Source organism: Methylobacterium marchantiae (assembly GCF_042679825.1).
Taxonomy (GTDB): domain Bacteria; phylum Pseudomonadota; class Alphaproteobacteria; order Rhizobiales; family Beijerinckiaceae; genus Methylobacterium; species Methylobacterium marchantiae.
On the sequence record NZ_JBHTND010000030.1, the window covers coordinates 1 to 50,643 of the forward strand.

At 64.7% G+C, this 50,643-nt stretch carries 60 protein-coding genes, 1 tRNA gene and 1 pseudogene; 59 read left to right on the top strand and 3 right to left on the bottom strand.

The window, feature by feature from the left end:
* Nucleotides 1-637 precede the first annotated feature (637 nt).
* From ACFQ4G_RS17960 to ACFQ4G_RS18140, 37 genes are all read left to right on the top strand, one after another.
* Nucleotides 638-1,162, top strand: coding sequence for a MucR family transcriptional regulator (locus ACFQ4G_RS17960; protein WP_238208574.1), 525 nt, complete (start codon nucleotides 638-640; stop codon nucleotides 1,160-1,162).
* Between the two features lie 226 nt (nucleotides 1,163-1,388).
* Nucleotides 1,389-1,465: transfer RNA gene (locus tag ACFQ4G_RS17965), tRNA-Arg, on the top strand.
* Between the two features lie 405 nt (nucleotides 1,466-1,870).
* Entirely contained in the window at nucleotides 1,871-3,412 is a 1,542-nt protein-coding gene (locus ACFQ4G_RS17970; protein WP_238208573.1) for a toprim domain-containing protein, read from the top strand.
* A gap of 7 nt (nucleotides 3,413-3,419) precedes the next feature.
* Nucleotides 3,420-3,755 carry a hypothetical protein gene (locus ACFQ4G_RS17975; protein ID WP_238208572.1) on the top strand — a complete coding sequence of 112 codons (336 nt, stop codon included), beginning with the start codon at nucleotides 3,420-3,422 and terminating at the stop codon, nucleotides 3,753-3,755.
* A 13-nt stretch (nucleotides 3,756-3,768) separates the two neighbouring features.
* A complete protein-coding gene (locus tag ACFQ4G_RS17980; RefSeq protein ID WP_238208571.1) occupies nucleotides 3,769-3,984 on the top strand; it encodes a hypothetical protein in 216 nt (71 codons plus the stop codon).
* Entirely contained in the window at nucleotides 3,974-4,258 is a 285-nt protein-coding gene (locus ACFQ4G_RS17985) for a hypothetical protein (protein WP_238208570.1), read from the top strand. Before ACFQ4G_RS17980 ends, ACFQ4G_RS17985 begins: the two co-directional genes overlap by 11 nt.
* A complete protein-coding gene (locus ACFQ4G_RS17990) occupies nucleotides 4,258-6,552 on the top strand; it encodes a DNA polymerase (protein WP_238208569.1) in 2,295 nt (764 codons plus the stop codon). Before ACFQ4G_RS17985 ends, ACFQ4G_RS17990 begins: the two co-directional genes overlap by 1 nt.
* A 224-nt stretch (nucleotides 6,553-6,776) precedes the next feature.
* A complete protein-coding gene (locus ACFQ4G_RS17995; protein ID WP_238208568.1) occupies nucleotides 6,777-7,043 on the top strand; it encodes a hypothetical protein in 267 nt (88 codons plus the stop codon).
* A gap of 112 nt (nucleotides 7,044-7,155) precedes the next feature.
* Nucleotides 7,156-7,299, top strand: a complete 144-nt coding sequence (locus ACFQ4G_RS18000; protein WP_238208567.1) for a hypothetical protein — start codon at nucleotides 7,156-7,158, stop codon at nucleotides 7,297-7,299.
* A gap of 61 nt (nucleotides 7,300-7,360) precedes the next feature.
* The gene (locus tag ACFQ4G_RS18005; protein WP_238208566.1) at nucleotides 7,361-7,570 is read left to right on the top strand and encodes an Acb2/Tad1 domain-containing protein; all 210 of its coding nucleotides are present in this window, start codon (nucleotides 7,361-7,363) and stop codon (nucleotides 7,568-7,570) included.
* Nucleotides 7,567-8,490 carry a hypothetical protein gene (locus ACFQ4G_RS18010; RefSeq protein ID WP_238208565.1) on the top strand — a complete coding sequence of 308 codons (924 nt, stop codon included), beginning with the start codon at nucleotides 7,567-7,569 and terminating at the stop codon, nucleotides 8,488-8,490. The genes ACFQ4G_RS18005 and ACFQ4G_RS18010 overlap by 4 nt, the downstream gene beginning before the upstream one ends.
* Entirely contained in the window at nucleotides 8,487-8,675 is a 189-nt protein-coding gene (locus ACFQ4G_RS18015; RefSeq protein WP_238208564.1) for a hypothetical protein, read from the top strand. The genes ACFQ4G_RS18010 and ACFQ4G_RS18015 overlap by 4 nt, the downstream gene beginning before the upstream one ends.
* A 63-nt stretch (nucleotides 8,676-8,738) precedes the next feature.
* Complete coding sequence (locus tag ACFQ4G_RS18020) at nucleotides 8,739-9,320, top strand: hypothetical protein (RefSeq protein WP_238208563.1); 582 nt, start codon at nucleotides 8,739-8,741, stop codon at nucleotides 9,318-9,320.
* Nucleotides 9,310-9,942, top strand: coding sequence for a DUF3310 domain-containing protein (locus ACFQ4G_RS18025; RefSeq protein WP_238208562.1), 633 nt, complete (start codon nucleotides 9,310-9,312; stop codon nucleotides 9,940-9,942). Before ACFQ4G_RS18020 ends, ACFQ4G_RS18025 begins: the two co-directional genes overlap by 11 nt.
* 58 nt (nucleotides 9,943-10,000) lie before the next feature.
* Complete coding sequence (locus tag ACFQ4G_RS18030) at nucleotides 10,001-10,234, top strand: hypothetical protein (RefSeq protein ID WP_379040758.1); 234 nt, start codon at nucleotides 10,001-10,003, stop codon at nucleotides 10,232-10,234.
* 2 nt (nucleotides 10,235-10,236) lie between these two features.
* A complete protein-coding gene (locus ACFQ4G_RS18035) occupies nucleotides 10,237-10,449 on the top strand; it encodes a hypothetical protein (protein WP_238208560.1) in 213 nt (70 codons plus the stop codon).
* A 386-nt stretch (nucleotides 10,450-10,835) separates the two neighbouring features.
* Nucleotides 10,836-12,533, top strand: coding sequence for a portal protein (locus ACFQ4G_RS18040; protein ID WP_238208559.1), 1,698 nt, complete (start codon nucleotides 10,836-10,838; stop codon nucleotides 12,531-12,533).
* Entirely contained in the window at nucleotides 12,533-13,498 is a 966-nt protein-coding gene (locus ACFQ4G_RS18045) for a hypothetical protein (protein ID WP_238208558.1), read from the top strand. Before ACFQ4G_RS18040 ends, ACFQ4G_RS18045 begins: the two co-directional genes overlap by 1 nt.
* 11 nt (nucleotides 13,499-13,509) lie before the next feature.
* Entirely contained in the window at nucleotides 13,510-13,806 is a 297-nt protein-coding gene (locus tag ACFQ4G_RS18050) for a hypothetical protein (RefSeq protein WP_238208557.1), read from the top strand.
* A 164-nt stretch (nucleotides 13,807-13,970) separates the two neighbouring features.
* Nucleotides 13,971-14,945 carry a hypothetical protein gene (locus ACFQ4G_RS18055; protein WP_238208556.1) on the top strand — a complete coding sequence of 325 codons (975 nt, stop codon included), beginning with the start codon at nucleotides 13,971-13,973 and terminating at the stop codon, nucleotides 14,943-14,945.
* Nucleotides 14,945-15,247, top strand: a complete 303-nt coding sequence (locus tag ACFQ4G_RS18060) for a hypothetical protein (protein ID WP_238208555.1) — start codon at nucleotides 14,945-14,947, stop codon at nucleotides 15,245-15,247. Before ACFQ4G_RS18055 ends, ACFQ4G_RS18060 begins: the two co-directional genes overlap by 1 nt.
* A gap of 96 nt (nucleotides 15,248-15,343) precedes the next feature.
* A complete protein-coding gene (locus ACFQ4G_RS18065) occupies nucleotides 15,344-15,970 on the top strand; it encodes a hypothetical protein (RefSeq protein ID WP_238208554.1) in 627 nt (208 codons plus the stop codon).
* Complete coding sequence (locus ACFQ4G_RS18070; protein ID WP_238208553.1) at nucleotides 15,970-18,504, top strand: phage nozzle protein; 2,535 nt, start codon at nucleotides 15,970-15,972, stop codon at nucleotides 18,502-18,504. The genes ACFQ4G_RS18065 and ACFQ4G_RS18070 overlap by 1 nt, the downstream gene beginning before the upstream one ends.
* A gap of 217 nt (nucleotides 18,505-18,721) precedes the next feature.
* On the top strand, nucleotides 18,722-18,964 hold the full coding sequence (locus ACFQ4G_RS18075) for a hypothetical protein (RefSeq protein WP_238208552.1): 243 nt from the start codon (nucleotides 18,722-18,724) through the stop codon (nucleotides 18,962-18,964).
* Nucleotides 18,955-19,479: a virion core protein, T7 gp14 family gene (locus tag ACFQ4G_RS18080; RefSeq protein ID WP_238208551.1), complete on the top strand. Its 525-nt coding sequence runs from the start codon at nucleotides 18,955-18,957 to the stop codon at nucleotides 19,477-19,479. The genes ACFQ4G_RS18075 and ACFQ4G_RS18080 overlap by 10 nt, the downstream gene beginning before the upstream one ends.
* A gap of 16 nt (nucleotides 19,480-19,495) precedes the next feature.
* Nucleotides 19,496-22,273, top strand: a complete 2,778-nt coding sequence (locus ACFQ4G_RS18085; protein WP_238208550.1) for a hypothetical protein — start codon at nucleotides 19,496-19,498, stop codon at nucleotides 22,271-22,273.
* Nucleotides 22,274-22,288: 15 nt separating this feature from the next.
* The gene (locus ACFQ4G_RS18090; RefSeq protein WP_238208549.1) at nucleotides 22,289-26,041 is read left to right on the top strand and encodes a hypothetical protein; all 3,753 of its coding nucleotides are present in this window, start codon (nucleotides 22,289-22,291) and stop codon (nucleotides 26,039-26,041) included.
* 10 nt (nucleotides 26,042-26,051) lie between these two features.
* Nucleotides 26,052-28,097, top strand: coding sequence for a phage tail fiber domain-containing protein (locus tag ACFQ4G_RS18095; protein ID WP_238208548.1), 2,046 nt, complete (start codon nucleotides 26,052-26,054; stop codon nucleotides 28,095-28,097).
* 1 nt (nucleotide 28,098) lies between these two features.
* The gene (locus tag ACFQ4G_RS18100; protein ID WP_238208547.1) at nucleotides 28,099-29,697 is read left to right on the top strand and encodes an FAD-dependent oxidoreductase; all 1,599 of its coding nucleotides are present in this window, start codon (nucleotides 28,099-28,101) and stop codon (nucleotides 29,695-29,697) included.
* Between the two features lie 2 nt (nucleotides 29,698-29,699).
* On the top strand, nucleotides 29,700-30,305 hold the full coding sequence (locus tag ACFQ4G_RS18105; RefSeq protein WP_238208546.1) for a hypothetical protein: 606 nt from the start codon (nucleotides 29,700-29,702) through the stop codon (nucleotides 30,303-30,305).
* 19 nt (nucleotides 30,306-30,324) lie between these two features.
* On the top strand, nucleotides 30,325-30,663 hold the full coding sequence (locus ACFQ4G_RS18110) for a hypothetical protein (protein ID WP_238208545.1): 339 nt from the start codon (nucleotides 30,325-30,327) through the stop codon (nucleotides 30,661-30,663).
* 9 nt (nucleotides 30,664-30,672) lie between these two features.
* Nucleotides 30,673-30,963 (top strand): hypothetical protein, encoded by a 291-nt coding sequence (locus ACFQ4G_RS18115; RefSeq protein ID WP_238208544.1) that lies wholly within the window; start codon nucleotides 30,673-30,675, stop codon nucleotides 30,961-30,963.
* A gap of 3 nt (nucleotides 30,964-30,966) precedes the next feature.
* Complete coding sequence (locus ACFQ4G_RS18120; RefSeq protein WP_238208543.1) at nucleotides 30,967-31,425, top strand: hypothetical protein; 459 nt, start codon at nucleotides 30,967-30,969, stop codon at nucleotides 31,423-31,425.
* A 79-nt stretch (nucleotides 31,426-31,504) separates the two neighbouring features.
* Nucleotides 31,505-31,705 (top strand): hypothetical protein, encoded by a 201-nt coding sequence (locus ACFQ4G_RS18125; protein ID WP_238208542.1) that lies wholly within the window; start codon nucleotides 31,505-31,507, stop codon nucleotides 31,703-31,705.
* Complete coding sequence (gene terL, locus ACFQ4G_RS18130) at nucleotides 31,698-33,629, top strand: phage terminase large subunit (protein ID WP_238208541.1); 1,932 nt, start codon at nucleotides 31,698-31,700, stop codon at nucleotides 33,627-33,629. Before ACFQ4G_RS18125 ends, terL begins: the two co-directional genes overlap by 8 nt.
* A 229-nt stretch (nucleotides 33,630-33,858) precedes the next feature.
* Nucleotides 33,859-34,026 (top strand): hypothetical protein, encoded by a 168-nt coding sequence (locus ACFQ4G_RS18135; protein ID WP_238208540.1) that lies wholly within the window; start codon nucleotides 33,859-33,861, stop codon nucleotides 34,024-34,026.
* Complete coding sequence (locus tag ACFQ4G_RS18140; RefSeq protein WP_238208539.1) at nucleotides 34,023-34,259, top strand: hypothetical protein; 237 nt, start codon at nucleotides 34,023-34,025, stop codon at nucleotides 34,257-34,259. The genes ACFQ4G_RS18135 and ACFQ4G_RS18140 overlap by 4 nt, the downstream gene beginning before the upstream one ends.
* A 363-nt stretch (nucleotides 34,260-34,622) precedes the next feature.
* Here ACFQ4G_RS18140 and ACFQ4G_RS18145 read toward each other — a convergent pair whose 3' ends face one another.
* Both ACFQ4G_RS18145 and ACFQ4G_RS18150 read right to left on the bottom strand, forming a co-directional pair.
* The gene (locus ACFQ4G_RS18145) at nucleotides 34,623-34,871 is read right to left on the bottom strand and encodes a hypothetical protein (protein ID WP_238208538.1); all 249 of its coding nucleotides are present in this window, start codon (nucleotides 34,869-34,871) and stop codon (nucleotides 34,623-34,625) included.
* Nucleotides 34,872-34,873: 2 nt separating this feature from the next.
* Complete coding sequence (locus tag ACFQ4G_RS18150) at nucleotides 34,874-35,047, bottom strand: hypothetical protein (RefSeq protein WP_238208537.1); 174 nt, start codon at nucleotides 35,045-35,047, stop codon at nucleotides 34,874-34,876.
* A gap of 179 nt (nucleotides 35,048-35,226) precedes the next feature.
* Between ACFQ4G_RS18150 and ACFQ4G_RS18155 the strand changes: the two genes are divergently transcribed.
* From ACFQ4G_RS18155 to ACFQ4G_RS18250, 20 genes are all read left to right on the top strand, one after another.
* Nucleotides 35,227-35,469, top strand: a complete 243-nt coding sequence (locus ACFQ4G_RS18155; protein WP_238208536.1) for a hypothetical protein — start codon at nucleotides 35,227-35,229, stop codon at nucleotides 35,467-35,469.
* 107 nt (nucleotides 35,470-35,576) lie between these two features.
* Nucleotides 35,577-35,741 carry a hypothetical protein gene (locus ACFQ4G_RS18160; RefSeq protein WP_238208535.1) on the top strand — a complete coding sequence of 55 codons (165 nt, stop codon included), beginning with the start codon at nucleotides 35,577-35,579 and terminating at the stop codon, nucleotides 35,739-35,741.
* A gap of 31 nt (nucleotides 35,742-35,772) precedes the next feature.
* Nucleotides 35,773-35,931 carry a hypothetical protein gene (locus tag ACFQ4G_RS18165; protein ID WP_238208534.1) on the top strand — a complete coding sequence of 53 codons (159 nt, stop codon included), beginning with the start codon at nucleotides 35,773-35,775 and terminating at the stop codon, nucleotides 35,929-35,931.
* An 87-nt stretch (nucleotides 35,932-36,018) separates the two neighbouring features.
* A complete protein-coding gene (locus tag ACFQ4G_RS18170) occupies nucleotides 36,019-36,375 on the top strand; it encodes a hypothetical protein (RefSeq protein WP_238208533.1) in 357 nt (118 codons plus the stop codon).
* 395 nt (nucleotides 36,376-36,770) lie between these two features.
* The gene (locus ACFQ4G_RS18175) at nucleotides 36,771-37,277 is read left to right on the top strand and encodes a hypothetical protein (RefSeq protein WP_238208532.1); all 507 of its coding nucleotides are present in this window, start codon (nucleotides 36,771-36,773) and stop codon (nucleotides 37,275-37,277) included.
* Between the two features lie 233 nt (nucleotides 37,278-37,510).
* Nucleotides 37,511-38,260, top strand: a complete 750-nt coding sequence (locus tag ACFQ4G_RS18180) for a tyrosine-type recombinase/integrase (RefSeq protein WP_238208531.1) — start codon at nucleotides 37,511-37,513, stop codon at nucleotides 38,258-38,260.
* On the top strand, nucleotides 38,251-38,415 hold the full coding sequence (locus tag ACFQ4G_RS18185) for a hypothetical protein (RefSeq protein ID WP_238208530.1): 165 nt from the start codon (nucleotides 38,251-38,253) through the stop codon (nucleotides 38,413-38,415). Before ACFQ4G_RS18180 ends, ACFQ4G_RS18185 begins: the two co-directional genes overlap by 10 nt.
* Nucleotides 38,416-38,419: 4 nt before the next feature.
* Entirely contained in the window at nucleotides 38,420-38,860 is a 441-nt protein-coding gene (locus tag ACFQ4G_RS18190) for a hypothetical protein (RefSeq protein ID WP_238208529.1), read from the top strand.
* A gap of 211 nt (nucleotides 38,861-39,071) precedes the next feature.
* On the top strand, nucleotides 39,072-41,624 hold the full coding sequence (locus tag ACFQ4G_RS18195) for a DNA-directed RNA polymerase (protein ID WP_379040774.1): 2,553 nt from the start codon (nucleotides 39,072-39,074) through the stop codon (nucleotides 41,622-41,624).
* A 188-nt stretch (nucleotides 41,625-41,812) separates the two neighbouring features.
* Complete coding sequence (locus tag ACFQ4G_RS18200; RefSeq protein ID WP_238208527.1) at nucleotides 41,813-42,073, top strand: hypothetical protein; 261 nt, start codon at nucleotides 41,813-41,815, stop codon at nucleotides 42,071-42,073.
* Between the two features lie 118 nt (nucleotides 42,074-42,191).
* The gene (locus ACFQ4G_RS18205; RefSeq protein ID WP_238208526.1) at nucleotides 42,192-42,503 is read left to right on the top strand and encodes a hypothetical protein; all 312 of its coding nucleotides are present in this window, start codon (nucleotides 42,192-42,194) and stop codon (nucleotides 42,501-42,503) included.
* Nucleotides 42,500-42,628: a hypothetical protein gene (locus tag ACFQ4G_RS18210; RefSeq protein WP_379040770.1), complete on the top strand. Its 129-nt coding sequence runs from the start codon at nucleotides 42,500-42,502 to the stop codon at nucleotides 42,626-42,628. Before ACFQ4G_RS18205 ends, ACFQ4G_RS18210 begins: the two co-directional genes overlap by 4 nt.
* 14 nt (nucleotides 42,629-42,642) lie before the next feature.
* Nucleotides 42,643-43,269: a hypothetical protein gene (locus ACFQ4G_RS18215; RefSeq protein ID WP_238208525.1), complete on the top strand. Its 627-nt coding sequence runs from the start codon at nucleotides 42,643-42,645 to the stop codon at nucleotides 43,267-43,269.
* Between the two features lie 3 nt (nucleotides 43,270-43,272).
* On the top strand, nucleotides 43,273-43,599 hold the full coding sequence (locus ACFQ4G_RS18220; RefSeq protein WP_238208524.1) for a hypothetical protein: 327 nt from the start codon (nucleotides 43,273-43,275) through the stop codon (nucleotides 43,597-43,599).
* 21 nt (nucleotides 43,600-43,620) lie between these two features.
* Entirely contained in the window at nucleotides 43,621-44,205 is a 585-nt protein-coding gene (locus ACFQ4G_RS18225; protein WP_238208523.1) for a hypothetical protein, read from the top strand.
* A gap of 1 nt (nucleotide 44,206) precedes the next feature.
* Nucleotides 44,207-44,731 carry a hypothetical protein gene (locus ACFQ4G_RS18230; RefSeq protein ID WP_238208522.1) on the top strand — a complete coding sequence of 175 codons (525 nt, stop codon included), beginning with the start codon at nucleotides 44,207-44,209 and terminating at the stop codon, nucleotides 44,729-44,731.
* A complete protein-coding gene (locus tag ACFQ4G_RS18235) occupies nucleotides 44,728-44,961 on the top strand; it encodes a hypothetical protein (protein WP_238208521.1) in 234 nt (77 codons plus the stop codon). Before ACFQ4G_RS18230 ends, ACFQ4G_RS18235 begins: the two co-directional genes overlap by 4 nt.
* Nucleotides 44,958-45,185 (top strand): hypothetical protein, encoded by a 228-nt coding sequence (locus ACFQ4G_RS18240; RefSeq protein WP_238208520.1) that lies wholly within the window; start codon nucleotides 44,958-44,960, stop codon nucleotides 45,183-45,185. The genes ACFQ4G_RS18235 and ACFQ4G_RS18240 overlap by 4 nt, the downstream gene beginning before the upstream one ends.
* Nucleotides 45,163-45,870: an N-acetylmuramoyl-L-alanine amidase gene (locus ACFQ4G_RS18245; protein WP_238208519.1), complete on the top strand. Its 708-nt coding sequence runs from the start codon at nucleotides 45,163-45,165 to the stop codon at nucleotides 45,868-45,870. The genes ACFQ4G_RS18240 and ACFQ4G_RS18245 overlap by 23 nt, the downstream gene beginning before the upstream one ends.
* A 229-nt stretch (nucleotides 45,871-46,099) precedes the next feature.
* Nucleotides 46,100-47,257, top strand: a complete 1,158-nt coding sequence (locus tag ACFQ4G_RS18250; protein ID WP_238208518.1) for a tyrosine-type recombinase/integrase — start codon at nucleotides 46,100-46,102, stop codon at nucleotides 47,255-47,257.
* Between the two features lie 1,156 nt (nucleotides 47,258-48,413).
* Here ACFQ4G_RS18250 and ACFQ4G_RS18255 read toward each other — a convergent pair.
* Nucleotides 48,414-48,695 carry a hypothetical protein gene (locus ACFQ4G_RS18255; RefSeq protein ID WP_238208517.1) on the bottom strand — a complete coding sequence of 94 codons (282 nt, stop codon included), beginning with the start codon at nucleotides 48,693-48,695 and terminating at the stop codon, nucleotides 48,414-48,416.
* 278 nt (nucleotides 48,696-48,973) lie between these two features.
* Between ACFQ4G_RS18255 and ACFQ4G_RS18260 the strand changes: the two genes are divergently transcribed.
* Complete coding sequence (locus ACFQ4G_RS18260; RefSeq protein WP_238208516.1) at nucleotides 48,974-49,573, top strand: cysteine hydrolase family protein; 600 nt, start codon at nucleotides 48,974-48,976, stop codon at nucleotides 49,571-49,573.
* Between the two features lie 85 nt (nucleotides 49,574-49,658).
* Nucleotides 49,659-50,546: pseudogene (locus ACFQ4G_RS18265) on the top strand (thiamine pyrophosphate-binding protein); the annotation flags it as partial.
* Nucleotides 50,547-50,643 lie beyond the last annotated feature (97 nt).

A 50,643-nucleotide genomic window follows, 5' to 3' on the forward strand; every position in this document is an offset into this window, starting at 1 on the left:
CCGTCAGATCAAACCGAGCCATCGGCACCTCCATCCAGAGGGGAAACCCGGTGATCCTCGTCCTGATCCAAATCCCATTATGAGTTCACGACCTAGGGTACTGTCTAGCCAACGTCGGCATCGCGCAATGCGCGATTGAGAGAGCAAGAGCTGAGCGAAGCATCCCCGTCAAAAGCGATCTCGCTTTTCAATGGAGCGCAGGGGCCTCGATCGGCCGAACATATGGGGTAACCTGAAGCGGGGACGTCGCGATGTGAGAATGGAACGCGATGGTCACAGCGATCACTCATCCGATATCAGCACGCGAGCACGGCATGGGAAAGCCGAAGGCCACTGCTTTGATCTGCACGTACAACCAACGGCAAAGTTCTACCTACCATACTTTGCGGCGCATGATGGTGAACGGGTGGCAGAGACGGCATGGTCCTTGGAAAAACACCGACAAACTCTGCTTGCAGCATAGCCCAAACGGGTGGACCATCGAGCGATATGGGGCATCGGAACGGCGAACACCCGCAGCATTTGAGCGAATGATCGCTAAAACACGGAATTTTCTTCGATAACATCTTGCGAGATGCGAAAACTCAGCTTAGACCTGAGTAGAACTTCAACCTAACCGAACGATGGTCGACATATCATGAGTGAATCCGATAGCGAGGCAGCACGCCTCATCACCTTGGCGGCCGATATCGTTTCGGCCTATGTCAGCAATAATCACGTGCAAAGCGCCGAACTGCCCAAGCTTCTGAGCGATGTGCACGAGGCTATACGCTCGGTAAGCACGAGCAGTGCCCCGGCTGTTGAGACCGGGCCGCCGAAAGCAACGGCTCAGGAAATTCGCCGCTCAGTAACGCCCGACTACTTGGTCAGTTTCGAAGACGGCAAGCAATACAAAACGCTGCGTCGTCACCTTACCCTGCGCGGTCTGACCCCGGAGCAATATCGAGCCAAGTGGGGGCTGCAGCCGGATTACCCAATGACGTCGGCTGCCTATTCCGAGCAGCGTTCGGAACTGGCTCGGGCACTTGGTCTCGGTCAGCAGCGCCGCAAAACCGCATCCAAGGCGGCTCCGGAAGAAGTGGTCAGCGAGCCGGTAGAAGAGGCTGTCGTCGCTGCGGTCGAAAAGAAGCGCCGGGGTCCTCGGAAAAAGCAGGCAGCTTGAGGCTGTTTTCAGCTGCATTAAACTCTACCTCATTTCATTTTGCTCATTCCTTGACGCAGAGATCCACCTTCGACAGCATTGTCGTAGGTGGATCTCTGTGTGTTTTTAAGCCGCCTCCATCGATGAGGCGTCTTGGGGGTTGGGGCAACCCCGATAGGATGTGAATGATCGGGCAACTGGTTGTCGACTTGAAAAAGTCAGCCTGCTAGAGGGTACGCGGCGTCACGACTCCGTAGCTCAGCTGGATAGAGCAGCCGCCTTCTAAGCGGCAGGTCCCTGGTTCGAGCCCAGGCGGGGTCGCCATCCTAACTCTCTGAAAACCTAGATGATTTCCCCCGGGGGCGCCTTCATGGGGCACCCCCGGGCGAAGCCATTTGCACGACAGGTCCCACCAAAAGCACACGCTTGGCGCCGGGCCGTCACACGCACCATCACACGCAATCCCACCGAACCACCCAGCCGCGCGGACCTCCTGGTCCCGGGCGCAGGAGACCCATGGCCGAACGCGATCCATTCCCAGCCGGCAACGACACGGTCCTCCACAAGGGCCCCTGCACCTCACCCTCATGTTCCTCCAGCGACGGGATGGCGACCTATGCCGATGGCCACACGCACTGCTTCGTCTGCTCACACCGAACTCCGGCGACTGATGCTGGTGGCGCGGTGGGCCGTGAGGCAGTTCCTAACGCGGGCCGAGTGGGACGAACTGTGCCCTCCGACCTCCTCAAGTCCGACCAAGGGGCCTTCGACAGGCTCACGAAGCGGGGCCTAGAGTCCGCCACCCTCCGCCGCTTCGGGTACTTCCAGGCCGGCTTCAAGGGGGAGAAGGTCCACGTCGCCCCGTACTTCGACATGGATGGGGAGCCCGCCGGGCAGAAGCTCCGTTCCGCCTCCAAGGACTTCATGGTCCTCAAGGCCCACGACAACGCCCCGTCCATCGGCGACTGCCAGCTCTTCGGGCGGCACGTCTTCGGGGACCGCTTCGACCGCAAGGTGGTGGTGACGGAGGGCGAGATCGACGCCATGTCCGTGGCCCAGGCGGACGACTTCAAGTACGCGGTGGTCTCCGTCCCGACCGGCGCGAAGGGAGCCGCCAAGGCCCTCAAGGCCAACTACCTCTGGCTCGACCGTTTCCAGGAGATCATCCTCTGGTTCGATAACGACGAGCCCGGGCAGGCCGCCGTCGAGGAGTGCGCCAAGCTCTTCAAGGTCGGCAAGGTGCGGGTAGCCAAGGGGCCTGAGGGCACCAAGGACGCCTCGGATTTGCTCCAGGCTGGGCGGCCCGGAGACATCACCACGACCATCTACACCGCGACCTCGTGGCGGCCCTCGGGCGTGAAGAACGCAGCGGACCTAGGGTCGGACGTAACGGCCCCGAAGGAGGACCAGGCCAATAGCTGGGCCTACGACTGGCCGTGGGCTCCGGTCCAGGAAATCCTCGGGCCCATCAAGCCCGGCCAAGTGGTCTACCACGTAGCCGGAACCGGCATCGGGAAGTCCGCCGGCCTCGCCGAGATCGCCTACGATTTGGTGATGAAGCAGGAGGCCCGCATCGCGTGGATGGGCTTCGAGGATAGCCGGCGGGATAGCCAGCTCCGCCTCCTCACCGTCCACACCAGCAAGCGCCTAGACCTGGACCAGGACCCTGACGAAGACATGCTGCGCTACCACGGGGAGGTCTTCGGTACGCGCCGCGTCGAGCTGTTTGACCCGGAGTCCGCCGAGTGGACCGTTGACGCCATCCTCGGATACGTCCGGTACTGCGCCAAGGCCCTCGACTGCCAGGTCATCTTCATTGACCCGTTGAGCTTCATCGTAGCGGGCCTCGACGCCTCCGTGGATGAACGCCGCGCCCTAGACCGCGTGTCGATGGACCTCGCCGCTATCGCCAAGCAGCTCCAAGTCCACCTCCAGGTCTCCCACCACCTGACCCGGCCCGATGGCGTCTCCCACGAGGAGGGCGCCCCGACCTCCCTTAAGCAGGTTCGTGGGTCGGGCGGCATCGCCAACTTTGCGTCCACCGTCATTGGCCACGAGCGCAACCAGCAAGCCGAGGGCGAGGCGCAGCTCATCACTCAGCTCCGATCCCTGAAGAACCGCCCCCGCTCCCGCACGGGGCCGATGGTGGCTCTCAAATACAACCTCGACACCGGCCGCCTCAAGATCACCCACGAGCCATTCCCCGGACCCAACAAGGGCGGGAGTGACAAGGGAGGCCGGGGCACCTTCCCGCCAGCCAACGAGTATTGACCCCCTCATGTCGTCCAACGACCCTCTGGCCCTGGCCACCACCATCGACAAGCTCAAGGCCACCGTGGCCAAGCTCAATGCCGATGCAGAGCTAGCGGCCATCCGCCACCAGATGGCACAGGCGTTCACCGGGATGCAGATCAAGGCCTACGCGGCACTGCTCAACTACGGCATCAACCACCAGGAACTCCCGGCCTACAAGGACCCGGACGGCCTCCTCGACAAGGCACGCACCTTCCCCCTTCGCCAGGGGCAGGAACTCTACTTCGAGTACATGCGCCGGGTCGAGCACGAGATCGCCGCCGCCATCCGCCGCAAATCCTTCTCCCTCGTAGTCCACTGAAAGGACCGCCACCATGGCCGCCAACCCTCCGGCACCGCCGGCTGGACAGCTTCGCGTTGTCCGCATCCACAAGACCGTCACCGAGTCCTACGTCACCGCCGCCAGCCCCGCCCTCGCCCTGGCCGCTGCACGCCTCCTGAAGAACTCCGACTGGAACCGCCGACCCGTGCTCCCGGGTGGTGGCGCGGACGCCTTCGAGTTCGTTGTGAGCCAGTCCGATGGCCTGTGAGAAGCCCACCGCCGCCCAGCTCCGTGAGGTCTGGCAGGAGGAGCTAGACGGCTGGGAACAGGTCCACGAGGAGGCCGACCCGGGCTACCGTCACGGCTGTTACATGCTCACCGTGTTTCACCGCCAGGCGGATAACACCTTCTGGGCCGCATCCTACACGGTCTCCGGCGACGGAGAGGAGAATGGCCTACGCGAGGGCGATGCCACGGTGCGCCAGGTCTGGCCCCATCAGGTCACCACCACCGCCTACCTCTCGAAGCCTCCGGCCGCCTGATGGCAACCGCCGCTCTGGCAACCCGATGGAACCCGGAAGAAGAGGAGTGGGACCCGACCCCGTACCTGCAAGCCGGCCGCTCGGGCAAAGGGCGGCGGCTCATCTGGGATACCGAAGGCAACGGCCTCCTGAAAGAGCAAGGGACCCCCGGGACCCCTGCGTACAAGAGGGAGGGTGATACGGTCTGGTGCCACGCCGCCGTGGATATCGACACCGAGGAGGAGTTCTACTTCGGCTGTGATCTCGGGCCCGATAGCATCAAGGAAGGCCTGGCGTTCATCGCCGAGGCGGACCTCGTGCTCGCCCACTACGGCATCGGCTACGATTACCCCTACATCGAGAAGGTCTACCCCGGCTGGGTCCGCCCGAAGAAGGCGTGGGATACCCAGGTCATCGCCAAGGTCATCTGGCCCTACGACACCCTCATTGGCCCGGACCTCTCCCGCATCAAGGCCGGCACCATGCCCGGCAAGTACCTGAAGTCCCAGTCCCTCGCGGCCTGGGGCTACCGCACAGGCACGCACAAGGGCGACTACACGGGCGGCTTCGACGCCTGGCTCCCATCCATGTCGGTCTACCTCATGGGCGACATCAGGGGCACCTTGGCCCTGTGGCGGCTCATGGAGAAGCGCCTCGGCTGGACGGCGGAGAACCGTGCGCTCGCCATCAAGGAAGCCGCCCTCGACCTTCCGAAGACCCACGACCTCATCTGGCCCGAGCTGACGCTTGAGGTCGAGAACGAGGTCCAGCGGATCATCTTCGAGCAGGAGCAGGACGGCGTCCGCTTCGACCGCGACAAGGCCATGCTCCTGGTGGCCGAGCTGAAGAACCAGAAGGTCCGCATCGAGCGGGAGCTGGTCAAGGCGTTCGGCTCCTGGTGGCAACCGCTCTGTGACCCGGAGGAGGGCGAGGAGATCGGGGCCACCATGAACCGGGCTCTCCCGCAATACCCCGACGTCACCATCCCCCGCGTCTCCGAGAAGACCGGCAAGGCCCTGAAGCCCTACGTCGGCCCTCCCATGGAGGAGCGCGTCAAAGGCGACCGCCACGTCCCCGTCGAGTGGACCACCTTCAACCCGGGGTCACGGGATCACCTCGGGATGCGGCTCCAGGACGTCTACGGCTGGAAGCCCAAGAAGTTCGGCAAGGACGGCAAGCCTTCGGTCGATGAAGGCACCCTTGAGGAGATACCCAACGCAGTCCTCCCGGACGAGATGCGGCGGCTCATCCTCGACTACTTCGTGGTCTCCAAGACTTTAGGCACCCTCGATAAGGGGCAGAAGTCCTGGCTCAATATGTGCTCCAAGGATGGTCGCATTCACGGACGCATGGATACCTGCGGCGCAGTCACCCGGAGGGGGACGCACAGCAGTCCCAACCTCTCGGGCACACCAAGTGTGCGCAAAGCGAAAGTGAAGCAGGCAGATGGCACAGTTAGGGAGGAAGTCGTTCGCGGCCTACCAGGTCGATATGGCTGGGAATGTCGTGAACTATACGTCGCTGACGTCGGATGGGAGCAAACAGGCGTTGACGCCTCCGCTCTCGAACTCATCGACCTCGGGCACTACCTCGTGCCACTCGATGATGGAGCCTTCCGAGATCGCGTGTGCGACCCTTCGCGCGATCCTCACACGGAGCACGCCGAACTCACCGGCATGAGCCGAGCCAACACGAAGACCGCCACCTACCTCTACGTCTACGGCGGGTCGGCCTTCAAGCTCTCCCTCGACCCGAACATGATCGTCCTTCCCTCGGAAGTCCCGGAGCTGCTCTCCTACAAGGGCCTCTCATTCCTCCTCAAGAACCTGGAGAAGAGGTTCGATGCGGAGTTCGTCGCCAAGCTGGACGACATGCAGAAGGCCCGCATCTCCAAGGCCCGCCAGATTATCGTGGCCTTCGAGGCGGGCATTACGGGCATCGCCAAGCTGAAGAAGGATGTCGAAGGGGCAGGGGCCCGAGGTTGGCTCAAGGCCATGGACGGTTCCAAGGTCCACGTCCGCAAGGCCTACGCCTCGCTCAACTCCCTCCTCCAGTCGGCCGGCGCCATCTCCTGCAAGCTCTGGATGATGCTGCTCCACCGCAAGCTCGCCCAGCACGGCCTCCGCAAGGGGGTGGACTTCAAGCAGGTGCTCTGGGTCCACGACGAACTCCAGTTCACCCACCGCCCGGGGCTTGGCCCCCTCATCAGACAGCTCGCGGACGAAGCCCTCAAAGAGGCCGGTGTGATGCTGGGCCTCAGAGGAGAATACCGCAGTGACGGAAAGACCGGCGCCAACTGGGCCCAATGCCACTGAACTAGTCGAGAGGCTGGCGCAAGCCATCAACCTGTTCCGAAACGAGCCGGCCCTTAGGGGCCTTGGAGAGCTTCGCAAATCCCCGGGGTTCACCGCTCTAGTGGATGCCTGGTCGGAGGCCCACGATTTCCACCTTGGGGGCTGGGCCTATCACCCCGACATGCGAAAACGGTGGGGCCTGCAATCTATGCCAGAGCCTCTTCTGGACGCCTGGGCCCTCGGCCATGTCGAGCACTAGGTCCCGCCTCAAGGTCGGCCAGGGGTACTTCGGGCCCCTCCCGGACGACATCTGGGCCCTCCTCAACCTAGTCCAGGACTACCCCCTAGCAGTCTCTTCCAACCTGGCCCGCGAGGCGGCCGGCACTGTGGCGCTCGCTGCGTCCATGGGCTGGATTTCCTGTGTGGACCCGGACGGCAAGGGCTTCTCCCGCCGCTGGCGGATCACCCCCGAGGGCGCCTTCGCGTCCCGCAACCGAGAGCATGGAACATGAGCGAGATCATCACGACGGTGCAGGAGAACCCCTGGACCTGTCTCTTCATCACGTGGCTCCTGGCCATCGTGCTCCACGCCTTCGGGTATGCCTTCCGTTCGGTGGTCCGCTGATGCGTGCAATCATCACGGCCCTCGGGGTCTCCGCACCATTCGCCTTGGGCTTCCTCGCGGTCATCTGGCTGCTCGGCACCCAGCCGGCATCAGGCCTGGTCCACTGCAGCATGACGCCCGACGCTGGGTGGTACTGCCGGTGATCGCCCTCGACTTCGCCCTCGTGGGCCTCGCCTACATCTGCATCTGGAGTGCCTGGTAACCATGGCCCATGAGCTCGACTACACCTCCGGCATCCCCCTCTCCAGCAGCAAGGGCGCCTCACTGAGCGAGAGCAGGCGCCTGGAAGCCCAGCTCGACCGCTTCACCACCGACCGCGACATGGCCGACAAGCGCCTCCTCGCCATCGCCCGGACCAACTTCGAGCTGGCCTTCATGGCGCTCAACAAGGCCATCGTGAAGGGGGAGGGATGAAGACCCACCTCCTCATCGACGGGGACGTGATCGCCTTCTCCTCCGCCGCCGCCGCCCAGATGGTGGTCCACGACCGTGAGAGCGGTTGGATGACCCATCAGGCCAACGCCACGGTAGGCGAGGCCATCGTAGAGAACGCCCTCTGGACCCTGAAGATGGGGCTCAAGGCCGACTCCTTCGAGGTCATCATCACGGACCCCGAGGACAACTGGCGCCGGTCGGTGGACGACACCTACAAGCGCAACCGTACCGGCGAGCGGCCCATGCTCCTCGGCTACCTGAAGGACTACCTCCGGGAGAAGCACGGGGCGTACTTCTGGCCGGGCCTGGAGGCGGACGACGTGTTGTCCGTGAAGATGACTTGCCCAGGCAAGACCTGCGGCTCTCGTGCTTGTCGCCTGGGCCCTGGCTGCCCTGAGTGTGATGCTCCGAGTGTGCGGTTCATCTGCGTAGGACGCGACAAGGACTTCAAGACCATCCCCGGGCTGCACCACACCTGGAAGTCCGACGTGTCGTCCTCGGGGGTCTACCAGGTCCGTGAGGTTTCCCAGTGGGAGGCCGACCGCTTCCACATGATCCAAACCCTAGCGGGTGACGCGGTGGATGGCTTCGCCGGGTGCCCTGGGTTGGGCATGAAGCGGGCCGCCGAGGTCATCGACAACCCCGTCATCCTGGTCCCCGAGCGGGCCGTGAAGACCCGGGGCGTCAACAAGGGGGAGGAGACCGTCAAGTGGGTCTCCGAGCCAACCCGCGACTACTGGGCGGCCATCGTCTCCCAGTACCGCAAGGCAGGCAAGACGGAGGCTGATGCCCTCGTATCCGCCCGCCTCGCCCGGCTCCTGCGCCACGGGGAATACGACCCGGAGACCGAGGAGCTGACCCTGTGGACCCCCGAGAAACTCAGAGGAGTAGGCGCATGAGGTTCGGCGAGACCGATATCAAGTGGTCCCAGCGTGTCGCCCACTGGCGGGTCTGGTTCGCCTGGTACCCAGTGAAGCTCGCAGATGGGAGTTGGCTCTGGCTCGATTACGTCCAACGCAAGGACCGTTTCGACGGCGGTTACAAGGCATCCCGGTGGTGCTTCTGGAGTTACCGCTCCCTGTAGCCAGGGGGTCTTAGCAATGCCGCGACCAGCGGCTCATCAATAAACCAAGGGGATACCGCCACTATGCTCGACCTCAAAGTCATCAACATCTGGGCTGCACCGGGCGTAGGCAAGTCCACCACCGCCGCTGGTCTCTACTACCACATGAAGCAACTTGGATGCTCCGTCGAGCTGGTCACCGAGTTCGCCAAGGACCTCACCTGGGAACGTAACATGACGGGCCTGCAGAACCAGCTCGCCATCCTCGGAGAGCAGGATCACCGCCTCCGCCGGCTGGAGGGCAAGGTCGAGTTCGCCATCACCGACTCCCCGCTCCCCCTCGGCATCGCCTACCTGACGCCCGAGTACGACGAGATGGGCTTGGATGACGCCATCCTCAACGCCTACGGCCGCTACCGGAACTTCGACTACCTCCTGGCCCGAGTGAAGCCCTACCGTACCGAAGGCCGCAACCAGACGCAGCACGAGGCTCTCGTCCTCGACGCCACCGTGATGGACCTCTTCCGGGAGACCACCGACTGGGACGGCTCCGAGGCGGACTACGATAGCGCCGCCTTCTACTTCCCCGCCGACGAGTGGGCCGTGTCCCGCATCGCCTTGACCCTTCCCCTTCACGCCGACGCGGAGAAGTCCCTTGCAGCATAGCGAAAGCCCCTTCGAGCCCCAGGTTCATGGATGCGGTTGGTGCCGGGATGGCCGCAACCCCTGCTACCCCGAGACCCCGAGTTGTGGCCGCAACATCAGAGCCACACAGGCCGCCCAGAGCCGCGACCAGGAGCCTTTCACCCACGCCGCCCAGGAGTTCGCCGAGCTGGGCATGATGTCGGTGGCCATCCCGGAGCTGGGACCCACCGACCGCCGCTACAATGCCCAGGGTGTATACCTCTCCCCGGCGGAGGAGGAGCTGTTGCAACAGCAGGAGGCCATCTCCCTCTCCCAGCTCGACTTCGCCGTCATGGAGAACACCCTCACCGCCGAGGCCTTCGGGGCCCCTGTGGCCGACAACGTGAACCTCCCCGCCCACTACGCCCGCTTCAAGATCGAACCCATGAGGTTCTGCATCGAGAATGGCCTCAACCCCTTCCAGTTCAACATCGTCAAGTACACGTGCCGGGAGGATGCCAAGAACGGCCTGGAGGATATCCGCAAGGTGATCCGCTACGCCGAGGCGTGGCACGACTACAAGATGGGTGACCCCGATTGGTGGATGCCCCGCAACTCCCCGAACCGGAAGGTATTCACCCATGGCGCCACCAAGGCCGCATAATCACGCCGTCTCCTCGTCTCCCACCTCGGTGCCCTTCGGGGGCGGCGGGTGGCCCGAGGTGTCCGAAGACCTCGTGCTTCACATGGAGCGACTCTACCCGCCCGTCTGCTACAGCCCCAGCGCGGAGAGCCTGGAAGCCCACCTCATCTATTCAGGCTACGCCCGCCTCACGGAGGACCTCCGGGAAATCTTCGAGGAGCAGAAGGCCTCTGCCATCCAGCTCGACCCGGAAGGGGAGGTCCTCGGGGAATACTCCCCAGCCGCCCACCCCGCTTTTGCCGTGGCCTTCTAGCCATGTGCTTCGGCGGCGGCTCCAAGAGCACCAACAACGTCAACACCCCCGCCTACGCGGCGACACCCGAGGCCGGCGCCAAGGCGGTCATTGAGGAGCGCGTCACTGCGCCCTCCATCGGGCCCGCCGCTACGGGGCTCTCCGACCGGCCCACCCAGGCGGACTTCACGTCCACGCCCAGGGGCGGCGCCGGCCTCTCAGTCAAAGGAATGTGACCATGTGTTTTGGTGGCGGCGGCGATGATACGCCCGTAGCGGCTCCGGCCCCTGCACCTCCCCCTCCCGCCCCCTTGGCGGAAGAGACCGACCCGTCCGCAGTGCGCCGTACGGAAGACAAGGCCAACTACGGTACCACCACCCCGAGCCTGAGGGTGGACCGCTCGGCTACCTCGGGTGGCGCTGCAGCGGGCGGTAGCGGCCTGAGGATGTGACCTGATGCGCAGCCTCAAAGTTCTTATACATGCTGTGACTCTGGCGGTCTTGGGCTCAGTCTTAATTGCCGGTGTGCCTAGCCCCGTAGTTGCGTGGGGTACCGTCGTCGCGGGTATCCTTGCGGTGTGCTCCATAATCTCCGAAGTATTCATGGACGCCTTGGGGGAATAATGGGCCAAGACCTCGACCAGCCCCGCGAAGAGGCCGGTCCCGAGGAGCATGACGACGAGATGGAAGGCCGGGGGCAGTACACCCTCGGCGAGCCGGCGAAGGCCGTCTACGATGCGCTCACGACCAACCGCGAGTCCGTCAATGAGATGGGCCGCCGCATGGCCGAACTCACCATTCCCTCCGTCTTCCCGCCTCAGGGATACCGGGCCGGGGACGACCTTCCCGGCAACAACCAATCGGCCGGCGCCCAGTGCGTCAACACGCTGGCCTCCAAGCTCATGTTTATGGCGTTCCCCCCGGGGCAGCCCATCGCCAAGCTGGAGCCCGTCCTAGCGAACCTTCAAGAGAAGATCGACCAGGACCCGGACCTCTACGCCAACGTCCTCCTCGCCCTCTCCCAGCTGGAGATGGAGCACCGCCGCCGCTTCCAGAGCACCGCCCTGGAGACGACCTACACGGGGCACATGAAGCTCCTCCTGGTCGCCGGCAACTCCCTCTGGAAGCACCTCAGGCTCAACGCCCCGACCTTCCACCGGAGTGACACCTACGTCGTCTCCCGGGATCGCACCGGCCACCCGCACGTCACCATCCACCAGGAGAAGGTCCGCGTGGCCACCCTCCCGGAGGATATCCAAGACCTCATTTATCGGCAGACCCCGGACCTCCTCAAGCAGGAAGTCGAGTGGACCCGCGAGGTGGAGATACACTCCGTCTGCATGTTGGTGGTCGAAGGTGACGACAAGGACGACGACGACCGCCACTGGCTCTACTGGCAGGAATACGAAGGCCACCTCCTAGAAGGCACCGAGTTTGAGGCCGACTACGAGGATTGCCCGATGTGGCCCTCATGGCTCATCCCGGTCTACGGGGAGAATTGGGGTCGGTCATACTGTGAGGAGTACCGGGGCGACCTGTACTCAGTCGAGGTCAACGCCTCGGCCCTCAATGACGGCTCCGCCCTAGCAGCGTGGGCCCTCACCTTCGTCAAGCCCGGCGCACGGACCAGTATCAGGCAAGTCCAGAAGGCCAAGAACCTCGACATCCTTCCGGGCTCCGCAGAGGACGTTACCGTCTTCCGCTCCGATAAGACCGCCGACCTCAACTTCGTCCAGAACACCTTCAACATGGCGGCCCGAAGACTGGGTGCAGCCTTCCTCCTCGACAGTGCCACCAGGCGTGACGGGGAGCGGGTGACTGCGGAGGAGGTCACCAGGACTGGCCGTGAACTCGATATGGGCATGGGCGGTCTCTACACTCAGGTCTCCCAGAGCGACCAGCGCCGCATCATCATGCGGGCCATGCGGCTCCACGAGGTCGAGAACAAGAAGCTCCCGAAGCTGCCTAAGGGCGTGGTCGAGGTCAACGTGGTCACTGGCACCGATGCCATGGGCCGCTCCGGTGAAGCCGCCAACTTGGAAGAGTTCGCCGGCACCCTCTCCAAACTCTTCGGACCTCAAGGCGCCACTGCGCTCCTCAAGGCCGGCAACTTCGCAACCCGCCTCGCCGCCGCCAAGGGCATCAAGCCCGATGGCCTCGTCAAGACCGACCAGGAGCAGGGCGCCGAGCAGACCAAGGCCAAGCAAGAGGCCTTGCAGCAATCCCTCCTTGAGAAAGCCGCTGGCCCCGTGGCTGGCGCAGTCGCCGGCAACCTCGCTGGCGGAGCACCCCCACCCACCGAACCGGAGAACCCAGCCTGATGGCCGACGCCCCGACGACACCCCCCGCCGCCCCGAAGACGGGTATCTCTGCCATGACGGTCGAGGTGGATACCTCCGCCTTCACCACCGCCGATGGCGCGGGGAACACCAAGGAGCACGCCTCCGACGCCGAGGTCACCGAGTTCGATATTGGTGGCGGCGTTGGCCCGGAGGACGACCTGGAGCCCAAAGCGGCCAAGGCCGAGACCCCCGAAGACCCCGCCCCCGAGGAAGACGCCCCCGCCGATGAGCCGGCCGAGGGTGACCTCCCGGACTACGACCCGGCCAACGAGGAGGTCCAGAAGGCCTACGACGAGAAGTTCTTCACCAAGGAGGGCGTGGTCAATCTCGATGCCCTCTCCGGGGAGTTCTTCACGAACCTGGCCAAGGGCGAGGGCAAGCTCAACGAGGGCACCTATGGGTTCCTCAAGGCAACCCTGGGCCTCGACCAAGCGGCGGTGAAGGAAATCGAGCGGGGCCAGATGGCACTCCGTGAGGCGGCCGACACCCAGTTCTTCGCCAAGGTCGAGGGCGGCAAGGCCAACTACGAGGCTGCCATCAAGTGGGCGGTCGAGGGCGGCTACACCCCGGCCCAGCGTGCCGCCTACAACGAGGCCCAGGCCAAGGGCGGCGCTGCCTTCGAGGATGCCGTCGAGGCCCTCATGACCCGCGCCAAGAAGGGCGGAGCCGTCAAGGCCGCCGATACCAGCACCCGCCGTGGTCCGCCTCCGAGCCGGCGTCCGGGCGTTCCTTCGCGGGACGTCACGGGCACCGCACGGGCGGCCACGGGGGGCTCCTCGGGCGACCAGTTCGCCAACGCCGCCGAGCACACCACCGCATGGTCGGGTGCCCTGGAGGCAGTCAAGGAGGCGAAGCAGAGCGGCGACAAGGCGAAGCTCAGAGCAGCCGAGGCGGCACGGGATGCCGTCAGCAGGAAGGCCCGCAAGGGCTACAAGCAGGCCTGAGGGGAGGCATCGTGAGCTACAACGTACGCCAGTTCATCACCACCCTCCTGGCCGCCCTGGTGGCCCTCCTGGCCATCTGGAACATCGACGTCGGGTTCCTCAACGATCCGACCATCCAGACCATCGTGGTGATGGCCATCGGCTCCCTCGCGTCCTTCATCCCGAAGGCGCCTCAGCCCCGCCAACCCACCCTCTCGGAGGCCTACCATGTCGTCAACACGGCGAACGAAGCTCGGGAGCAGGCTCGCTTTGCTAGCGACACTCAGCCTGACCGGGTGCGGGACGACGACGGGTATCAGCGCCCCTAGTGCCCCCTCCTACAAGGAGGTCCTCTGCCAGACCATCCGGCCCATCCCCTGGTCCAAGCGGGATACCACCGCGACCATCGTGGCCGTGAAGGAACACAACGCCGTCTTCAAGGCCGAGGGCTGCGCCCCCGCCTCAACCCCCCGATAAAGAGAAGAGCCCCCCTATGAGTGTTTACACCGATGCACGCACCCGTCCCGGCGCCAAGACCGCTTCCGACTCCTCCGACCGTACGACCTTCCTCACCGAGTTCGGTGGCGTCGTCCTCCAGTCCTACGACGAGATCATGTCCTACGGTGACTTCCGCTGGGAGAAGAACATCACCCAGGGCAAGGCCGATACCTTCCCGGTGATTGGCCGCAAGCGTGATGCGGTCTCCCACGTCCCCGGCGAGATTATCCTCGGTGGCGTGATCGTCCATGACGAGGTGACCATCACCCTGGACGACTTCATCGTGGATAGCGTCTTCCTCGCCGAAATCGATGAGCTGATGCTCCACTACAATGTCATGGAGCCCTACGCGAAGCAGATCGGTCAGTCGCTCGGCTCGGTGACGGACAAGCGCATCGCCATCATGCACATCCTGGCCTCGCGTGGGACCAGCATCAACGTGGCTGGCGTGCCGGCTCCGGGTTACTACTTCGCGTCGGACCTGAAGACCAACCCGGCGAAGCTGGAGGAGGCCCACTTCGCGGCGAGCCTCTACATGAAGAACAACGACATGAGCGGTGATCCCGTGAAGTCGATGCTCCCGCACCAGCAAATCCTCCTGCTCGCCCGCTACACCGGCGTCGAGGCAGGCCCGGTCTCCACCGGCTCTGGCAACCGTTCGGCCGGCACCATCGGCGAGATCGGCGGTATCCAGCCCAAGGGCACCAACCACATCCCGAACACCAACATCACCACGGGCCTCACCAAGTACCGTGGCAACTTCTCGACCACCGTGGGCCACATCGGCTCCCGTATGGCAGTCGGCACGCTCAACCGCCGTGGTCTGAAGATGGTGATGAAGCCGCAGGATGACCGCCTCGGCACCCTGATCCTGGGCTCGATGCTCAACGGCCACGGTACGCTCCGCAACGAGTGCTCCGTCGAGCTGCGCACGGATGCCATCTCCGGCCGCGACCCCATCACCGTCTGATGGCGAACATCTACGCCACCGACCCGGAGTGGGCGCCGGGAAAGGCCACCACACCCTCAGACGTCGCCAAGTGCCCGCCGCCGCCCGGCCCGGTACTGCCGGTGCTCCGGGGCAACTGGGAGATGGCTACAGCAGCGCGGATGCGACTGGCCGCCCTCGACTCCATGATATCCAGCGTATGCACTGAGGACCGTGAGCCGGAACCTGAGATTTGTCTTCGGGTCCTGGCCGAGAGGATCAACCAGGAGCTTCACCGCATCCTGGACTTGATCGAACGCATCGAGTCCGGCCTCAAGGGCTAACCCACGGCACCACCACGAGGCCTCCCGGAGCAATCCGGGGGGTCTCCTTTCGCATGGGCCGACCGCCCGACCTATCCGTAAGGAGACCTCACGCACATGACCTCAGGCATCACCGATAGCGGGATGACCCGAACCATCCCCACCACGATCCTCCAAGCCGTGAACCAGATGCTCAAAGCCATCGGCCGGGCGGAGATCATGAGCTTGGCGAACGAGAACATGACGGAGGACGCCCAGTCCGCCCTCTCGATGCTCTCCGATACCTCCGTGGAGATGCAGAGCCGTGGGTGGCACTTCAACACCGACGAAGAGCTTCTCATCGAGCCCGACGAGCAGAGCCTCATACAGCTCCCCGCCAACACCATCTCGGCCGTCGTCAACCCCCGATCCTACCCGGCGGACGTCACCTGGCGCGGCCAGCAGCTCTACGACCGGGCAAACCACACCTACGTCTTCGACAAGCCCATCTACGTCAACCTCACCTCGGCGCTCCCCTTCGAGCAGCTCCCCCAGGCCGCCCGCTGGTACGTCATGGCGCTGGCTGGGAGGAAGTTCGCCGTAGGGAGGCTCCCCGAGAGCGCGACCTTCAAGTTCACCAAGGAGGTGGAGACCGACGCCTGGTCCGCCCTCCAGCAGTACGACCACGATAGCCGCTCCGCCACGCTCCCCGAGAGCAGCCCGCACTTTGCCAGCTTCAGGCGTGGCCAACGAAGGATCATCTAGTGGGCGCCAGCTCCAAACCCGTCCCGAACCTCATCCAGGGGGTCTCTCAACAGTCCGCCCAGCAGAGGCGGGACAGCCAGTGCGAGGCCCAGTTCGATTGCTTCAACTCACCCAAGGACGGCGCGGTGGCCCGGAATGGCGCCGAGCTGGTCAAGTTCTACCCGGGACAGGACCTCTCGGAGTGTTTTCCTTACGAGCTGATCCGTGGCCGTGAGGAGCACTACCTGGTCCTCGTGCGGGGCCCGGATAGGGGCGGTATGGGCGTCCTGGACCTCACCACCGGGGAGCCAGCCACGGTCACGACAGAAGGGGTGGGAAGTTACCTCACGGCTCCCGCGCCAGCAGAGTCCAACTTCTGCGCTCAGACGGTGGACGATTATACGTTCATCGCCAACAAATCCATCGTGCCAGGTCTAGCCGCCGCCCGGTCCACCACTAGGCCGCGTGAGGCTCTCATCTTTTTCAAGGCCGGCGCCTACAGCAGCACCTACGCCATCTCCGTCCTCTGGCAGGGTGTGACCTACCGTTGGCTCTACCAGACCCCCGACAACTCGACGGCGGCCAACGCCCCTTACATCGCCACCAACTTCCTGGCGTCCATCTTCTACCGGGCCATGACTGGGGTGCAGCCTGGTGGAACCCTCAACGGCGCGGTGGGCTCCATCGGCACGGGTGAGGCCGGGACAGGGGTAGTGGTCAAGGATAACTCCGATGGTGGGAGCACCAACCCGGATATCACCGACCTCGGGTTCTCCATGGCCATCAATGGCAACCTGTTGCGGCTCTGGCGGAACGACGGCCAGAACTTCACCATGGATACCTCCGACTCCGTGGGTGATACCTACCTCGTGAGTTTCAAGGATACCGTGCGGTCCTTCTCCGAGCTGCCCAAGGGCGGCTTTGAAGGCTTCCTCCTGAAGGTCAAAGCCAAACCGGGGCAGTCGGAAAACGCGGCGGACTACTGGGTGGAGTACGTCTCCAATACCGCCACCTCCGGCTTCTGGCAGGAGCGTGTTGCCCCTGACGTCCCGGTGCTCCTCGATGCCAGCACCATGCCGCACGCCTTGGTAAATCTCTCCCCGGGGGTCTTCGTGTTCCGGCCTCAGGTCTGGAGCAGCCGCATTGCCGGCGACGGGGTTGATAGCGCCAAGGACCCGGGCTTCGTGGGTAAGCCCATCAAGGACTTGTTCTTCCACAAGGGCAGGCTCGCCATCCTCACGGAGAGCACGGTCGATTTCTCGAAGGCCCGCAACGTCTTCTCCCATTTCCCCGACACGGTCCAGACGCTCCTAGCCGATGCCCCGATAGGCCTTACCCTCTCTGCCTCCGATACCATCGCCCTTCTGCGGCGACACGCCAAGGTGGATGAGAGCCTCTACCTCTGGGCCCAGGGCGCACAGTTCAAGATCAGCGCCGGGCAGAACCCCTTCAAACAGGATACCGTCGAGGCGGACGATAGCACGGCCTATGAGTTCGCCGAGCAATCCAACTTCGCCCGGGTCGGCACCACCTTATACTTCGCCACCGAGCCCAACGAGTTCGCCACCGTGCGTAACCTCGTGTTCTCCCAAGGCAAGGCGGCGGGGGATACCGACATCACCTCCCACATCTCCGAGTACATCCCGGCTGGTGTGCGGCGGTTGGCCCCGAGCGATACCGGGCAAGCCATCTTCGTGCGGACGGATGGAGCACCCAACCGGCTGTTCCTCTACAACTACCTGGTCCAGGATCGAACCGTGGTGCAGTCCGCGTGGAATACCTGGCGCTTCCCGGTGGAGAAGATCATCTGGGCCTCCGTCTACCGCATGGACCTCCTGATGTTGGTCCAAAGGCCAGACGGTGCCATGCTCCTGAAGGTGCCATTGAGTGCCCGCCTGGTGGATGACGAGCCCGGCGCCGAGTACCGTACCCGCATGGACCTCCGGGTACCAGACACCCAGTGTACGGTGACCTACGATGGTGCGGCCGAGGAGACCTCCATCAGCCCTCCTTACGCCATCCCGGCTGGAGACGAGCTGGATTTCATGGTCTCCAGCCGCACCACTACCGGGGCCTATGTGCGAGGCCGGGGGGCTACGATCCTCCGTCGATCCACTGCTGGACGTCTCGTGGTCAAAGGCGATTGGAGCACCACCCCCTTCTACCTCGGGCGGCGCATCAGGAGCGAACGTACGGAGAGCACCTTCTACCTCCGCTCCGAGGCCGGCGTGGTGCCAACTGACAGCATCACCATCAGGGAGTTCAACCTCCGCTACGCTGCCACCGGCTACACCCGGGTAGAGGTCGATATCGGGGCAGGAAGGCCCACCCGAAAGCACGAGACCCGTCACATCAAGGTGGGCACGGCCGAGGGTGTTAGCCGGCCTCCCATCATCTCCTCCGACGTGGTCCGGGCTGTGGTGGACGGCCGCCATGATGAAACCACCGTCACCACCATCAACGACTCCTGGCTTCCCTCCCGCTGGCAGACGGCGGAGTGGCGCTACGAGCCGGTGCTTCGGGCCAGAGTGGGGCAGTCCAGTGGCCAGGGCTAAGGTCCACCTCACGAACCAGACCGACCTCACCTGTACGCTCCTGGATATCCGCTCTGTGGATCGGACGGAATGGGTGCTCGCCTCTGGGCGGCCTTTCGCGCAAGCCTATGAGGCAGTCATCCGCCAGACGTCCTCGTTTACCATCAGGTGTGACGGGGCCCCCCTCTGCACCTACGGCGTCTCCCCCACCGCAGTCCCGGGGGTGGGCCGAGTGTGGATGGTGGCGACTAACCACGGGCAGCGCAACGCCTTCCGGGCCCAGCGGCTCTTTGCGGAAGTTATCGACACCCTCCACCTCAGCTACCCGGTGCTCGAAGCGTGGGCCTACGAGGGCAACACTCTGCACCACCACTGGATGGAGCGCCTCGGGTTCGTCCGGACGGGGGACCGCAGGCTCATGGGCATGGGTGCTCCCTTCCTCCTCTTCACCCGAACCAAGGAGACGCCACCGTGTGCGTAGCCGCCCTGCCCATCCTCGGGCTGGTCATGTCCGCCGCCTCGGCCGCTGTAGGTTTCGCCGCCAAGCAGCAGCAGTACGAGAAGGACGTCAAGCAGTACAACCAGAACTACCAGAACTCCCTCGCCGCCAACCGCGATGAGCAGAAGGGCATTGCCCAGCGCCAGATGCAGGAGGCCCAGGCCTTCCAGCAGAAGGACCACGGGGCAGTCCTACAGCAGGCCGAGAAGTCGGCGGAGGTCTCCGTGGGCGCGGCCGAGGGCGGCGTGGGCGGCCTCTCCGTGGGGAACCTCCTCGGTGACGTGCAGTCCAAGACGGCGCTCAACCGGGAGACCCTGGAGACCAACTTCAAGAACACCGCTGCGCAGCTCCAGACGCAGAACGACGCCTACACCAACAAGGCCCAGAGCCGCATCCAGTCCATGGCCATCCCAACCGCTCCCTCTCCCATGAGCGCAATCGTGGACGTCGCCGGGGCAGGGCTGAAGGCGTTCGGCCAGCCGGGGTCTCCCGGGTAACCCCTAAGGAAACATCATGGCGAGAGCGCCCTATAAGCCGGTCGAGCTATCCGAGGCCCTCCGGCCCGTAGCCTCGCCCGTTGACACCTTCGTCCAGGCCCAGACCCCCTCCCGAGACACCAACCTCCAAGACCTCGCCCGATCCCTCTCGGGGCTGGGTGGGAGCCTGGCGGAGATGGTCGGACAGCGGGACCGCAAGGCGGAGGAGGACGACAAGATCAGGGGCGAAGCTGCCTTTTGGAAGTCCAACGGTCAGGGAGCCGCCGAGGGGGTCGCCTCCGGTGCAATCCCTGCCCAGGCCTCCCCCGCCTTCATGCAGGCCTACAAGCGTCTGGAAGGCGAAGTGGCGGGCGGCCAGTTGGAGCAGAAGTTCGCATCCGCCTACGACACCTGGGAGGGCAAGACCTCGACCGACCCGAAAGCATACGACCAGTTCGTTGGGTCCTTCATCAAGGAGAACCTCAAGACCGAGGACCCCGATATACTCAAGGGCCTCCTCCCGAAGGTGCATCAGGTCGCCGCCAACTACCTTCAGCGGCACATCGGGGACGCCTCCAAGGCGACGATGGCCGGCGCGGTGCAGGCTTCCGTGGCCGCCAATGACCAGGCCATCGAGAACGCCAACACCCAAGGCCTCACCACGAAGCAGGGCACCGATTACGAGGGCGTCTTCGGCACCATCGAGGCGAACCGCGCCAAGATGCTTGGGGTGGGCGGCGACAAGGCCGTCTACGACCAGCAGCTCATCGACGGGGTGACATCGAGCGCCATCAAGCTCCGCGACCCGAAGATACTCGACTTCTTCAATCGTAAGGTTCCCGGCACGGACTACACCTGGGGGAACACCCCTTACGGCCGGGACCAGAAGCAGAAGACCATCGACGCTTTGGAGGCCATGGGCCGTAAGTCCATCGCGGACGAGGAGAAGAAGAACCGGGAGGAGCTGGCCGCCCTCAAGGCCGACACCACCCGGCAGACCATCAAGGCCATCACCAAGAACCCGAACGGCCCCCTCCCGGAAGCCCTCCTTGCCCAGGGCGAGAAGGTGGACCCGGACTTCCGCGTCAACGCCATCACCTGGCGGAACACCATCGCCAAGGCCGGCGGGGTCTCCGACCCTGAGGCCCTGCTCGGGGTCACCTCCGACATCATCAACGGTGGCGGCCTCGGCCGGGTCCAGAAGGCGATGCGGGACGGGGTCTTCAAGAACCCGGCGGACCTCACGCGGGCCTACAAGCTGGCCGAGAGCATGGATAAGGGCGGGGCCGACATCGGCGCCATCATGAAGGGCGGCTCGGCGAAGACCATCCTGGATACCATCAAGGTCCGCACGGCCAACGACAAGGACGCCTCGAAGGTGTTCGATGACGGCTCGGTGTCGCCCGAGGGTCTCCAGGCGCAGACGGACTTCAAGCTCCAAATACTAGCATGGAAGGAAGCCCATCCCACCGCGAACGCCATCGAGCAGGAGAAGGCCATCTCCGGCATCGGGGCGGATATTCTGAAGCGCATCCAGCAGCCTGAGGAGATGGGCGCAGTAGGCTTCGACCGGACGGGCATCGACGGGCCCAACACCTTCGGGGCCAACGCGCCGCCCAAGGCCTTGCCTGAGGACCCTGAGGCCGCCCCGGCGAAGCCAGCGCCAAAGCCCCCGGCGGCTCCCGGTAGGGGGCCAGTCTTCGGGAACCCCTCCGTCACCATGCCCAGCGGGCTACCCGGCGATACCGAGACCCAGGCTCCCGTCACGCCACCAGCCAAGCCAGCAACGCCCCTGGCGCCCACTCCGGCCAAGCCTGCCGCCCCGGTCAACGAGGCAGACGCCGCCGACTGGTTCAACAAGCTCGACCCCGAGGTGGCCAAGAGCATCGAGCTTAAGGCCGCCCAGGAGAAGAAGCCGCTGACGCTGAAGGCCCAAGAGGTCTACCAGCGCGGCATCGAGCGCGGGGTCATCCCGGCGCCAGTCCCTAAGCCCGGCAAGCAGTCATCCATGAAGGCCCCGGACGGCACGCCCATTGAGGCCGCCTCCGTCTCCTCCGAGGTCGGAAAGGCCTTCGAGGACGCCCAGGACGCACCCGCATCCCCCGACACAGTCCGCATGGTCAACGAGGCGTTCGAGCGAGCCTTCAAGACCACCGGCAAACCTCAAGGCAACTATACCGTGGCAACACTCAAGGACGATCCCAAGGCCGCCCACATCCTCGACATGGTGTCGGGACCCGAGAGCGCCGGAAACTACAACGCCTACTTCGGCAATTCCCGGTCCACCAAGGACCTCTCCGCCCTGACCTTGGCGGCCCTAAAGCCCTGGATGGGCAACCGAGGCACCAGGTCCTCCGCCACCGGCCGCTACCAGTTCATGAAGGCGACCCTCTTCGGCGACCCGAAGAAGCCGGGTGATACGGGGCTGGTGGGTGAGATGGGCATCTCCATGTCCCAGAAGTTCACCCCCGAGCTTCAGGACCGCATGGCCATCAAGCTCCTCGAAAGGCGCGGCTACCTGCGCTGGAAGGCGGGCACCATGTCCGACACCCAGTTCGCCAACAACCTGGCCATGGAGTGGGCGGGCCTCCCGAACATCGGAACGGGGCGGAGCCACTACGACGGCGATGGGCTCAACAAGAGCGGTGTCACCCCCGGCGCCGTGCTCGCCTCCCTCCGCCAGGCCGGCTCCATGCCCGGTGCCCAGATACAGCAGGTAGCCTCCCAGGCCGCTACGCCCTCGGGCTCGGTGGGCTCGGCCATCCGCCGCATGTTCCAGGGCATCTTCAACCGCAAGCCCACCACCCGCGCCTAAGCGCCAGGAGCCCCTATGACCCTCGAAGAGCTAGAAGCCTTGGAAGCCCCTGCGGCTCCGGGTACTCCCGCCGTGCCCGTGGTGGCCCCGCCAGCGGCCTCTTCGGGGGTCACTGCCCCAGTTGTGCCCGCCTCGTCGGAGAGCCCTGAGGGAGCATCGCCGGCCGCCTCCGGTCCGCAGTACGATCCCACCCAGCCCCGCGATAGTGCCGCACGGTATGACACCACCGGCCAGATTGGCGGGGCCATCGTCACGGGTGCCGCCAAGTCGATCTACGAGACTAAGGACTTCCTCTTCGGCAAGCCTGAGGAGGGCGACAAGTCCGACCTCAGGCAGGGCATCGAGCGCCTCGACAAGTCCCTGCGTGACGCCTCACCGGCCAACTCTTTCGTGTCGGGTCTCTCCCAGTTCGCCACGGGGATGCTCGGAGCAGGTAAGATCGCCCAGGGCGCCAAGCTCATCCCCGGGGTGGCTGGTGCGGTCGGCGCTGTGGAAGGCGTCAAGGGCGGCGGTGCGGTCCTCCAGTCCGCCAAGGCAGCGGCGGTGGGCGCAGTGGCGTTCGATCCGAATGGCCCCCGCCTGTCCGACCTCGTGCAGAAGTTCCCCGCCCTGCAGAACCCCGTGTCCGCCTTCCTCGCCTCGGCGCCGGGAGACAGTGCGGCCTTGGGTCGGGCGAAGAACGCCCTGGAGAGTATCGGCGTGGACGTGGCGCTGGCCGGGGTCTTCGCCGCCTCCGTGGCCGGCTTCAAGGCCCTCAAGTCCGGCGACCAGGCCGCCATCCAGGCGACCCAAGGGGAGCTGGCCCAGGCCCTCGTCCACAAGGACGCCAAGCTGGCCATCAGCAAGGGCGATGCGGAAGCGGTCGAGGCTCTCCGCCAGGAGCACCCCGTAGCGGTGGCCCAGGCGGAAGAGGCGATGAACCCGATCACCGTCAAGCCCGATGGCACCGGCGAGGTCACCCTCCCGGAGCAGGCAGTCACAGCGGGGGAGAAGCTCCCGGTGGAGACCAAGGACGTGGCGCAGCAGGCCGCCCAGGCGGAAGGCTCCCAGGTCCAGCGGGTGGATAGCCCGACCCAAGGCGCCGGAGAGGCTGGCCTTCCGCCCCGCCCTAAGCTCATCGGGGTCTCCGAAGAGCAAGTCTCCAAGCTGGTGGCCGATGGGATCGAAGACACCACCCAGATCATGGGCCCGGGCGGCTGGGAAGGCGCCATCGACCGTGGCTACAAGTTCGGTGATGGCGGGAGCATCCCCTGGCAGAAGTTCGCCCGGGTGACCCAGGACGGTCCCGACCCCCTCGACTTCATGGTGGCCCGCATCGCGGACGACCTCTCTGGGCCGCTTGCCAAGCTCAAGGGCGGCGATGCCCAGGGTGTCATGGGGGACGCCCAGATGGAGCGAATGATCGCCCAGCGGGTGCAGCTCTGGAACGAAGACCCTCAGGCCCTCGCCACGGTCCTCGCCGAGGCCGGCAAGAACGCCAAGACCATGAGCGCCAACATGGAGGCGGGCTTCCTGGTCGCCAACCGAGTGATGACCGACCTCCTCAACAAGCGGTCGCGGGTCGCCCTCGGGATGACGGAGGAATGGGGTCACGACATCAAGGCGGCCCGCGCCGATCTTGAGGAACACCTTCAGGTCGCCGCTACCGTGTTCGGCCACGCGCAAGCCATGCGGGGTTCCGCCGGCCGGGCGATGCGCCGGATGCACTCCGAGTTTCAGCCCGACTTCGAGATGATTAACTCGATGAAGTCCCTGGACGACGTCAAGTTCTTCACCCTCTTGGATAGCGTCGGGCACGACATGGCGGTGGCCGCTCGCCTCGCCAAGCCCTCCCTCTGGAAGCGCATCAAGGACGACGCCTCCTATCTCTTGGTGAACAACTTGCTCTGGGGCTTGCGGACCCACGCCGTCAACACTCTCACGAACTCCTACATGATCCTCTCGCGGCCGGCGGAGAGGGCCATCGGGTTCTCCATCCAGGGCGACCTCACCAAGGCGGCCGACCACTGGCGACAGTACGGCTACCTGAAGACGGCCATCTCCGAGAGCTGGCGGGATGCCGTCCAGGCCTGGAAGATCGGCGACAGTATCATCGAGCCTCACAGCATGGAGGTCTTCGCCTCGGGCACCACCGATGGGCGGGGCACCAACTGGGCCGCCGAGGGCTTCAAGCAGTGGGACAGCATCCCGAACGTCCTCACGAACGCCTACACAGGCTTCATGAAAGCGGCGGGGCTCCCCACCCGGACCCTCGGTGCCATGGATGAGTTGGCCAAGCAGACCACCTACCGCTCGAAGGTGATGGCCAACGCCCATGCAGACGGGCTCCAGGCGGGGCTCGAAGGGCCGGCGCTGGCCACCCACGTCCGCAAGACCCTCTTCGACAGCTTCGATGATGCCGGGCGGGCCGTGGATGTGAACGCCCTGGAAGAAGCCAGCACGGCTACCTTCCAGCAGGACCTTCTCGCGGGCTCCTTTGGCAAGTCGATGCAGAACATGGTGGCCAACCACGAGCTGCTCCGCTTCGTAGTGCCGTTCATCAAGACGCCCACCAACGTCTTGCGGATGGGCTTCAAGCTCACCCCGGGCCTCAACATGCTCCAGGCCGAGTACCGCTCGATGATCCGGGGCGACATGGGGCAGGAGAAGCAGGCCCAGGCTATCGGGCAGATGGCGATGGGGACGCTCTTCATGGGCACCGCCGCCACCCTGGCAGTCGAGGGCCGCATCACCGGGGGCGGGCCCAGCGACCCGAAGAAGAAGGCCGCCCTCATGGCGACCGGGTGGCAGCCCTACTCCGTCGTCCTGGCCAACGATGATGGATCCAAGACCTACGTCAACTTCGGACGCTTCGACCCGGTGGCCATGCCCTTGGGGATCATCGCCGACATCATCGACGTGGCCTCCCGGGATAGCGAGAGCGACGGGGCGGCCGAGAAGGCGCAGGAGATGGCCGCTGGTCTCCTCCTCGGGCTGGTCAAACAGCTCGGCCAGAAGACGTACCTCAAGTCCCTTAGCGACACGATCAACGCCATCGTGGACCCGGGCGAGGACTTCAAGGGCGGTAAGATGGGCAAGGCCATCGGGCAACAGGTCACCAACTTGGTGCCGTTCTCCTCGGGGCTCCGCTTCGTCAACCCGGACCCGAACCTCAGGGAAACCCGGGGCATCCTCGACAAGGTCATGAGCACCATCCCCGGGCTCTCCGAGCGGCTCCCCGCCAAGATGGACGTCTTCGGGGACCCCCTCACGGTCCACAAGGGCCTCTGGGTGGATGGCGAGAAGACCGCCGTGGACGCCGAGGTCCGCCGGATGATCGATGAGGACGGCCACTCCATCGGCCCGCCCAACCCCTCGCGCACCGGGGCGGACCTCAGGGACGTCCAGATGAAGGACGGCCGGAATGCCTTCGAGGTCTACCAAGAGCTGGCAGGCCATCCGCCCGGAGTCCGGTCCATGAAGGATGCCGTGGCGAAGATCATGAAGACGGCGGCTTACCAGAAGGCCCCGGACGGCGACGAGAGCATCAAGGGCACCAAGCTCTCCATGCTCACCGGCACCATCAGCAAGTACCGCGAGGCCGCCTTCAAGCGGCTCATGGCTGACGAGAACGTCCGTGCGGCGGTCCACAAGCACAACCTCGACCAGAAGAAGGCGGTGGCAGCGGCATACGCCAAGCCCGCCCCTAATGCCCAGCAACAAGGCGCCGATGCGCTCACCTCACTTGGCAAAGCCTTCGGCGTTCCGCTGGGAGGCGCCAACCCATAGGGACCCCTAGATGCCGTACAGCTTCCGGGTAACGCCGGCCGGAGGAGACACCAACGTCTTCCCGGTCCCGTTCCCGCTCCTCCGCAAGGTGGACCTGCAAGTCCAAGTAAACGGGGTGGTGACCCCCTTCGTCTTCCTCACTGACGGTTCGGTCCAGCTTCAGGTCTCGGCGGCAAGTCTGGCCGGGAAGATCGTCCGGGTGATCCGCAACACGCCCCTGACATCACCCATCGCCACCTTCCAACAGGGTGGGCTCGACGCGGTGGACCTCAACGATGTCGCCAAGCAGTCCCTCTACGCCGCCCAGGAGGTGACCGACCGGGCCCTACAGCTCACGGGGGACCTCTCCTACGATGCCCTGGGCCACCGCATCATCAACGCGGGTGACCCCGTGTCGGACCAGGATGTCGCCACCAAGCACTGGGCCTTGACCTCCGCAGACTCCAGCGTTGCCCGGGCACTCACGGCGGCGGAACGGGCGGAGGCTGCAGAGGCCAGCGTCGAGGATACGGCCCTCATCCGGCATGACGTCACCATTCTCCAACTCGCCGTGGCGCCGGTGGACGGCCGGCTCGATGCGCTTGAGGCGTCATCCCAGCAGGGCCTCGTCAAGCGCCAGACGTGGGCGGAAATACTGGCGCTCACCCCCCAGGCCAACGTCACCTACGAGGTCCTCTCGGGCGACACCGGGTTCCATGCGGGTGTGGCGGGCGAGGACGGCTTCAACCCCGACACGGGCCTCGTGCCCAACAAGGGCCAATACCGACCCACCGGGACGACGCCAGCCTACCACCGGATCGGGCCCAACAGTGCGGAGGCCGCCGCCAAGGCGTTGGAGGCTTCCCTTGCCAGTACACCTCTCGGCGAACTTCCCACCGTCCAGCTCTCGTACATCGACGCCGCGACTGGACGGCTCACCTTCTTGTCTGCGGATGACTCCGCGAGATACCTTCGGGAGACCTCTGTGGAGCCGACCACTGTTCATACGCTTACTGTAACGGCGACCAACACCAGCAACGTTCTGTTGGGGGACGACCCCCTCCGCCGTGGCCTCGTGGAGGTCCGCGCCAACCCCGCCCCCGGGGCCCCGGGCGTAGACCTCGCCATCCGTGGCGAGGGTGGGCCTGCGGCGTTCGGCGGCGACGGCTCCTTTCCACAGGAGGACGGCCAATGGGCTTACCACGACTTGGGAACGGGCGTTGGTAGCTTCGTGGCCAAGTACGCGGGGGAGACCGACCTCACCAAGTCCTGCACGGCCAAGGTCCTCCTCCGCTTCCGCAGGGCCTCGGCGTCCCCGCCGCCTCCTGTGTCAAAGGCAGACATTCTCTTCTCCCAGTGGGCCGATCCGACCCACGATGCCTACAAGGCGTGGCTCCGCGAAGAGCTGGACGAGATGCAGGCTATCGGAGACGACCTCCTCTGGGGCGCCTGGTATCGCCCGGCCGCAACCAAGGCCAACACCGAGGTCAACCTGCTCAACCCGACCGGACGGCGCTTCACCTGGCGCGAAGGTGCGGGCAGCGTACCCATCGTCTTCCGCCCCTACAAGAACGCCCAAGGCAATGGCGTAGACCAGAACATCGACACCAACTTCCTGCCCGGCGACCTCAACATGGTTACCAACTCCCACGCGCTGGGAACCCGGGCGGACAGCACCACGGCCTTCAGCTCCGGCACGCCGATGATTGCGTCCAACCTGATGTTCCTCCAGCCCAACCGCTCGGCCACCGTTCACGGCTTCGGCTCGGGCACGGGTCTGGAGACAAACCCAGGCCCCCTCGGCGTCTACATCGGCCTCAGCCGGAACAACGACACGGACTTCCACGAGTTCATCGACAACGCGATGGTCAAGGTGGCGGTCCGCGCACCGTCCCCTCTGGTCCCCCGGAGCATCAAGATGATGTCAGGCGCCGGCGTGGTGGGTTCCTCCGACTTCTCGCCGCTCCCCTGGGCCGGGGGGTGGGCAGGCCCGGGTGTCGATGACGCCGCGATGATCCGCATGATTGAACGCAACAAGCGCGGCGATGCCGTCTGCGCTTTGATCCCGGTGACCTGATATGGCCAAGACAGGCGTATTCATCTGGTCCACCACCTCGTCCTCTATCCTCGCCGCCCGACGCGCTTCCCTTATGGGCATCGACGCCACGGTGGTGGGTGCGTGGCCTCGCTTCGGCGAGATGTTCGCCACCGGCCTAAGCCAGACCGACCGCGAGGTTATATCCGGCAGCGCCAATTACTGGGGCCTCCAGAAGGAGGTCTATATGCGGGCCGGCGACAAGGCCGGGCGGAACGGGGCGAACCCCGACCTCGCGAACTCCAACCGACTCCAGACCATCTTCCCGTCCGTGGAGTCCTCCGAAGCTATCCTCAGGGAGTGGTTGGAGAGCGCCCCCGAGGCTACCATGGTGGAGGGCAAGCGCCGGGGAAAGATCACCTGGCGCCTCAACGCGCCGCTCGAAGCCGTCACGATGGAAGGCAACGTCATCACCTCGGTGACGTGCGGCGGCGTGGTCTACGAGGCCCTAAACTTCCTCGACGGCTCCGACGAGAACGACCTAGCGAAGATGGCAGGGATGCCTCTGCGTATCGGCCGCGAGAGCCGTGCGGTCACGGGCGAGAAAATTGCTGGGGCCACGCCAGTGCAAAGCTGGCGCCTGGTGGGCGTGGACCCGGTCACCGGGAACCGACTCAAGGGGCTCCTTCCGAGGCCGCGTACTGCCATCGGCGGTGCCGACCACTCCATCATGGCCTACAATACCCGGACGATCATCACGGATGCTGACGACCGGATACCCTTCGCGGATGCCGTGATCCCCGGCTACGATCCCGAGGCGTACGTCAAGAAGCAGTTCGCCATCGCGGTCCTTCAGAACCGGAAGGAAATCCCCGGGGCCTTCAACGACGTCCTCCAGCCCGTCAAGGATGGCCGCAACACCTACGACATGAACTCGGCGGGCATCCCCTACGGCAACAACTCCGTGGGCGACATGTTCGAATGGCACAACGCCAGCTTCGCCCGCCGCAAGGAACTCTACCGGGACTACATCTATCGGACGGCGGGGCTCTTCAAGTTCTTCGCCTCAGACCCCCGTGTCGCGGCGGCGCTGCCCGAGATGGTGGCCGACATCCACCGTTACGGCATGGTGCCCGGTCTCTGGCCCGACAGCCCCGTCCCGGGTTGGCCGCCGATGATGTACGTCCGCGAGAGCTTCCGCCTGGAGGCCCAGGTCATGCTCACCGAACACGATGTCTACGGGCCGGTTCGGATGGTTCAGCATCCTATCACCACCTATGGCTACCACCAGGACCGGCACCCCGCCGGCCAATGGGTGGACTCCCGTGGCCTCTACGTCACGGAGGGCAACCAGGACCTTGAGCAGGGCGTGGAGGTCGGCCTCCTCATGCCCTGGGGATGTATGAAACCGCCCCTCGGCCGCTGTAAGAACCTCCAAGTCCTTCGCGGTATCGGCGGGACTATCCTCGGCCGGACCAAGATGCGCATCGAGATCACCATGTTTAAGATGGCTGATGCGGCGGCTATTGCCTGCGCAACCGCAGAGCAGGCGGGCATGTACTCCAACGAGATCGACTACGTCACCCAGTTCAGGCCCGCGCTACTTGCTGCCGGCGCCGTCCTCACACTGCCGGGGCTCTAAGCATGGCCAGCTCTCCCATCATCGCCCAGCGCTCCACCAAGAGCGGGGGCACCACCACGCTCGGGGCGGAATACGTCATCGGGCCCGGCTTCGGCATCCTCATGGGTGACAAGTTCGGTGCAGCGCCCGGAGAGATCATTCTAGAGGGCGCCCTCGTGCCCCTCACCCCCATGAATGGCAAGAACCAGATGCCTACCATTGGCACCCTCGACCTCAACTGCGTGCTTGGTCGGGCCGTCATCGACGCCTCATCCAGTGCTGCCGTCCGGTTCGATGTGGCCAGCGGGATGTTCGGATGCGTTTTCACCCACGTCACCTTCAAGCGATGCTCAACGCCTCTCGGAGCCGGGCAGACCGGGCGCCTCTATACGACTGGCCCTGTGTCGGGCGTGTGGTCTGAGGACGCCGCCATCATCCCGGACACCATAATTGGAGGCATGGAGTACTACGATATCAAGCGGACCAAGGCCTACGAGAAGCTCAGTGAGCCCGCCTACCTTTGGTATCGCCCGGTTGCCGGCCTCGGCCCAGCCGGGTCCACCATCGTTGTGGAGGCCTGGGGTGACCCCGAGTGGTTCACCAATATGGTGACCCCGGCCCCCTTCTAAAGGAACCAGCGCACCCGTAATGGACGAGCACGAGCACGAGGCACCTCCCGCCCGAAAGGGTAGGGGGAACGCCATCCTCACGTACGAAACCGTAGACGACATCAAGACCCAGCTCACCAGGGTCATCGTCACCCTGGAGAGCATCACGGCGAACCAGGACCGGCACGATGCGGGGCACAAAGACCACGAGTCCCGGCTCCGCGTCCTGGAGGCCCAGCTCATCGGCTTCATGGCCGGTGCCACCGCCACCCGCACCACCCAGGTCGAGGCCAAGGGCGACTTCAAGTGGGCCTGGGCGGCCCTCTTTACGATCATCGGCGCTGGGTTCTCCCTGGCCGGCTTCTTCATCAAGCACTGAGGGATCACCGTGGCCGACGACCCCGATAACACCGACAAGGACCTCCTCAAGGCGGCCTTCGAGGCTCTGGAGGGCAAGTCCCTCATGGAGCTGCTCGAAGCCGGCCAGGTGGCCTTGGTGCGCAACCTGGTGGCCGCCGCACAGGCCGGGACGATCTCCCACCAGGAGGCCGGCGTGCTTCGCAACCTGCTCCGCGACAACGGGATGACCATGGGTCTACCGCCGGGGGGCATGAAGACCATCGAGCACGAGCCCCCGAGGGCCCTGCCGAGTTTCTCCAAACCCGACTACGAGGAGTAGCCCATGTTTACGATTTCTCTCAAGGACGGCCCTTCCCTGGGCCAGTACGGTACCGAGGCCGAGACAGCGGCGGACGTCAAGGCGGCCCTCGCGGGCTTCTCTTCGATCATGACGGGTCCGGGGGTCTACGTCTTACGGCGCGAGGCGACCGGCCTCCCCCTGGCGACGGTCAAGCTCACTGACGTGGCCGGAATGCTCACGGTCGAGCCGATGGTCCCGAACTTCCGAGTGGACGTCGAGCTGCTCGGAGAAGGGGCAACCTGGACGGTCGGTACCTTCGATAGCCTCGCGGATGCCCTTGTGGCGGTCGAAGATCGCGGCGGGAACCGTGACCAGAAGCCCGAGACGGAGGTGGTCTACCGGATCACCGATACGGCGCAATCTGGCCTCTTGATCGCCACCGTGAGCTTCCCGCCGAAGGGCCCCCTGGCCGTGGTGGAGCCGGCGACGTCCGCCGTCTAAGCAACCCTGCGATACCCACAACCAACGCCCCCGGCCGCCGTAAGGTAGTCGGGGGTTTTTCGTTTGCCCGGAGAACACCATGCCTAAGTTCATCAAGCTCACCGGAAGTGATGGCCACCTCATATGCCTCAACACCGCCCATGTGGTGGCGGTCGAGGACTACACGGGCGAGGGCCGGGAGACCAACACCTGCATCCTCGTCACGCTCGGCCTCAAGGCCGTGGCGCACTACGTGATGGAGCCGGCATCGACCGTCACCGCCGCCCTTCTCGATGGCTAAGATCATCGACCCCCTCAAGGCTCTTCAGGCCGATCGTGAGGCCCGCTCGGAGCCCATGGCGGCGGAGGTCGCGGGGGCACGGAAGAAAACGGCCAGGAGACCCGCTGGCGGCCCTGTAGCCGGCCCGGCGCAGTCCTCGGCACCCACGGTGGTCCCGGCGGCGGACGCCTATCAGCAGGCCCTCAAGGACGACTTCAGGGCGTTCCTCACGGTCCTCTGGCGCCACCTCCTCGGCAACGATCCTAACCCCATCCAGCTCGACATGGCGTACTGGCTCCAGCATGGGCCCGACCGCGCCATCACCATGGCCTTCCGAGGGTTCTCCAAGTCGTGGATCACCGGGGCCTACGCCCTGTGGCGCCTCCTGCGGAACCCCCAGGAGAAGATACTCGTGGTCTCCGGCTCGCTTACCCGCGCCGTGGCCACCACCAACTGGTGCCTGCAGCTAATAATGACGATGGACGAGCTGAAGCACCTCGCCCCGAAGCCCAACCAGAGGCAATCCTCCAAGGCCTTCGATGTGGGCCCGGCGAACCCCGACCAGAGCCCGAGCTTTCACGCCTTGGGCATCGGTGGCCAGATCGTCGGTTTCCGTGGCGACTGCATCATCCCGGACGACGTGGAGACGCAGACGAACTCCCTCACGGTCCTCATGCGGGAGAAGGTGCAGGAGGCGGTGAAGGAGTTCGATAGCGTGCTCAAGCCCGGGGGCGTCATCAAGTTCCTGGGCACGCCGCACGACGAGGACTCACTCTACAACGCCCTCTCCAAGCGCGGCTACGAGACCCGAATCTGGCCGGCGCTCTACCCGAACCAGGAGCAGCTCAAGAAGTACGGCTCGAAGATCGCCCCCTACATCACTCAGGTCCTCCGCAGGGACCCGGGGCAGGTAGGGCAGTCCACGATGCCGATGCGGTTCCCGATGGACGACCTCAACAAGCGCCTCCTCTCCCTGGGCCGCTCCGAGTTCGCCCTCCAGTTCATGCTCGATACGAGCCTCTCCGACCGCGACAAGTACCCGCTCAAGGTGCGGGACCTCATGGTAATGTCGCTGGACCAACGCGTGGCGCCCGAGGTTGTCTCGTGGTCCGGGGATGCCGAGCACAGGGACACCACGCTGCCCTCTATGGGTTTCGAGGGCGACTTCTGGCAGAAGGCCCTCTACGATCCCACGGGCCCCAGAGCGCCCTACACGCGCATTGAGGCGGCCCTCGATACCGCAGGCACCGGCAAGGATGAGGTCTGCCTGGCCATCGTGGCCGAGCTGAACGCCACCATCTTCCTCCTGCACCTCTGGGCGGGCCACGGCGGGTACGACCTGAAGAACCTTCGGGAGATCGCCAGGGCTTGCGTCCGGTTCCGCGTGGGCAAGCTTACGGTGGAGGACAACTTCGGCGATGGCATGTTTACCGCCCTCCTGGCCCCCGTGCTGGAGGACGAGTGGAAGAAGGCCAACAAGGTCCCCGGAGCCATCCATGGCGGAACGGAGATCGCTGGCGTCAAGGCGTCCAACCAGATGGCCAAGGAGAAGCGGATGCTCTCCGTGCTGGAGCCGGCCGCCCAGTCCCACCGCATCGTCGTCAATCGGTCCGTCATCGAGTGGGACCAGCGGTCCATCGACACCATCGACGGGGAAGACACCCGCCACCGCTACCGCTGGGGCTACCAGTACACCCACCTCACCCGAGATAAGGACAGCCTGCACCACGATGACCGCGTGGATGCCTTTGCGCTGGCCGTGGGCGGCTTCGCGGACGTCCTAGGCGTAGACCCCCAGGTTATGGCGACGAGGGCCTCAGAGGACCGCATGGACGAGGAGTGGGAGAAGCTCTTCGGGCCTGATGACGGCGAGGATGAGAACGGGATGCCGACCTTCGGGAGAGGCGACAAGCGGGCTGAGGGCCTGAAGATACAGAAGCGGTGACTCGCTAAGTCATTGATAATGCGTGGCTTGTAGAACCCTCCTTATATGAGGAAGGGGGACATCCAGGGGCCCTAGGTGTTCCCATACAGACCCCCTCTCCAGCTCTACCCTCACCCCTGCCACTGCCATCACCCCCTGCTTCCTTGGTGGGACACCCTGTGCTGCCCCTTGGCGCAATGTCACCCACTTGGCCCACCCCTTGGGTAGCAGGGCGGAGGGGAACCACCCCATGCCCCACACTTCCCTGGCCGTCTCCCTGGCTCACCCCCTGGTTTACACCCTGGTCACCCTACTCGTCTCCCTGTTTCCCCTCCTGGTCCCCCTATGGCTCACCCGCCGGGCCGGGAGGAGGAAGGTCCACCCCATCACCCCACCCGAGGAACCCCACACCCCATGATGACCCTACTCCGCCTCGCCTACCTGTTTGCCTGGCTCCGTCCCTGGGTTTCCGCCAAGCTCACCCCCTACCCCCTGGCGCTGCCGATGGTTGACCAGGTGAAGGCCGCATTCCCCGATCCCAAGGCCGGCATCCCGGTTCTCCTCGCGGTGCCTCCCGGCGCCTCCCGCTCCCCCAACGAAGGGGTCCGCCTCCACGGTGTCCTCGTGAACGACCGGCTCGCCTCCGGGTAGTCCCGATGCTCCCAAGCCTCATCTGGCGATGCTCCCAGGGGTCACGCACTTCTGGGGTCAGACCACGTGCAACGGATCAGAGTTTCCCCCCTATGCCTCGCCCGGGTGCGCCTGATATCGCGCGTAAGGTGGGGGTAGGGGGCCTAAAGCAGGGGTCGAGGGGGCTAACCTGTTGAGAAACCAGGGAATGAATGTCCTTAGGGGAGGACATTTGGGGGCTTGGAGGGGCCTGGGGTAGGGCCTGAGGCAGGGGGCATGGGGTGGGAAATCCTCGCACACCACCATGAGATACCATCAGTGCGCACCAAGTCGGTGACATTGCGCCAAGGGGTCTGGCCGGGCCTGATGCCCGACCTCATGCCATCACCATGGCGTCCCAGTGCAAGCCTTACGCATGGCCGTGATGGCGCTCTGGTTGGTGGTGCCGAACCGCATGATGGTGGCATCAGGTAGCCGCATGGTCGGCGTGCAGGCCTCATTGAGGTGCCGCTCTAGGCCTTCCACCTGGTGCAACAGGAAGAGGAAGGCGACGATGGCGACCAAGGCGAGGGGATGGGCCTGTATGAACCCGGTGCCTGCCCTCCAGTAGTGCCGCGCGTAAGCCGCAAGCATGGCTACTGCGCCTGCCGCTGGGTCTGGCGTACCGTGGTGGGGAGCTTTTCCTTCACATGCGCCTCTAGAACCAGCTCCACGTATTGCGTGAGGTTCCGCCGGTCCTTCTCCGCCATCCGCTCCAAGTCTGCCTTTAGCTCGGGCGGCAGGCGCAGGGTGAAGGGTACTCTGGCCATAGGGTGCGACGTCCTGCCACAGTCAACTAGGTGCGATTAGGTGCGGATCGGTGTTGACCGGTGCGAACCGCTCTGACAACTTAGTGACACGGCCGGCGGACAGCAAGACGCGCACCGCCTGGCACCGCCTCCCACCCACTGCCATCCGCGCCACAACCCACCTCAGGGAACGACACGTCATGTCCACCACCGCAGACACTATCACCCTCCCGAGTCACTGGGCGTCCTTCCTCATCAACGGGGATGCTTCCGGTCTCGATGACGGCGAACAGGAGCGCATTGAGGCCCACTTGAAGGGCGTCCCCGGTCACATCGTGGGTGTCGAAGAGGGAAGCGAGCGGTTCACCTGGTGCTACGCGATGTACGGCGGCGACGCTCGCGGAGGGGGTGTCGCGGACTACACCATTCTGCGTGACTCCTGACGCTCCGCCTTGAGGCCTTCAGCAAGTCGAGGGCCTCACACGGAACGCCAGTTCCTCTGGAACGCCATCCCGGCTCCACACTCCCACCGAGCACCCGAGCAACTCCAATGCGCTTCAGGACTGTCCGCCGCGCCCTCATTGAGGCCCGTTACTTCCGCAAGACCTACGGAATGCCGGGCATGAAGTACCGCGCACAGGCAGACTTGTGGAAGCGCGGGGTCTTCCAAGTCGCGGCCTACAGCCCGAACGGTGTCTTCCTCGCCTTCATCTAGCCCTCACCCTCGATAGACCTGGAGCAAACCCATGAATGACTATATCCTCACCTCCCTTGCGAGCTTCCTCAACGACAATCCCACCTCACCTTTCCAACGCGGCTACCTCGCGGCACTGCTTGAGACTGCCAGGGCGGCGGGATTAGCGGACCACTCCACCTACCAGGCGGCCCAGGCGCTCCTGCTCTGACGCCCCGCCTTGAGGCCTTCCCACCCGGAGGACCTCACACGGGACGCCAGCCGTCACCCACCCGCCACGCCTTGGAGCCCGCACCCGATGATGACCGCTCGCACCGCTTCCCTCACCTCCGCTGAAGCCTACGCCATCGCCTCCGAATGGGGCTCCTACGTCTCGGCGGGCGATCCTGGCGCCTGCCTCTACGGCTTCCGCAAGGGCGACGGTCGGCCGGTCTCCGGGACGCACCGGGCCGCCTGCATCGAGTACATCGACGGCACCTTGCTGAAGTGGACAATGTGGGAGTTCGCAACGGCCCAAAGCCCCACGGCGCGGCACGCTGCCTTGAAGGATTGGCGGTCCCTGATACTGCTCCGCCGCTACCTGCTTACTGCCCCGGAGTGGGTGCCTACTCGACAGGCCGTGCGCCGCTCAATGGAACACCGGGTGGCAGCTTGAGATGTCGGCCTTTGACATCTGACGCTCCGCCTTGGGGCACCCCCGGGTGCCTCACACGGAACGCCAGTCCTCACGGAGTATCCGACCCGGTGGCCTCAAGTGCTCGAAGCCTCCGATAAGTCCGCGCAACTAAGATGCCACACCCTCGACCCCATATACTAAAGGCCCACGCAATAACGCTTGCAACCGTACAACTGCGTACGTAGTGGGTGTGGCATACCAGAAGCCACCCAGACGCTCCGCCTTGAAGCCTTCAACCTGAAGACCTCACACGGAACGCCCGGAGCGCCACAGGAAGTTATGCACACCTAGGGATATTTCCCTTGATGTTCTCTTTTTGTTCCGCCACGATGCCTCCGCCTGCCCATCCTCCCACCCAACGGATACGAGCCCAAATGACCGATCAGACCTCTTCCAACGTCGTCGCCCATCCCGCCAGCGAGCGCACCGCCCTCGTTCACAAGACGGACCACGAAGGCGTCCTCATCATCAACGCTCTCGACGGCCGCATCACCATGCCCCTGATGGACCGCCCGGAATGGGCCGATGGCTACGCGGTGGCTCTCCTCAGCGAGCGTCACGGCTTCTACGCCACCCGCCTCGGCGCCCAGTACGCAGACGAGCACAAGTTCCCGGAGGCCTTCAACGTGGCCGACCTCGCGTGGCTGGTGGTCAACGAAGACCAGGACCTCGTGGAGATCGACGCGGACAGCGAATACCGGATGGACGTCCTCGCGGATGCTTTCGGCATGGACCGGGAGGCCGGCGCCATCACCGGCAAGGACCTGACGGAGATCGAACTCTCCCTCGACCGGACCCGCACCGAGGGCGAAGTGGCCGCCCTGGAGACGGCCCAGGAGCACGGCTTCGGATCGGCCACGAAGGACGGCACCAACGGATAAGTGCCCGGGCACATCAAGAAGCAAGAGGGGGCCTCCGCAAGGGGGCCCTTTTGCTTTGGCATAGGGTAGAGGCAGTGTTTCCAGAGCTGGCTCCAGACTTCCCAAGAGGACCAGACCCTATGCCAAAGCAAAAGGATACCGTACCGCCGGAGCGGGACTGCCGAACACTAGACGAGGCCTTGCGGGAGACCGCAGTGGCCAAATGGCAGGGCAGGAGGTGCTATGCCACGAACATGAGCCAGGCCTCGCAGGCTATTGGCTCCCTCGCTTACGAGTGCGGGGTTTTCTCTCGGAGTATCACCATAGGCCACGCTACCCCAGAGGCCATCAAGCGGGTCACCGCCGGCTGGTACAAGAAGGGCCTCGCCCCCGCCACGATCAACAAGCGGCTCAACTGCCTGTCTGCCATGGGCGTGAGCGTCGAGGGTTGCCGGGTGCGTGAACCCAAGGTGCTCAAGTGGTGGCTCAAGCCGGTGGATGAGGAGCGGGTCTGTGCATGGCTCCGTGCCCGTGACGACTTCACGGACTTCACCGTGGCCAACCTCATCGAATGGACCACACGCACCGGGCTCCGGGTCGAGGAGAGCCTAAGGCTCAAATGGTCCGACTTCAGCCAAGACCGCCGCGAGGTCACCGTGCCGGGCCTGAAGACCAGCTCGGCGCAAGCCACCCTACCGTTGAGCGCCGAGGTGACCGCACGGTTGCTATACACCTCCGCCTCCAACGGCCCGGTCTTCGCCATCGCCTACCGGGACCTCCTGGACGTGTGGTCTGAGGTCCGCGCCGAGTTCGGCTGGCAGGACGACGCCACGGCCACCCTCAAGGCCCTCCGCCGCTCGGCCGCACGCCACCTCCACATCACCAAGGGAATGCCCCTGGCGATGGTCCAGGCCTACCTCCGCCACGAGGATATCGAGACCACCCTAGGCTACCTGCGCCTCACCGGCGGCTACGGCACCGAGGAGATGCGCAAATGGCTGTGATGCGAGCCCTCGCCGGCATCCCGGTGGCCCGCTCCTACGCCCGCGAGGACGAGGACGGGAACCTCATCCGGGTGGTGGTCTACCGCGAGCCGGCATCGGGCCGCTGCGTCCAGGTCACCACGCCCGTCCAACCCATGACCCCGAAGAGGAAGTGACGCCATGACAGCCACAGAGACCTTCGGCACCGGCAAGTTCACCTTCACGGTGACCAAGGCGGCGTCGATCCCGGAGCCCGTGAAGCCCGCCCCGAAGGTGCCTCAGGGCCTACCCTTCAAGGACTGGTTCGAGACGGCGGAGCACGCGGATCACATCTTCGTGCCGAGTAGCTTCTGGACGGCCCCGAAGGAGGAGGGCGGGCGCGGAGCCAACGTGGCGGCCGACAAGGTGAACGCCTACGCCCGCAACAAGATACGCGAGCAGTTCAACACCTGGCGGGACAAGGCCAAACCTGCAGACGGCGGGGCCAACCCGAGGGATGCCTGCAAGCTCTCAATCTTTCCGAGGCGTGCGGGGGATCGGATGGACGGGGCCTCACCGCCCTTTGCGGAGGACGGGCTTTCTCTGTTTTTCGTCCAGTCGGCGGGTACCGGCGCCCTTTAGCTGAGACCACCAGCCCTTATCGACCGCCTCCGCAGGGACCTCAGGGACCTTGTCGGAGGCTTCGCCAGTAGGAGGCCCGGCTACCGGACCGCCTGCGCCTATACCTTCCTCAGGACCCTGGCTCGCCATGCTCTCCGACCCACCCGTGTTTGAGACCGTAAACCCCGTCCTACGAGGCCCAGCGCACCCCAAATGGGAGCACCAGGTCGAGATGGAAAGAGGGATGCTGCGCGATGGCGCCGACCGTGTGAGAGACCGTGTCATAACGGCCACCGAGCGCAAACAGATGACCCGCCTGGCTCCCATCCGGGGGCTCATGCAGGACTGGTTGCCCGAGGTAGCGATGCACCTGAGAGACTGGTGCAAGTCCTATGCGAAGTCCAGGGCACCCAAGCCCATCGCCCTGGAGAAGCTCCTCCACGCTGATGAGTACGTGATGAGCCTCATCGCCATCCGCACCATTTTGGATAGCATCACTACCGAGCGGACCTACATCACGGGGCTGGCGGTCGAGATCGGCCGGTGCTGTGAGCACGAGCAGAAAATCCGGGCGTGGGAGGCCAAGGACCCCGACCTCTTCTACAAGGTCCAGGCCCACCTCGACCGTACTGACGCGACCTCCAACCACCGCAAGCTGGTCAACATCAACCGCTTCAACCACCTCATGCAGACCGGGGAGCTTGACATTGAGTGGGCGAAATGGGGCCCTGACATGCAACTTCGGGTGGGCCTCCAGCTCATCAACATCGTCATCCAGGCGACCCGTTGGTTTGAGATCGTTGGCGACCCTAACCACGTCACCGGCCTTCGGAATAACCGGCCCGCCTTCCGCCTCGTGGTGAAGGAGGGCCTGGCCGAGTGGATCGGGAAGAAGCTGGACGACTTGGAACTCAACTCGCCAGCCTACAAGCCCACCGTCATCCCGCCCAAGCCCTGGGTGGATACCCGCACGGGAGGCTACTGGACCCCTTACGTCCGCACCCCGCGCCTAATCCGCTTCAAGGCCAACCAGGAGGAACAGAAGGACCGCGCGGCCGACGACTACGAGGCACTCGACATGCCATTGGTCTACGAGGCCATCAACTATCTCCAGGATGTGCCCTGGCGGATCAACGCTCGGGTCCACTCCGTGGTCTCCGAGGCCTGGCGCCGTGACCTCGGCCTGGGCGGGATGCCCTTGAGCAATGAGAAGGAGAGGCCTGGGGCGCCGGCCGACATTGAGACCAATGAGGAGGCCAAGGGCAAGTGGAAGCGGTCTATCGGCGAGCACGTCCGCCAGGAGATCGAACGAGTGGCCCAGGCCCGCACCGTCACCCGCACTCTCGGAGTCGCCTTCGAGTACAGCCAGGAGGAGGAGTTCTACTTCCCGCACATGCTGGACTTCCGGGGGCGCATGTATCCTATCCCCGTGGGTCTACAGCCCCAAGGCGACGACCTCTCCCGGGGTCTGTTAGAGTTCGCCGATGGAAAGCCCGTGCGGGTGGGCGAGGACGGGAATGGGGCGGCCGGCTGGCTGGCGGTCCACCTCTCCGCGTGCTGGGGCTACGACAAGGCGAGCTACGAGGACCGCATCCAGTGGGTCCGGGACCGGGAGCCCCTATGGCGCCGGATCGCGGCCGACCCGCTGGGGAACCTTGAGTGGGCCGCCTCCGAGGTGGACAAGCCCTGGTGCTCGCTCGCGGCCATCTTCGAGTGGGTGGACTTCCTGGAGACGGGGGAGGGCTTCATCTCCCACCTCCCGGTCTCCGTGGACGGAACCTGCAACGGTATCCAACACCTCTCCGCTATGACGCGGGACGAGGTGGCCGGCGAGTACGTCAACCTGGTGCCGGGCCCGAAGCCGCGCGACATCTACAAGTTCGTGGCCGACCGGGTGCAGGAGAAGTGCGAGCGCATCGAGGCGGACGGCGGCCTCAACGCAGAGCACGCCACCTACTGGCTCGACCTCTGCAACCGCAACCTGCCCCGGAGCCTCACCAAGCGCCAGGTCATGGTGGTGCCCTACGGCGGCTCGAAGGACTCCTTCTTCAACTACACGCGCATCTGGCTGGACGAAGCAGACCCGATGCCGCGTGGGTTGGACTGGAGCCTGGAGAGCACCAAGGAAATGTCGGCGCTCCGCAACAAGCGGCTCTCCTTCATGGTGCCCCTCATGTGGGACGAAGTGCGGGCCGTGGTGTCGGGCGGTATCGAGGTCATGGAGTGGCTCCAGAAGTGCGCCAAGGCGACGACCTCCGGTAACCAGCCGCTATTCTGGACCACGCCTAGCGGCTTTGTGGTTCGCCACTTCTACGGGCTCCAGACATCCAAGAAGATTGAAACGATGCTGGACGGCCAGCGCGTCCAGCTCCGTGTGTTGGAGCAGACCCCCGACCTCGACAAGGCGTCCCAGCTCCGGGGGGTCTCCCCGAACTTCGTCCATTCCCTCGACGCCTCGGCCCTCGCCCTCTCACTGAAGGCCGCCAAGGAGCGGGGCATCGTAGGTTTCACCTCCGTCCATGACGCCTACGGGACCCACGCCGCCGATATGTGGCCGCTCTATCATATCCTCCGGGAGGCCTTCGTTCTGGTCCACTCCGAGAACATGCTGGCCGCCTACCGGGCGTCCTGTGAGAACGTGGTGGTCGCCCAAATGATGGCTGAGCGGCCGGAGTTAGACGTGGAGAAGGCCATCGAGCTGGCCAACGATGTCCTACCGGCTCTCCCCTCCCTGGGCCGGCTCAATCTCGGCGACGTACTCTCCTCCGACTACTTTTTCGCCTGAGAAAAGATCAACAATAACAATAGCTTGTAGAACCCTCCTATTTGAGAAGACCTAGCGCCAGCCGCCGGGCCTCCTCAAGGCAAACATCGGCCAAGACTTAGCGCGGTCCACGGTCGGAGGGCTCCAGAGGAAACTCTGGGGCCTTCGCCATTTCCAGCGCCCATCATTCCCCTTCCCGGAGACCACCCATGGCCAAGAGACGGTTCACTTCGATCATCCGTATGGGCGCGTCCGCCTTCACCCTCACCCTCAAGGAACCCGCAGGCGCCACGTTCATCTGGGACCTCCCCCCGGCCGGCGACGACCAGGGCCGCTTCGAGGGCAGAGCCTCCCGTGATGCCCGCGCCAAGGTCCACGAGACCCTGGGCGGCTTCGCCAAGGAGCTGTGCATCCGGCACGGCATCAGCCGCCACGGGCACTCCGCCAGCGACGTGAGGATGGCCGCCTGATGGGTTTCGACATCTTCGTTCCCGACCACGGCGCCCCCTACCGACGCTACTGGGCCAATTTCTGCGGCACCCTCGTGTGCGTCGGAACCGCCCCCTGCCAGCCGGGAGACCTCGCCTGATGAAGCTCCATGGCGTCCAGCCCCTCGACTGGGACCGAGTCCACACCGCCGCCCGCAAGGAAGCCCTCCGTGTCGCCGCCCAGGCGCTCGATGGCATCCAGCGGGAAGCACCGCACCTCCAGGTGGCCGCTGTGGCCGCCCTCTTCGCTGCCTTCGCCCAACGCACCGGCGGATCGGCGGAGACCATGCACCACCTCGGAAGCCGGATACTCCGCCCCGAGGCCCATCACACCAAGGACAACGGCGTGGCCCAAAGCACCCTCGACTTCGTGGGTCTTTGCGTCATGGGCCAGGAGGTAGTCGAGGCATGATTACGCGCGTCTGGTTCCGAGATGGCTTCGGCCGCCGCCAGTTCACGGGGGTCCGTTACGGCGACACCTCCTGGCCATCCTACTCCGAGTGGATGCCGCCGGGCACCCTCGACCCCTACCTCTAAGGAACCCCCTCACCATGGCACAGCCCACCAAGCGCCAATACCAGTTCTCACCCTTCGGCGAGGCCATCCACCCCTGGGTCAACAAGCCCGACACCAAGTTCAACGACGACGGCGTCTACAAGATGGGTCTCCGGGTCTCCGGCGATGACGCCATCAAGCTCGCGGCGGAAATCCGCGCGGCCTCGGAAGCCTACCTCGAAGAGGTGACCGCCGAGATGACCCCGGGCGAGCGCAAGAAGTGGACGCTCTACGTTCCCTTCAAGGAGGAGGAGGACGACAACGGCAACCCCACGGGCGCCATCGTCTTCGACTTCAAACAGAACGCCAAGATCAAGCTCAAGTCGGGCGGGATCAAAGAGGTCAAGATGAACCTCGTGGACGGCAACGGCGTGGCATCGAGCAAGGCCATCTTCGGCGACTCGACCGTCCGCACCCAGTTCGCCTTGCGTGACATCAAGATGACCTCGGGCAAACAGGCCGGCGTCCGCCTCGACTTCTGCGGCGTCCAGTGGACCAAGCTCGGCACCGGCTCGGCCGGCGGCGGGTTTGGCAAGGTCGAGGGCTTCGAGGGTCCGGGCGAAGACACCCCGAGCTTCGGTAATGCCTCCGGCGGCGGCGCAACACCCAGCGGGGACTACTGAGCCATGGGCCTCGACGCAGGCCGGGCTTTCCAGCCCTCGCCATCCAAGAGCACCGTTCGGGTCGATGCCACCACCACCACCTCCCGGACGGCGCTCCCCGCGTTCGCCGGGGGGCAGGTGAGGGTGACCGGAGGCCTCGGTGATTGCCGCCTCACTTTCGGCGACAGCACGGTGACAGCCGCCACGCCCGCCGTAGGAAACCCCGGGTCCATGCTCATCAAGGCAGGCTCGGTGGAAGTCTTCACGGTTCCTCCGGGGACCACCCACGTCGCCGTCAAGACCGATACCGCTACGGCCAGCATCGAGCTGACGCCAGGGTTCGGCCTCTAACCCGGCCGAGAGGAACATCTCATGCTCAAAGTAATGGCCCCCTCCCGGGCGGGCCTTCAACGGCTCAAGTCCGGGCGGTGGTACCTCCCCCGAGAGCTAGGCTCGGCGGCCACGAACGGCGGAATGGTGGCGGGCGTCATCAACCTAACGGCGTGCTACATCCCGGAGCGCATCACGGTGGCCGCCATGGGAACCAAGATCGGCACGGTGGGCCCCGGTGGGTCCTGCCAACTGGCCTCCTACACGCACAACTTCAACACTGGCGGCCCCGGACTCCTGGAGGCCTACACCGCCTCCATGTCTACGGCTGTGCTGGGCGAGATCAGCAACCCACCGATCCCGACCAACATTGTGCTGGAAGAAGGGGTCCACTGGTTCGCCCTCAACGCCGATAACGCCACCGCCCTCTTCAGCGTAGCCGGTGGCCAGGGCACCAATTACGGGGCCATGATCGGCAGCCCGGTGTCGGCCATAGGATCGGGCTCGGCCGCCCTGGTAGGCCTCACCACCCCGGGGGCCTTCGGCACTTGGCCGGCGGACCTCAGCGGGGCAACCTTCACGGGCGTCATGTCGAAGACCCCGCAAATCCAGTACCTCGTGGGCTGAGGTGGCCGTCACCAAGAAGGCGCCCCTCCGACACTGGGCCGCCCGCACACGCTCGACCGACGCCCGGGGCAAGGCCAATGGCTACCGCTCCGGGCTCGAAGCCAAGAACGCCAAACACCTAGAGGCCCTCGGGGCAGAGGTCCTCTTCGAGACGTTCAAGGTCCCCTACATCATCCCCGCCTCGAAGCACCACTACACGGTGGATTTCCGGCTCCCCAACGGCGTCCTCATCGAGACCAAAGGCCGCTGGATGGCGGTGGACCGGGCCAAGCACCTCTTCGTCCGCTCCCAGTACCCGGACCTCGATATCCGCCTGGTATTCGACAACCCCAAGACCGTCATCGCGCCGGGCTCCAGCACCACGGTGGTGCAATGGGCCGAGAAGCACTCATTCCTCTGGAGCACCAAGCTCATCCCCGAAGAGTGGGTCCGCGAGCCGGGCCCCGCATTATCACCCGACGAGGTCCTCAAGGCGGGCCCGGTGGGCTTCCTAGACTTCCTAGCCACGGAGAAGAAGACCAAATGAAGACCTACGCCGACATCAAGGCCGAGACCGAAACCCGTCGCCTGGAGAGCGACCTTCAGAACCTCGCCACCGCCCATGTGCAGCTCCAGGAGACCATCGAGGCGGTGGACGAGGAGCAGGTACAGCGCCGCCAGCTCCAGCAGGAGATCGACGCCATCGGGTCTGGTGCCCGGCCCACCTTGAGCACCGTCAAGGCGCTCTACGCCCGCGCCATGAAGCTCCGGTCATGAGCGACTCCCCGACCCCCGGTGTGACCGGCTCCCTCGACACCCTCTCCAGCCTCGTCGGCGCGGAGGTCTCCAACCAGGCGGGCCGCCTCATGCGGCTCCAGAACCTCCAGTCCCGGGCCCTCGACGCCAAGGCGGCCTACAGCAAACTGATGCAGGAGATCAGCGACATCCAGGTGGTCTACCACGCGGAGATGGGCGCCTATGTTCCAGTGGCGGCCTCGTAACGCCACCCGCCGGATCGTCGTCCACTCCTCGCACTTCCCCCGCGATGTCCCAAACCACACCAAGGTGTTGCGGGCGAAGGGCCGGGAGAAGGGGCTGCTCGAAGTCGGCTACCACTTCGTCATCGAGCCCGACTGCAGGGTGTCGGAGTGTCGGCCTCAGGTTGCCATCGGGTCCCACACCCCCGGCTACAACCAGGATAGCATCGGCATCTGCCTGGCGGGCGACTACCGCACGGGCCATTCCCCCGGCCAGCTAGAGACCCTGCTCTTCCTCGTCGTCCGCCTCAAGCTGGAGTTCGGGGATGTGGCGGTGCTGGGCCACACCGAGCTGAACCGATACCTCACCCGTGAACTCCGCTGCCCGCACCTCGACATGGACCAGCTCCGTGTCGCCCTCGGCGTAGCCCTACAAGGCGAGACCCTCCCACCCATGCAGACCGCACCCCCGGCGCCCGTCTTCAAGCTGACGCCCCAGCAGACCCTCATCCTCGACTACCTGGCGTCCGGCCGCACGCTCACCACCAAGGTGGCCATCGTGTCGCTCGGCATCATGTCGCTCTCTTCCCGCATCGCGGAGCTTCGGGCCCTAGGCCACAAGATCACCGACCGGGAAGCCAAGGACCACTTCGACCGCCGGTACGTGAAGTACCAGCTCGAAGGGGCCACCGCCCAACCCGAGGAGTAGGACCGATGGGAGCAGTTCCGCCGGCCCTGGTCCGGGCATTCGAGGGGCGCATCACCCTCACCGCCGCCGAGCTGTGCCGACTGCTCCCTCTGGACCCTGAGACCCTGAGGGGCCACATTAGGCGCGGCCATATCAGCTACGTCCAGACCGGCCTCGGGGATAAGTCGCCTCGCCGCGTCTTCACCCTGGCACACGTCATGGATTTCCTCGAAGGGCGGGACCGAACCGAATGCCTCTCCTCAAGCGCCCAGGTTCGGCGGTCTACAGCTACGACTTCAAGCGGGGCCGCCGCCGCTTTTCTGGCTCGACACACTGCACGGACCTACGGAGTGCCAAAGCAGTAGAGCGCCTTGCCATCCTAGCGGCCGAGGAGGAGGTCAATGCGGGCCGTGATGCCGCCCCAAAGGTGATGACCTTTATGGCGGCCACGGCCCGGTACTGGGCGGAGGTCGGCGAAGGGACGGCGACCCCGAAGAAGGCCGAGGCGGAACTCCACCGGCTTGCCGCCCTAGTAGGCGAGAAGACCCCGCTCCGGGAGATCACCGACGACCTCGTGGCCAAGCTGGTTGCCCAGCGCCGCCGGGAGTACGTCAAAGGAGAGCCGGCGCGAGGACGCATCTCTGCATCCACCGTGAACCGCACCACCACCCAGCTCCTCCGCCGCATCCTCACCCGGGCCAAGCTGGTCTGGAAGGAGAAGCTACCCGACGAGCCCAACTGGCGGGTGCACATGCTCAAGGAGCCCAAGGAGCGGGTCCGCGAGCTGCGCTACGATGAGGAGGAGAAGCTCGATGCCGCCGAGAGGGCCGACTACAAGGCGCCCCGCATCTTCGCCCAGGTGACGGGCCTTCGGCGGCGTGAGGTCGCCGGCCTGCGCTGGTCCCAGGTGGACTTCGCCAACGGCACCATCAGCGTGGTGGGCAAAGGGGATAAGCCGCACGTCCTACCCATCACCGACGAGCTTCAAGACCTCCTCGTCCCGCTCCAGGGCCACCACCCCGAGGCGGTCTTCACGTTCGTTGCCCAGAAGAACCGGCTCTGTCCCCGGACGAAGACCCGCTACGTCAAAGGCCAGCGATACCCGGTGACCTACGAGGGCCTCGGGACCCACTTTGGGCGCACGGTTCGCAAGGCCGGCATCAAGGGCTTCCGCATCCACGACCTCCGGCACACCGCCGCAACGCGGACCCTGAGGGCCACCGGCAACCTCCGGCTGGTCCAGCAAATGCTCGCCCACTCCTCGCCCACGACCACCGCCAAGTACGCCCACGCCACGCTCGAAGACATGCGGGAAGGGATGGCCCGCGCCACCTCTGACGGTATCCGCCGCCGCACGGCAGCACACGGGAAAGAACACGAGAAGGAGATCGGAAACCCAACCGACTGATTTGCTTAACGAATATCGGATGGGCTTGCTGGCTTCTAAGCGGCAGGTCCCTGGTTCGAGCCCAGGCGGGGTCGCCAGCTCTTTTCGGAGGCGTTGAAAAGCCTGGAAGCCCGATCGCATCAGTGTCCTGACATCTGTGTTTTGGAGCGTCTCCAACTCATATCATTGGGGTCATGAAGTTGGTGATACCGCCGATGGCTCACCTCCTCCGCGACAAGCTAGCACTACCTGGGCACTTTGACCGCATCATCCGGATGGACGTTCGCTTCCTGGTGTCCGAATAGCGGACGGACACGGAAAATTGGGCGTCCGTGAACCAAATGTTCTGCTACCGCCTACGAGATTGGGCGTGCGATGCCAGGTGGGCTTCTGGCTCAAGCAGCACCTTTTCGAGGTCAGATGATAATTCCTACCAACTCCCTCATACGCCCAAGAAACGAGCATAGAAAGCAAAGCGGTAAGGTCTATCAGCTACGCGTCGGAACGTTGAAGGCGACTGCGGAAATGCCAGCGTTGTAAGCCTTCACGTTTCGGTCGGCGCTCGGTGACGTGGCAGATCTAGCCCACCGAACCTATCTCGTTTTCTTTCGTTGAGCGTGATGCGCCGCCTTCGACGAGCAGCAAGGGAGTTCATGCCGGATACCGTCCCATCACCGCTTCAGACATCGACAGAGGTCTCGTTCAAAGGGCGAGGTTTAGGTCGCATGCGAGGCACCAAGCTTGCCTTGTTGATCTGCCCGAGATGCTCGCAACGGAATGCACCGAAGATCGAGGCCAAAGGCTATTGCAACTGGTGCTCCTATGAGCCGTCTCAGCAGGATGCCGAGCCTGCGCTGCAGGTACAGAGCGTCGCCAGAGAACGGTGAAGTGGGGCGGATATCCGATCTAACCGTGCTCGAATAACGCGAGGATGGTCTGAATCACGGCTGCCCCGACGAATATCGGGAGCCTTTCTCCGCCCTCGGAACACTCGGCCTCTAGGGCAAGGCAATACGCAGCATTGACGGCAGTAAAATACATGAAAGACGTGACGCTTCTTCGATATAATGATGGCACACGTCGAAAGACATATCCTGCCACATTGGGTGAAAGCGTCCCGAGTCTATCGCAAGCATGACGATGCTCCTGATTCGCTCGGAAGCATCGTTGCTCAGCCTCAGAAGCCGAATCGCACGTAGGGGCGAGGCGCATACGCGTAGGGCCGGGGTGCATAGGCGTAGGGCCGGTAGTACGGACGCCGATAACCATAGCCGTAGACCGGCACCGGGCGCGGCGCGTAATAGCCGAAGGCGCGGGACGTCGCCCGGCAGCCGAATGCAGACGGGTAGTAGCCATACCCACAATAGCCGGCGGCCTCGGCGGTTGTCGTGATGGCGGCAGCCATCGTCAGACCGCCGACGACGGCACCGATAAGGCCAAAAGTCTTGACATGCTTCATGACACGAACTCCAGATCGCATCCCGTCGGGATTAAACCTTCACCCTGGGGCGTGTTGTATCAAGTCATCCTGTCGCTGAACGAATTCTGACCATTTGTCTCTGCGGGCGACCTTGCGACCGAAATAAGCTTGAGCGCGCGATTTCGTGATTGATCGAGGTTTACGGAGCGGGTTCCGCCGTAGCTTGAGCGACCATCTCCTCCGCAAAAACCCAAGTTGACGGTGAGCGTTTTAGGCTTTCCTCGCCGGCCATTCCCAAGACCGATCGGACCCGTTCGATGACCGACCTCAAGACCCTGCGCGACGTGTCTGGCCTGAGCTCCGCACCGGCCCGACTCCGAGGATCCGCCCTGGTGATGATCGACCTGCAGAACACCTATCGCGAGGGCATTATGCGCCTGGAACAAGTGGAAGCCGCCATCGCCGCCGCACGCGAACTCCTGAGCCGTGCGCGAGCGGCGGGCATCCCGGTCGTCCACATCCAGCACGATGCCGGACCGGGCTCGCCCTACGACGTTTCCGCCGATATCGGTCGAATCAGCGACGAGGTGGCGCCGCAGGGTGACGAAACCGTCATCGTGAAAAACTATCCGAATGCCTTTGTCGGCACGGATCTGCAGAAGCATCTCGACGAAGCTGATATCAAGTCGGTGCTGCTCGCCGGGTTCATGACGCATATGTGCATCAATTCCACGGCGCGCGGTGCCTTCAATCTCGGCTTCAGCCCCACCGTCGTGGCCTCGACCACCGCCACAAGGGCTCTGCCTGGCCTCGACGGTTCCGTCGTGCCCGCGAGCGCGCTCCAGGCCGCGAGTCTCGCCGCGCTCGGCGATCTTTTCGCCGTCATCGCATCGACCGTGAGTGACATCGCGGACTGACCCAGCCGGGAGCCCGAGACTTCTGCCGAAGAGGGGAACGTGTGCGACGCAGCATCGTTCGGCTTCTGAAGCAGGAGCTCCGGTCATGAAAATAGAAACCGTCGCAGATCTCGTCGTCGAAACCCTGCAGCAGGTCGGCGTCAGACGGATCTACGGCGTCGTCGGCGATAGCCTCAACGCGATCACCGAGTCGATCCGCGCGCGTGGTGTCATCGACTGGGTGCATATGCGCCATGAGGAAGTCGGCGCCTTCGCAGCCGGCGCGGAAAGCCAGCTTACCGGCCAGCTGGCGGTCTGTGCCGGTTCCTGCGGCCCCGGCCACGTCCACCTCGTCAACGGGCTGTTCGATTGTCATCGAAGCCGGACCCCAGTCCTGGCCATCGCTGCGCATATCCCCTCGGCCGAGATCGGTTCCGGCTACTTCCAAGAAACCGATCCGAAAGCCCTGTTCGCGCAATGTAGCCACTATTGCGAACTCGTCTCCGACCCGTTGCAATTGCCGTTCGTCCTCGAGAACGCGATTCGTGCTGCCGTCGGGCAGGGAGGCGTCGCAGTGGTGATCATTCCAGGCGACGTGGCGCTGAAGGATGCGCCGACCCGTGCCATCTCCCCCAATGCGGGACTGTTGCCGGCAAGGCCCATAGTCCGCCCGGCGGAGGCCGAGCTCAATGCGCTGGCCGAACTTCTCGACAGCTCGTCGAAGATCACCCTGCTCTGCGGCCGCGGCTGCGCTGGCGCCCATGCCGAATTGCTTCAGCTTGCCGACACGCTGAAGAGCCCCATCGTTCATGCCCTCGGAGGCAAGGAATTCGTCGAGTACGACAACCCTTTCGATGTCGGGATGACCGGTCTCATCGGTTTCTCGTCGGGCTACGCAGCGATGCATTCCTGCGAGACGCTGCTGATGCTCGGCACAGACTTTCCCTACAAACAATTCTATCCCGCCAATGCCAAGGTTGCGCAGATTGATATGAGTGTCTGTCCGGCGACATATTGAGTGATGTGAGGGGTTTGTGATTCAAGGCTGCCTGTGTGGAGGCTGCCGATGTGGACGACTGAGAACCGGACCC

Bases quoted from the DNA above. Each gene is read 5' to 3' on its own strand.
- ACFQ4G_RS18110 (WP_238208545.1), top strand. From the start codon at position 30,325: ATGGACGAGCACGAGCACGAGGCACCTCCCGCCCGAAAGGGTAGGGGG.
- ACFQ4G_RS18020 (WP_238208563.1), top strand. From the start codon at position 8,739: ATGCTCGACCTCAAAGTCATCAACATCTGGGCTGCACCGGGCGTAGGC.
- ACFQ4G_RS18210 (WP_379040770.1), top strand. From the start codon at position 42,500: ATGATTACGCGCGTCTGGTTCCGAGATGGCTTCGGCCGCCGCCAGTTC.
- ACFQ4G_RS18065 (WP_238208554.1), top strand. From the start codon at position 15,344: ATGACCTCAGGCATCACCGATAGCGGGATGACCCGAACCATCCCCACC.
- ACFQ4G_RS17960 (WP_238208574.1), top strand. From the start codon at position 638: ATGAGTGAATCCGATAGCGAGGCAGCACGCCTCATCACCTTGGCGGCC.
- ACFQ4G_RS17975 (WP_238208572.1), top strand. From the start codon at position 3,420: ATGTCGTCCAACGACCCTCTGGCCCTGGCCACCACCATCGACAAGCTC.
- ACFQ4G_RS17980 (WP_238208571.1), top strand. From the start codon at position 3,769: ATGGCCGCCAACCCTCCGGCACCGCCGGCTGGACAGCTTCGCGTTGTC.
- ACFQ4G_RS18235 (WP_238208521.1), top strand. From the start codon at position 44,728: ATGAAGACCTACGCCGACATCAAGGCCGAGACCGAAACCCGTCGCCTG.
- ACFQ4G_RS18170 (WP_238208533.1), top strand. From the start codon at position 36,019: ATGATGACCGCTCGCACCGCTTCCCTCACCTCCGCTGAAGCCTACGCC.
- ACFQ4G_RS18165 (WP_238208534.1), top strand. From the start codon at position 35,773: ATGAATGACTATATCCTCACCTCCCTTGCGAGCTTCCTCAACGACAAT.
- ACFQ4G_RS18015 (WP_238208564.1), top strand. From the start codon at position 8,487: ATGAGGTTCGGCGAGACCGATATCAAGTGGTCCCAGCGTGTCGCCCAC.
- ACFQ4G_RS18105 (WP_238208546.1), top strand. From the start codon at position 29,700: ATGGCCAGCTCTCCCATCATCGCCCAGCGCTCCACCAAGAGCGGGGGC.
- ACFQ4G_RS18180 (WP_238208531.1), top strand. From the start codon at position 37,511: ATGAGCCAGGCCTCGCAGGCTATTGGCTCCCTCGCTTACGAGTGCGGG.
- ACFQ4G_RS18205 (WP_238208526.1), top strand. From the start codon at position 42,192: ATGAAGCTCCATGGCGTCCAGCCCCTCGACTGGGACCGAGTCCACACC.
- ACFQ4G_RS18010 (WP_238208565.1), top strand. From the start codon at position 7,567: ATGAAGACCCACCTCCTCATCGACGGGGACGTGATCGCCTTCTCCTCC.
- ACFQ4G_RS18120 (WP_238208543.1), top strand. From the start codon at position 30,967: ATGTTTACGATTTCTCTCAAGGACGGCCCTTCCCTGGGCCAGTACGGT.
- ACFQ4G_RS17995 (WP_238208568.1), top strand. From the start codon at position 6,777: ATGTCGAGCACTAGGTCCCGCCTCAAGGTCGGCCAGGGGTACTTCGGG.
- ACFQ4G_RS17985 (WP_238208570.1), top strand. From the start codon at position 3,974: ATGGCCTGTGAGAAGCCCACCGCCGCCCAGCTCCGTGAGGTCTGGCAG.
- ACFQ4G_RS18085 (WP_238208550.1), top strand. From the start codon at position 19,496: ATGGCGAGAGCGCCCTATAAGCCGGTCGAGCTATCCGAGGCCCTCCGG.
- ACFQ4G_RS18215 (WP_238208525.1), top strand. From the start codon at position 42,643: ATGGCACAGCCCACCAAGCGCCAATACCAGTTCTCACCCTTCGGCGAG.
- ACFQ4G_RS18185 (WP_238208530.1), top strand. From the start codon at position 38,251: ATGGCTGTGATGCGAGCCCTCGCCGGCATCCCGGTGGCCCGCTCCTAC.
- ACFQ4G_RS18135 (WP_238208540.1), top strand. From the start codon at position 33,859: ATGCCCCACACTTCCCTGGCCGTCTCCCTGGCTCACCCCCTGGTTTAC.
- ACFQ4G_RS18140 (WP_238208539.1), top strand. From the start codon at position 34,023: ATGATGACCCTACTCCGCCTCGCCTACCTGTTTGCCTGGCTCCGTCCC.
- ACFQ4G_RS18040 (WP_238208559.1), top strand. From the start codon at position 10,836: ATGGGCCAAGACCTCGACCAGCCCCGCGAAGAGGCCGGTCCCGAGGAG.
- ACFQ4G_RS18125 (WP_238208542.1), top strand. From the start codon at position 31,505: ATGCCTAAGTTCATCAAGCTCACCGGAAGTGATGGCCACCTCATATGC.
- ACFQ4G_RS18005 (WP_238208566.1), top strand. From the start codon at position 7,361: ATGGCCCATGAGCTCGACTACACCTCCGGCATCCCCCTCTCCAGCAGC.
- ACFQ4G_RS18240 (WP_238208520.1), top strand. From the start codon at position 44,958: ATGAGCGACTCCCCGACCCCCGGTGTGACCGGCTCCCTCGACACCCTC.
- ACFQ4G_RS18225 (WP_238208523.1), top strand. From the start codon at position 43,621: ATGCTCAAAGTAATGGCCCCCTCCCGGGCGGGCCTTCAACGGCTCAAG.
- ACFQ4G_RS18160 (WP_238208535.1), top strand. From the start codon at position 35,577: ATGCGCTTCAGGACTGTCCGCCGCGCCCTCATTGAGGCCCGTTACTTC.
- ACFQ4G_RS18100 (WP_238208547.1), top strand. From the start codon at position 28,099: ATGGCCAAGACAGGCGTATTCATCTGGTCCACCACCTCGTCCTCTATC.
- terL (WP_238208541.1), top strand. From the start codon at position 31,698: ATGGCTAAGATCATCGACCCCCTCAAGGCTCTTCAGGCCGATCGTGAG.
- ACFQ4G_RS18245 (WP_238208519.1), top strand. From the start codon at position 45,163: ATGTTCCAGTGGCGGCCTCGTAACGCCACCCGCCGGATCGTCGTCCAC.
- ACFQ4G_RS18095 (WP_238208548.1), top strand. From the start codon at position 26,052: ATGCCGTACAGCTTCCGGGTAACGCCGGCCGGAGGAGACACCAACGTC.
- ACFQ4G_RS18045 (WP_238208558.1), top strand. From the start codon at position 12,533: ATGGCCGACGCCCCGACGACACCCCCCGCCGCCCCGAAGACGGGTATC.
- ACFQ4G_RS18060 (WP_238208555.1), top strand. From the start codon at position 14,945: ATGGCGAACATCTACGCCACCGACCCGGAGTGGGCGCCGGGAAAGGCC.
- ACFQ4G_RS18150 (WP_238208537.1), bottom strand. From the start codon at position 35,047: ATGGCCAGAGTACCCTTCACCCTGCGCCTGCCGCCCGAGCTAAAGGCA.
- ACFQ4G_RS18195 (WP_379040774.1), top strand. From the start codon at position 39,072: ATGGAAAGAGGGATGCTGCGCGATGGCGCCGACCGTGTGAGAGACCGT.
- ACFQ4G_RS18075 (WP_238208552.1), top strand. From the start codon at position 18,722: ATGGTGGCGACTAACCACGGGCAGCGCAACGCCTTCCGGGCCCAGCGG.
- ACFQ4G_RS18090 (WP_238208549.1), top strand. From the start codon at position 22,289: ATGACCCTCGAAGAGCTAGAAGCCTTGGAAGCCCCTGCGGCTCCGGGT.
- ACFQ4G_RS18190 (WP_238208529.1), top strand. From the start codon at position 38,420: ATGACAGCCACAGAGACCTTCGGCACCGGCAAGTTCACCTTCACGGTG.
- ACFQ4G_RS18200 (WP_238208527.1), top strand. From the start codon at position 41,813: ATGGCCAAGAGACGGTTCACTTCGATCATCCGTATGGGCGCGTCCGCC.
- ACFQ4G_RS18255 (WP_238208517.1), bottom strand. From the start codon at position 48,695: ATGAAGCATGTCAAGACTTTTGGCCTTATCGGTGCCGTCGTCGGCGGT.
- ACFQ4G_RS18155 (WP_238208536.1), top strand. From the start codon at position 35,227: ATGTCCACCACCGCAGACACTATCACCCTCCCGAGTCACTGGGCGTCC.
- ACFQ4G_RS18035 (WP_238208560.1), top strand. From the start codon at position 10,237: ATGTGCTTCGGCGGCGGCTCCAAGAGCACCAACAACGTCAACACCCCC.
- ACFQ4G_RS18175 (WP_238208532.1), top strand. From the start codon at position 36,771: ATGACCGATCAGACCTCTTCCAACGTCGTCGCCCATCCCGCCAGCGAG.
- ACFQ4G_RS17990 (WP_238208569.1), top strand. From the start codon at position 4,258: ATGGCAACCGCCGCTCTGGCAACCCGATGGAACCCGGAAGAAGAGGAG.
- ACFQ4G_RS18220 (WP_238208524.1), top strand. From the start codon at position 43,273: ATGGGCCTCGACGCAGGCCGGGCTTTCCAGCCCTCGCCATCCAAGAGC.
- ACFQ4G_RS18055 (WP_238208556.1), top strand. From the start codon at position 13,971: ATGAGTGTTTACACCGATGCACGCACCCGTCCCGGCGCCAAGACCGCT.
- ACFQ4G_RS18145 (WP_238208538.1), bottom strand. From the start codon at position 34,871: ATGCTTGCGGCTTACGCGCGGCACTACTGGAGGGCAGGCACCGGGTTC.
- ACFQ4G_RS18250 (WP_238208518.1), top strand. From the start codon at position 46,100: ATGCCTCTCCTCAAGCGCCCAGGTTCGGCGGTCTACAGCTACGACTTC.
- ACFQ4G_RS18260 (WP_238208516.1), top strand. From the start codon at position 48,974: ATGACCGACCTCAAGACCCTGCGCGACGTGTCTGGCCTGAGCTCCGCA.
- ACFQ4G_RS18000 (WP_238208567.1), top strand. From the start codon at position 7,156: ATGCGTGCAATCATCACGGCCCTCGGGGTCTCCGCACCATTCGCCTTG.